This is a genomic window from Planktothrix mougeotii LEGE 06226 (assembly GCF_015207485.1).
Lineage (GTDB): Bacteria > Cyanobacteriota > Cyanobacteriia > Cyanobacteriales > Microcoleaceae > Planktothrix.
In genome coordinates this window covers 1-43796 of the sequence record NZ_JADEWU010000050.1, presented here as the reverse complement: position 1 = coordinate 43796, position 43796 = coordinate 1, and the positions used below count along the sequence as shown (strand labels likewise).

Sequence of the window (43796 nt, the reverse complement as noted above, 5' to 3'; positions counted from 1 at the left end):
GACGGGGAGACGGGGGGAGAAATCATTAACTCCTTATGGCTGATGTTTGACCCGCACTCCACACTCCACACTCCACACTCCGCACTCCGCACTCCTATAACAACCCAACGAAATGTAACGGGCCTTGTCCGGTAATGATTTCTAATAAAATTGCCATCATTCCTAACATGGCTAACCGACCATTCCAGACTTCAGCCGTTGTTGTCAGTCCCCATTCCCAGCGTTCTTGAGGATACAGCTTGGTTTGTTTACCGGGATGGACTACATCAGAGAACTTAATATTAGGAGCATCCAACGCTTCTATGACCATATCTGCTAAATCATTAATAAATATCGGATGGGTATTTAAGGCAGGAACTCGGTGGAATTTTTCAATGCCAGATTCTTCTGCCAGTTCCCGATATTCCATATCAATTTCTTCTAAAGTTTCGATATGTTCAGAGACAAAACTAATGGGAACTACGACTAATTCTTTAACCCCTTGTTCTGCTAATTCAGGAATGGCTTCTTCGGTATAAGGTTTCAACCATTCCACCGGGCCAACGCGACTTTGATAAGCTAAAACATGGGGGTTAGGACGATTTAACGTCTGCATAATTGCCGCCGTACACCCTTCAATTTCATCTCGGTAGGGGTCTCCAGCTTCTTCAACATAACTCACCGGAACACCATGAGCACTAAAGAAAATGGGAACTTGTTCCGGGTGTTCACAATGTTCTATTTCTTGATGAATTAATTCCGCCATTGCTTGTAAATAACCGGGGCGATTATACCAAGAGGGAATCACGGTATAATCAATTTTTTGTAAACTGGGATCTTGTTGCCAAAGTTTTTCTAAAACTCGAAAACTGGAACCACTGGTACTAATTGAAAATTGCGGATATAAAGGTAAAATAACTAATTGTTCGATTTGATCACGTTTAATTTTAGCTACCGCTTCTTCGGTAAAGGGGTTCCAATACCGCATCCCCACATACACCCGAATATCCTGACCTTTCTCTTGTAAAGACCCTTGTAACGCCAGAGCCTGTTCTTCAGTAATCCGTCGCAGGGGAGAACCGCCCCCAATTGCTTTATAATTTTCTTGGGATTTCTTATAGCGCATGGTGGAAATCATCCAAGCCAGAGGTTTCTGCATCCAAGCAAAGGGCAAACGGATAATTTCTGGGTCTGAAAATAGATTATACAAAAAGGGGCGAACATCTTGCAGTTGCTCTGGCCCGCCCAGATTTAGCAGTAAGACTCCGACTCGTCCCATAGCGGTCACAGGTTTCCTATCCTAAGATTTATTAACTATTTTAATAATATCTTGTCCTTGTGGGTTAAGTCGATCTTTTCGTTTATAAAAATTTTTCTCAATATGGCAACTATCCTCAGAAGCTTAAGTTACCGTTATCAATGGCTGTATGATACAATTTCCCGACTCGCCGCCTTGAGTGTTGGGGGTGAGAGTCGGTTTCGGGAGTTAGCGCTAACCGGGTTAACTCTCAACTCCCAAACCCAGGTTTTAGACTTATGTTGTGGGAGTGGACAAGCAACGTCGGTATTGGTCAAGTATTCTCAGAATGTTACGGGGTTGGATGCGTCTCCCCTCTCCCTCAAACGTGCCCAAAATAATGTTCCTCAAGCGCAATATGTAGAAGCGTTTGCAGAAAATATGCCGTTTGCAGATAACAGGTTTGATGTCGTTCACACCAGCGCCGCGTTACATGAGATGAACCCTGAACAATTGCAACAAATTCTCAATGAAGTTTATCGCGTTCTCAAACCGGGGGGGACTTTTACCCTCGTTGACTTCCATCCTCCGACAAATCCCCTGTTTTGGCCGGGGGTAGCCTTATTTCTCTGGTTATTTGAAACGGAAACGGCTTGGCAACTGTTAAAAACAGATGTACCTCAATTACTATCACAAATTGGCTTTACTGTCAATCCCCCTCAACTTTATGCGGGAGGAAGTTTACAAGTAATTCAGGGTGTTAAACCTTGAGCTTTTCTACCTATTTTTGGAATAGAAAATATCGGTCTAGGTTCCCGAATTAAGCTTTTTCTAAAGGTGCCATTGTTAACCCTTCTCGACTTAATTGTTGATGATAGAGTTCAGCTTGTTCTTGGGGGCCGACCCATACCGTTGCTTGACCGTCATAATGAACTTGATTCGTTAATTCCCAAGCGAGATCACTGGTCATCCCCGGAATATATTTCATCAAACAATTAGCAACGTGCTGAAACGTATTAAAATCATCATTTAACACAATAACCTTATAATTTGGATAGGGTTGATTAACCGTTTGGCTGGCGCGAGTTGGTGCAACAGTAGGGGAACTGGTCATCCCTTGAATTGAAGCTAAAATCTTTGTACTCATAATCAATTACCCTAATTTCAAACTCAATACACATTAAACAATAATTTTTTATCCTCATTCACCCCAACCCGAATCCTGTCGGTTTTGGGTCGTGATGAAAGTTATTATACCTTAACAGGGCGATTGCCGTTGTTAATTTTATCAGGAGAAGATGTTTTACCCGAATTATTATTAGATTTAACCTGAATTTTGTCAACCCGTAGTAAGCCCTTCAGGGCTATAGAAACCTGGTTTCTTAAATAGTTTATTTCCTAACCAAAAGATAACTATAGAAGCCCCGTTTCTGTTTACCGACTTTGGGTAATCTCCCTGAACTTACGGTTAACGCTGTAATTACTTTGTAGTGAGTGTTTTAGGACTCTAGGAAAGCCCTGAAGGGCTTACTACGTTGTAGTGAGTGTTTTAGGACTCTAGGAAAGCCCTGAAGGGCTTACTACGTTGTAGTGAGTGTTTTAGGACTCTAGGAAAGCCCTGAAGGGCTTACTACGTTGTAGTGGTCAACGGTTAAAAACCTCTAATTTACTTTGGGCGGTATGATCGTAGAGTACAGCAAAGTTTTGTCTAGGCAAGAAAGTGAAATTTTGGGAAGCGGCATTATGAAGTCAGTCACAAAAATCTCACTCGCAGAGTTTCTTTCTCAACCCAATATTGAGGCTTCTCCCGCATGGGAATTAATTAATGACCAAGCAATTCAAAAACCAATACCAACGCTGTTTCACTCACGGTTACAACGCAATCTCGTTAATTATATTAATCAGCATACCAATCAGTTTGAGGCGGTGCAAGAATTACGTTGTTTAGTTCCTCCGTATTCCCCTGTACCTGATATTGCTATTATTAATAGTAGTCGCCTTAGCGATGAAGACGGGCCATTTAATGGTTCTCCAGATTGGTTAATTGAAATTCGTTCACCGGATCAAAATACTTTAGAGTTACAAAAAAAGATTCTCCACTGTTTGAGTAACGAAACACAATTAGCTTGGTTAATTGATATCTCTCGTCAACAAGTTTGGGTCTGGCAGGGTGATGAGTTACCATTAGTTTGTTCAGGTTTAGATATTTTGCCAACTTTGGGTGATCTCCCTGAACTTACAGTTAACGCTGTGATGGCGATGACTCAGCGACACTACTGCCCTTAAATCTACTCCTCATTAAACATTTTATAAGTTAAAATTAAATTGGAAAATTCGGGTATAATTTTATGGATATTAGAACAATTAATTTACCCATTCCTTTAGAATTAATATTAGATTTAACAGAAGATCAATTTTATGAATTATGCCAAAAAAATCAAGACTTAAAATTTGAACGAAACTGCTCAGGAGTGCTAACAATTATGTCGCCAACGGGGGGAGAAACCAGCCATCGTAACTTTAATATTGCGGTGGAACTTGGCATCTGGAACAAACAAACTAAGCTCGGTATCGCTTTTGATTCTTCTGGAGGGTTTAAACTTCCCAATGGTGCGGATCGTTCTCCTGATGTATCATGGATTAGAAGTGATCGCTGGTTCAGTTTAACACCGCAACAACGAGAAAGATTTGTGCCTTTATGCCCTGATTTTGTGGTAGAATTACGTTCATCTAGTGATTCTCTCAAATCCCTACAAGATAAAATGAATGAATATCGAGAGAATGGGGCAAAATTAGGATGGTTAATTGATACCAAACATAAACGAGTTGAAATTTATCGCCCTCAACAAGAATTCGAAATATTAGAAAATCCCACGACCTTATCAGGAGAAGATATTTTACCCGGTTTCTTATTAGATTTAACCTTAATTTGGTAAACCCGTAGTAAGCCCTTCAGGGCTATAAAAACCGGGTTTCTGCAATAGTTTGTTTCCTAACCGAAAGATAACTATAGAAACCCGGTTTCTGTTTAGGAACTTGGAATTTTATTCAAAATTTCTATCTCAAAAAATTTATTCCCTCAGTTATTAAACCGTGTATGTAAAAGGATATCATAAATATAGCTCCAATGGAAGCTGTAATATAATATGCAGAGTCGCTACACATCGCTAAAGTAACACTTTCTGGTGCTCCAGACGCACGAAAAATACTTCCCAAAATTGTACAACCAAAAGCAAGCCACCTCACAGATCCTGCTGCTGCACCCGCAAGCGCAAAAATAAGAAACATAACTGTATGAATAAATAATATCCAAGCAAATGGTAATAATGCAGCACCCAAGAATATCGCCAAAATCCCACCCACAATTTAAAAAAAGTAATTTTGAATCTGTTTTAGATCGGCAAATTAACGTCACTATAACTTTAGGTGATAAAAATAATCGTAATAAAAATACTGTAAATATAGGTTCTCTTAACAGTTGTCCTGCTACTTCTTCTATTACTTCAGATCAAACTCAAGTTGAAACAATTGGGAAGTTAAGGCAGTTTGGACTAAGTGATGAGCAAATAGCAGAGGCGTTGATGATCTCATTAGAAAATCTTTCTTAAACAGATGAATTGAGTTTAGAAAATATTCAGGAAATGTTAAATGAGGAGAGTTAGGAAAAGACTTTTGACATTGTTTGAGGAGAATGCTAGAATTGAAGTAACTATAGTATTTTTAAATGAGATATAAACGTGGAATGGGCATCTTGCCCGTTACAGGTCACAGGTCACAGGTCACAGGTCACAGGTCACAGGTCACAGGTCACAGGTCACAGGTCACAGGCAAGATGCCTGTTCCACGTTCACAAATCATTTAAAAATGCTATATATCGCTTTCTCGCTTGTAATAAGGAATCAATGAAAGCAGTTAAGGCTACTGGAAAAATCAGTGAATATCAACAATATCCTTTAATGTCAGCCGAGCAACTCCAACAGGAATTAAAGCAATCTTTGGCTGAAGCGGGTTATGATTCTAGGGAGAAAATCGTTGATCTTGTACAAGATATTAAACGGGAAATATATCACGACGTTTATAGCACAAGATATCAAGTCCTCTACTGCAAATCTGTCTGTTGAGCAAAAACCGTAGTCTATAATAATAAGTTGAAAATTGCGTGAATACTCTAAAGCAAAATGATTAAAAAAACTGGTTTGGGTTGTTTTTTATTGATATCTCTGTCATTTTTGAGCTTGATTTTGGGGATAGACAGTGTTCGAGCCGATAACGATCGAGACGCAACCCCAGAGGAAATTGCTAGAATTAAACAGGTTTTAGCAGGTGAAGGTTGTTCACTTGATGATGATGATGACGTAGAGTTTTATTTAAATCGCAATCTTTATGAAGTCGATGATGCGATTTGCTCCGATGGAAAGATTTATGAGATTTACCTTGATCAAAACTTTAATATCATTTCTAAGCGTCAAGATGATTGAGGGTTAAAAATTAATGGCATAATCTGTTTGGAAGGTGCAATAATGAGGCATATAAGCACCTTCTAAGCACTGATACATAATGGGGGGGAAGAGGTCAAACAAATCTACAGGGAAAATGAAACAGCCCTTAAACTTTCAATATATAATTCAATCGCTTCTGTAATATTATCAATGGCTTCTTCAAAGGAATCACCTTGAGAATGACAACCTTTTAGAATCGGGCAAAAAGCATGATAACCTCCATCGGGTTCTTTTTGCAGAATAACGGTATAATTGTAAACTTGTTTATTGTTGTTATCCATAGTTTTTTAACGGGTTAGTAATTGACCGACTTTTACCACAATATCATTTTATAATAACTGACACTTCCCGCCTGTAAATCCCCGGTTTTGCAATCAGATTTACCTCAAGGGAAGAAAAGACTCACGGCTTGAGCAATAACTTAGAAACAAAAGTAACGATAGTTTAAGCGATCGCAATTATTTTTAGCTTTGTTAGGGATTATTAATAATTCACTCCAACCCCGACAATAAAAGCAATAGAAGCGATCGCCCTTAATAAATTTTACAAAAATCCCCGATCCACTTCCTTAAAGTTTTCCTTAAGATATACCATTAGAACTCTGTGAGATTGGAGAATACAACATACTTATAACTTAGATCTTCCCTTGCTGAACCCGTGCAGGAGTCCCCACGGCAAACCGTTCGCCCTATCCCTCTCGTCATAGATAACGTTAAATTAACTGCAATGAATACTCAAGCATTCCCCGAAAAACAAGGTCTCTACGATCCTCAACTTGAACACGACGCCTGCGGGGTCGGGTTCATCGTCCATCAAAAAGGGCAAAAGTCCCATGATATTGTTGAAAATGCCTTAACGATTTTACTCAACCTCGACCATCGCGGCGCCTGTGGCTGTGAAGTCAATACCGGAGATGGGGCGGGAATTTTAATGCAGGTTCCCCATAAATTCCTTAAAAAAGTAACCGCAGAACAGAATATTAATTTACCCGAACCTGGAGAATATGGCGTTGGGATGATGTATGGTTCCCCTGACCCCCAACAGCGCCAAAAAGGTCGGGAGATTTTTGAAAAAATTGTCACCGCAGAAGGTCAAACCGTTCTCGGTTGGCGGGATGTGCCTACGGATGACTCTCCTTTAGGCAATACCGCTAAGTCCAGTGAACCCTTTATGCAGCAGGTGTTTATTGGTCGTAATCCTAATATTAAAGATGATCTCGCCTTTGAACGGAAACTGTATGTGATTCGTAAATTATCCCATACCGAAATTCGCGTTCCGGGTCATGATCCCTATTGGTATATTTCCAGCCTGTCCTGTCGGACAATGGTTTATAAAGGGATGTTAATGCCTGTGCAGGTGGGACAATATTACCCAGAACTCCATGATCCCGATATGGAAAGCGCCTTAGCGTTGGTGCACTCTCGCTTCAGTACCAACACTTTCCCCAGTTGGGAGCGCTCTCACCCCTATCGTTACATTGCCCACAACGGCGAAATTAATACCCTCCGAGGCAATATTAACTGGATGACCGCCCGGAGTGCCATGTTTGAGTCGGAACGGTTTGGGGAAGATCTCAAGAAAATTCAACCCGTTATTAACGTTAACGGTAGCGATTCTACTATTTTTGATAATGCCTTAGAATTGTTAGTTCTGGCAGGGCGATCGCTTCCCCATGCGGTGATGATGATGATCCCCGAACCTTGGACAGCCCACGAGTCCATGAGTGAGGAGAAAAAAGCGTTTTATGAATACCATTCTTGCTTAATGGAACCTTGGGATGGCCCCGCTTCCATTGCGTTTACCGATGGAACCATGATGGGGGCGGTGTTAGACCGGAATGGGTTACGACCTTCCCGCTATTATGTAACGAAGGATGATCTGGTGATCATGGCGTCGGAAGCCGGAGTTCTGCCCATCGAACCGGAACGAGTCGCCTATAAAGGCCGTTTACAACCGGGGCGGATGTTCCTGGTGGATATGGAACAAGGGCGGATCATTGCGGATGAGGAAATTAAGTCTAAAATTGCCACAGAACAACCTTATCGGGAATGGTTGAATCAACATTTAGTTCCCTTGGAGAATTTAACAGACCCCGATGATGTAGAGACGCGCCATGGCGCGTCTCTACGGGGAACGGATGGGTTGGTTCAGCTACAAACCGCTTTTGGCTATACTTTTGAAGACTTGCGGCTGTTGTTAACGCCAATGGCGCGGGATGGGGTTGAGGCGGTGGGTTCGATGGGAACCGATACCCCCTTAGCGGTGTTATCTGACCGCCCAAAATTGCTGTATGAGTATTTCCAACAACTGTTTGCTCAAGTTACAAACCCCCCCATTGACTCCATTCGGGAAGAAATTATTACCTCAGCCGACACCACCATCGGGGCGGAACGTAACCTGTTAAAACCCGAACCGGAAAGCTGTCATCTGATCAAACTCAAAACCCCCATTCTCAGTAACGAAGAATTAGCGAAACTGAAAGCGGTGAATGAACAGGGTTTTCGTGCCATTACCCTGCCGATTCTGTTTAACCCCAAAGATGGGGTAAATGGCTTAGAAGCGGTCATGAAGGGCATTTTTGAGCAGGCTGATAAAGCAATTGAGGACGGGGTGAACCTGTTGGTTTTGAGCGATCGCGGTGTTGACCCCAATCACGCCCCTATCCCCGCCTTATTAGCCGTGTCCGGTTTACATCACCATCTAATTCGTCACGGAACTCGCACCCGCGTCGGAATTATTTTAGAATCGGGAGAACCGCGCGAAGTTCATCATTTTGCCGTTTTAATCGGGTATGGGTGCTGTGCCATTAATCCTTATATGGCGTTTGCATCTATTAACGATATGATCTCTCAAGGATTATTAGTCGGAGTAGATTACAAAACCGCCTGTAAGAATTACGTTAAATCTGCAACAAAGGGCGTGATTAAAGTTGCTTCTAAAATTGGAATTTCTACCCTACAAAGTTATCGGGGAGCCCAAATTTTTGAAGCCATTGGGTTAAATCAATCGGTGATTGATCGATACTTTAGTTGGACGGCTTCTCGCATTCAAGGCGCTGATTTAGAAGTGATTGCGAAAGAAGCTATTTTACGTCATACCAATGCTTTCCCTGAACGTCCGGGTGATGCAATTCCAACCTTAGATGTAGGGGGAGAATATCAATGGCGCAAAGACGGAGAAGCCCATTTACTCAGTCCTGAAGCGATTCATTCTTTACAAAAAGCGGTGAGCGTTGGGGATTATGAATTGTTCAAAAAATACGCCCAGTTAGTGAATGAACAAAATAAGAAATATTTCACGTTGCGGGGTTTATTGCAATTTAAAGATCAGGAGTTAACAGGCAGGATGCCTGTTCCACTGGAAGAAGTTGAACCCATTGAAGCGATTATGAAACGCTTTAAAACTGGGGCGATGAGTTATGGTTCAATTTCTAAAGAAGCGCATGAAACTTTAGCGATCGCCATGAACCGCATTGGCGGTAAGTCTAACACAGGAGAAGGCGGCGAAGACCCAGACCGTTATACCTGGACAAACGAACAAGGAGACTCGAAAAATAGCGCCATTAAGCAAGTCGCCTCCGGTCGCTTTGGGGTCACGAGTTTGTACCTGTCCCAAGCCAAGGAAATTCAAATCAAAATGGCTCAGGGAGCTAAACCCGGAGAAGGGGGACAACTCCCCGGACGCAAGGTTTATCCGCCTATTGCTAAAGTTCGTCACTCAACTCCCGGCGTGGGTTTGATTTCTCCTCCTCCTCACCACGATATCTATTCCATTGAGGACTTAGCCGAATTAATCCACGACCTGAAAAACTCTAACCGGGCGGCGCGGGTTAGTGTGAAATTAGTCTCAGAAGTCGGAGTTGGAACCATTGCTGCGGGGGTTGCTAAAGCCCATGCAGACGTGGTATTAATCTCCGGGTTTGATGGCGGGACGGGTGCGTCTCCCCAAACCTCGATTAAACACGCCGGACTGCCTTGGGAGTTGGGGTTAGCGGAAACCCATCAAACTCTGGTATTGAATAATTTGCGATCGCGCATTGCCGTCGAAACCGATGGTCAGATGAAAACCGGACGGGATGTGGTCATTGCGGCACTGTTAGGGGCTGAAGAGTTTGGCTTCTCAACCGCGCCGTTAGTCACCTTGGGTTGTATTATGATGCGGGTGTGCCACCTGAATACCTGTCCGGCGGGAATTGCCACCCAAAACCCGCAACTGCGGGAAAGCTTCACGGGGAAACCGGAACACACCGTTAACTTTATGCGGTTCATCGCCCAGGAAGTGCGGGAATTGATGGCTGAGTTAGGCTTCCGTACAATTAATGAAATGGTGGGACGCACCGATGTCTTAGAACCCAAGAAGGCCGTTGACCATTGGAAAGCCAAAGGCATTGACCTCTCCCCCATCCTGCATCAACCGGAAGTTGGGGAGGATATCGGCCGTTATTGTCAAATTCCCCAAGATCACGGGTTAGATAAATCCTTGGATATCACGGTGTTACTGGATCTGTGTAAACCCGCCATTGAGAAGGGTGAGAAAGTAACCGCTACCCTACCGATTAAAAATATTAACCGGGCGGTAGGAACCATTTTAGGCAATGAAATCACCAAAAACCATTGGCACGGTTTACCTGAAGATACGGTGCATCTACATTTCCAAGGCAGCGCGGGTCAAAGCTTTGGGGCGTTTGTTCCCAAGGGGGTAACGTTAGAATTGGAAGGGGATGCTAACGATTATGTAGGCAAGGGATTAAGCGGAGGTAAGATTATTATTTATCCCCCCGCTCAATCCACGTTTATCCCCGAAGGCAATATTATTATTGGGAATGTGGCGTTATATGGCGCGACGGGGGGAGAAGTCTATATCCGAGGGTTAGCGGGTGAACGTTTCGGCGTGCGTAACTCTGGCGTCAGTGCGGTTGTTGAGGGGGTGGGAGATCACGGGTGTGAATATATGACCGGAGGTAAGGTCATTGTTCTCGGCACCACTGGACGCAACTTTGCGGCGGGAATGAGTGGCGGTATTGCCTATATCTTGGATGAAACGGGGGATTTTTCTACTCGTTGTAATACGTCTATGGCGGATTTAGAAAAGTTGGAAGACCCGGAAGAAATTAGTCAGGTTTACCAATTAATTGCTAAACACGCCGAGTATACCAAGAGTCAAAAAGCGCTGAAAATTTTAGCGAATTGGACGGAAATGATTCCGACATTTGTTAAGGTGATTCCACGGGATTATAAGCGGGTTTTAGAAGCATTAAAAGAAGCTGAAAAATCCGGTTTAACAGGGGATGAAGCATTAACGGCGGCGTTTGAAGCGAATTCCCGTGATGTGGCGCGGGTTGGCGGAAGTTAACCTGCGGGGACTCAGAAACCGGGTTTCTTAAGTTATCTCTCGGTTGAGAAGCAAAGATTATGACAGAAACCCGGTTTCTCGGTGCTCTGGCGGGGGGTCAGAAACCGGGTTTCTTAAGTTATCTTTCGGTTGGGAAGCAAAGGTTATGGCAGAAACCCGGTTTCTCGGTGCTCTGGCGGGGGTTCAGAAACCGGGTTTCTCAAGTTATCTTTCGGTTGAGAAACAAAGATTAGGACAGAAACCCGGTTTCTAAGATTTATTCGGCAAAGGTTAAATGTTGGATTAATTTATCGGTTTTTGAATAATCTTCTAAAAAGTAACGGTAATCCTCTGGTGAGGGAAATTGCGATCGCACTTCTTCTAATGTCTGTAAATTACTCCGTCGTAAATCAATATAGTCTTGATAACTGGAAAACTCCCACTCTTCTGCTTTTTTAACAAGATTAGCACTGACCGGGTTTAAGTGAATATAGCGAGTTAAGTGTAATAAATATTCTTCTTGATCAACATGAATCGCCTGAAATCGTCCCTGAAACAGCGAACCCACTCTATGATAACGTTTATTCATCGCTTTTGTGTAAGAAAGAGAAAACGACTGCATTAAATTTGAGAAGTCATCGGTTTGCAGGTAAACTAATAAATGATAGTGATTGGGCATCAGGCAATAAGCAATAATATCAACCCCATTAGTAATTAAATGGTTTCTTAATTGTCGTAAAAAATAAATATAGTTATCCCGTTCAAAAAAGATAAGCTGGCGGTTATTTCCTCGGTTATAAACATGGTAATAGTTACCCGCTTGAAAGATGACTTGACGACGTGGCATATTAAAGGATGGGTGAAAATTTAGAAACGGGGTTTCTCAACAAAAATTATAGTCTGTGGGGACTCAGAAACCGGGTTTCTTCAGTTATCTCTCGATTAAGAAGCAAAGGTTATGGCAGAAACCCGGTTTCTCGGTGCTCTTGCTGGAGGTCAGAAACCGGGTTTCTTAATCAATCTCTCGGTTGAGAAACAAAGGTTATGGCAGAAACCCGGTTTCTCGGAGTCGGGGTCACACCACCCGCCAAATCTTAATCGTGTTGTCCTGACTCCCACTGACAAGGGTCTGTCCATCCGGGCTGATGACGAGGGACTTAACCGAATTAGAATGCCCAGTCAGGGTGCCAAGTTCTTCACCCGTACTCAACTGCCAAATCTTAATTCCAGGACGGGATAGCATCAACAAGTTCCCACTATTACTGACAACAGTCTGTCCATCTGGGCTGATGACGAGAGAATTAACCGAATCAGAATACCTAGTCAGGGTGCGGAGTTCTTTGCCCGTACTCAACTCCCAAATCTTAATCGTTTTGTCCCAACTACTACTGACAAGGGCCTGTCCATCCGGGCTGATGACGACGGGATTAACCTGGTCAGAATGCCCAGTCAGAGTGCAAAGTTTCCGCCCCGTACTCAACTCCCAAATTTTAATCGTTTTGTCACGACTGCCACTGACAACAGTCTGCCCATCCGGGCTGATGGCAACGGAATTAACCCAGCCAGAATGCCCAGTCAGAGTGCGAAGTTTTTTGCTCGTACTCAACTGCCAAATCTTAATTGTTTCGTCACCACTACCACTCACAAGAATCTGTCCATCCGGGCTGATGGTGACGGAATTAACCGGGCCAGAATGCCCAGTCAGAGTGCAAAGTTCCCGCCCCGTACTCAACTCCCAAATTTTAATCGTGTTGTCCCAACTGCCACTGACAACAGTCTGCCCATCCGGGCTGATGACGAGGGATTCAACCGAATCAGAATGCCCAGTCAGGGTGCGAAGTTCTTTGCCCGTACTCAACTGCCAAATCTTAATTGTTTTGTCATGACTGCCACTGACAACAGTCTGCCCATCCCGGCTGATGGCAACGGAATTAACCCAGCTAGAATGCCCAGTCAGGGTGCAAACAACTGAGGCATTTTCTAGCTTGCGTTTATATTTCGCTTCTTTGCGCTGCATCTCCTCCCAAAACATTTTTTTGTGTTGACTTTCCCCAACAGCCTCCAAACACCAACCCAACTTTTCCACATATTCTTTATCCTCCACCCTCAAAGCTGATGTAAAACGCTCTAATAACTCCAATAAACCCAGTTTTTGTTCTTCAATAGAAGAAACCCGATTTCTCAACATCAGCCAAACTTGTATCGAATACTTAATCTGTTTTCTTGCCCAAGATTGATCAGGTAAATGGCTCAAACTCAGCGCTAAATCTAAATATAAATCTGGAATCAGATGAGGGCGATCGCATCCCGCTAACTGATAAAGACTTTGATAGCTAGAAACAATCTCACCCACCAACATTTGCTTCAAACCTTCACTCGGCACTTTTTCCAATAAGCTTGGCAACAGTTCTGGCAATTTCGGACACACATCAGCATGGCAGAAATGATAGCGATCCGCCATCAAACCCACTAAAATACAATGGCAAATACCTAAAAACTGCGCTAATTCTTGAATATACTTTTCTTCCTTAACATTATATTTGTAATCCCGATTTCCTGTAAAGCCAAACTCCCGATCTTCCTCCTCCTCTTCTAAAATTAATAAATTTAGTTCATCATCCCCACCCCGTCGCTGAATTTCCTCTAAACTTTTGCCTTTATCTAACAGCATCATCCGGTATTCTCGCCATTTTTCAGCAAATTGACGGGCGATGGGATATAACACTTCTTTCCAAGGAATCGTTAGAACTTTTTCATAATGAGGGACAGTTTCTAACAGATCCCAACCCGCTAAATAAATTCGCAGTAAATCCCCATCTACTTTAGATTCTAAAACTAAAGTCGGAATAGATTGAAGAACATGATGCAGAACATCCACTGCACTTTTCCCATGAGAAGATTTGCTTTCCCAATCTGCCCCTTGATATCTGACAGGTCTTTCTTGACTCGTCAGGGGATAATGTTTGCAAAATTCTTGCACTTCATCGGTTAAGCGGGATTCAATGCGACTAAAACCTTGGGCAGCATTGGGGAATTTTTCAAACTCTAATGCTGGGGGTGAGATAATCACTAATAAAGGAATATTTCGATAATTATTTTGATAGCCTTTATAAGCCTTTAAGATCACGCTTGCAGGTGTTTTTAGGGGAAAAGTCTCTCGAATTTCTTTATCATCAGCGAGTTCTAGGGCGTTTAACAATTGAACGCGAGATAATATGAATTGAGTTTCCCGACGGTATTCTTCTAAACGTTGTTCATGTTGTAAGCGTCTCGCTAACTGTTCAGCTTCAAAATCTTGTCGTTTTTGCAGTCGCGCATTTTCGCAAAATTGGCGATAGTCTTCAAGTTCTCGATTAAATTTTTGTCGCACTCCTTCTAAAGCGGCTTGAAATTCTTGCCCACTGGTTTGCATGGCAATTTGAGCATCAATTTTTAAGCCTTCTAAAGCACCTTGAAATGCTTGTTGCCGTTCTTGTAAGGTAAATTGAGAAGCTATTCTATAACCTTCTAAAGCACCTTGAAATGCTTGCCGACTTTCTTCTAAATCCCACTGATTTTGAATTTGATAAAGTACATTTTCTCGTTGCATTCTCGCAATCATGGTTTGTACAAATAATCCTTGAGTTGCTGTTATCATACCTTCGGCAAAATTCCAAACCATTTTAATTCCTCCTGGGGTTTTCAGAAACCGGGTTTCTTCCAGAAACCCGGTTTCTTTTGGGTTTTCGGTTGGTAGGTCAGAAACCCGGTTTCTTCAGCATAATTCCTGTTAAGATAGCACAGTTATGGCAGAAACCCGGTTTCTAGGGTTCTTAGTTAACTTTCCGTACAAGTATTAAAAACTAATGTAGCCGCCGCCCAACGGGCAGTATCTCCAGTAGCAAATAGCTTTCCTGAAGGAGTATAAGCATTTCCTGAAGGGGTGACATAACCGATTTTATTTCCATCAGCATCATATACATTCAAATCCGCCCCCAAACGTCCAATATATTCACCGCTACGATAAAATTTATGCCCATCAACCGTTCCCGCTTGTCCCCATCCATAACCATGCCACCAAACAGTATTTCCACTAAAATCAATGGATTTATTATCACTAGGTGTAATCGCTCCAGAATCGGTATAATTTAACGTTTGGGGTTGATGTTCTAAGGAATAAGCAGAGGCGTTTTCTGGGTGATAGGCAGATGATAAATGCTCTTGAGAATGGTATTCTGTTGGATGAGATAAAGCGGTTAACTCTAAATTATGATGAGTTTGATGAAAGGGATCTGTTGTTGTATTATGGGAATGATGGAAGGGATCGGACATCGAATGAATTGAGGAATCTGTTAAATGATGATTACCCCCAGAATGAGTTAAATGATGTTGTTCAATTCCGATGTGCTCAAACCCTGAATTAAAAGGATCAGAATGATGAGAAAAATCCTGTTGATTTTCCATACCCGAATGATGTAAACTCTGATCAAAATCAGTCTGTAATCCCTGACTTGCAGAATCTAGATGTTGTAAGAAGTGTTGAGAATCAGCAGATTGAGAGTGACTAGGGGAATGCAACTCTATTCCCAAAGATTGGATTAAATGATCAAGTTGGGAATCGCCACTCAACAAGGAATTATCGTGATCGTTAGATAAAGAAGACATGGCGAGAGATTAGAAGCGATATTACTAATTGTAGTATAGCATCCAATCTCTACTATTGGGAACTCAGAAACCGGGTTTCTCAAGTTATCTCTCGGTTGGGAAGCAAAAGTTATTGCAGAAACCCGGTTTCTCGTTGCTCTGCGGGGGTCAGAAACCGGGTTTCTCGGTTTCCGATTTAAACTAAGATAAATTCAGCATTTGTTTAACCTCATCTAAAGAAAAAGTAGGACTTTCTTGTTCTTCTTGTTGTGCTGTTCTTAAATCTTGTAAATCCTGTAAATCTTCTAACAGTTCTTGAATTTTAAGAAATTCTTCACTGGGCAAAATGACAAATTCTTGACCATTTTTATTGATAAATTCAGGATGAAGTTGAATCATAATATTCTCCGATTAATTATTATAAGCTTTACTACGATGTTTAACTCGATAGATAACTAAGTTTTGTTCCTCAACTGCAAATAATACCCGATAATCTCCAACTCTTAAACGGTATTCTGGCGTAAAATTGGTTAATCGTTTGACATCTCCTTGTAAATTATTTTGCATCCCTTCTATTTTAGCAAGAATTCGTTTCTGTAGTTCAGACGGTAACGTTTGTAACTCTTTAATTGCTTTTGGCTTAAATTTGATGTTATAAGTCACATTTGTTCCCCCATGTCCTATTCCCTTAAATCTTATATGGAAAAACCTGCATCAGCCTGAATATAACCAAGTATTTTTGACAAATTCCTCGCTCAATTGAATTTCAAAAGGCATGGGCTATATCCTCTTAGTCATGGTTAATATAGTATAGCGTGATCGGTTCCGCCCAGCCACAACCTATCGCATAGCCACCGACCCAAACATCATACTTATTCTAAAAATAGCGATCGCTCTCTACCTAACTTAGAACCAGATCGATTATACTGAGACTATGTTTTAATTTGTACCCTAAAAATAGGTAGGATAAAAATTATGACAACAACGATCCAGATTGATATTTCTTTTGATTCCTTGATTACAGCAATTAAATCTTTAGATTTATCCCAAAAACATCAGCTTTTAGAAATTTTAGAAGATCAGATTTTTGAAGCGGAAGAAGAACTAGAAGAAGACCCTAGAATTATTGCTGAAATTGAAGAGGCGCGTCAAGCTTATCAAAGAGGAGATTATCAAACTATTCAAGATTACATTGCAACTCAGTCTGAAAAAACAACATGAGTTATACGGTTATTATTCCTAAACCTGTTCAGAAACAGTTAGATAATTTACCTGAAGATATCCGTCAACGAATTATTGAAAAAATTTTGTCTCTTACAATAGAACATCGTCCAGTAGGGGTGAAAAAACTAAAAGGGTTTGATCATGAATATCGGGTTAGAGTCGGTAACTATCGAGTTCGTTATGAGGTTAAGGATAAAATACTAACTGTGTTAGTTCTTCACTGTAAACATCGGAAGGATATTTATCGAGAGTAGAGTTGATTTTTATTGCTATACAATTAATGGAAATATACTCTCTACCAAAAGATATAAATTAATCATTAATTTAATTTAATATTGTTTATGCCTTTTGATTGACGTAAATTAAAGTGAATTCTTCCTATGCTGAATCAAAAGGTGGGCTAGGAAAATTTTATGGAAGAAATCACTTCAACTCCAAAATATGATCATCCTCCCTCAGAAGAAAATCCCAGCGATTTAGAACGATGGGGATCTTTAATTGGGGGAGGTGCGTTAGTATTAATGGGGCTTCAACAACACTCCTTAAAAGGCGTTCTCATGGCGATTGCAGGGGGTGGTTTAATGTATCAGGCTACTCAAAATAAAAGCACCCTTCATCAAGCTCAAGAAGCGTTAGGCTTAAATAAAAGCCAAAATATTCGGGTAGAAAAAACGGTTACGATTAATCGTTCTGTGGATGAACTTTATGAATTTTGGCGTAATTTTTACAATTTGCCAAGATTTATGAAACATATCAAATCTATCATTGTTTATGATGAGCATCGTTCCCATTGGGTGGCAACAGCACCGTTAGGAACAACCGTTGAATGGGATGCAGAAATTATTAAAGATGAACCCAATCATTTAATTGCTTGGTCTTCTGTCGAAAATGCAGAGATTGGAAATTCGGGGTTTGTTCGGTTTCAACCTGCACCCGCACACCGAGGAACAGAAGTTAAAGTTGTGATTGAATATAATCCTCCCGGTGGTGCGGTTACAACTACTTTAGCTAAACTGTTTGGAGAAGAACCAGAACAACAAATTGGGGATGATCTTAACCGATTTAAACAGTTAATGGAAGCTGGAGAAATTGCAAGAAATACTGATCAATAAACACTTGACATTAACAATTAAATCATGGAGAATTTAAGATGAAAGCAGTTTGTTGGCATAGTTCAAATGATGTTCGGGTTGATAATGTCCCTGACCCGAAAATTTTAAATCCCCGCGATGCCATTCTTAAAATTACATCCACTGCTATTTGTGGCTCTGATTTACATCTTTATGATGGCTATATTCCAACGATGAAATCGGGGGATATTCTCGGCCATGAATTTATGGGGGAAGTGGTAGAAATCGGCCCCGAAGTCAAAAACTTAAAAATTGGCGATCGCGTCGTCGTTCCCTTTACGATTTCTTGCGGTCATTGTTTCTTTTGTAACCGAGATTTATGGTCACTGTGCGATAATTCCAACCCCAATAAATGGATGGCTGAAAAATTTTATGGTCATTCTCCCTCTGGGTTATTTGGCTATTCTCATTTGATGGGGGGATACGCCGGAGGACAAGCGGAATACGTTCGGGTGCCCTTTGCCGATGTCGGGCCAATGAAAGTTCCCGATGGTTTAACCGATGAGCAAGTGCTATTTTTAACTGATATTTTCCCAACCGGTTACATGGCGGCGGAAAACTGCAATATTCAACCGGGGGATATCGTCGCTATTTGGGGATGTGGCCCGGTGGGTCAATTTACCATCCGTAGTGCGTTTATGTTGGGTGCAGAACGGGTCATCGCCATTGACCGTTTTCCTGAACGCTTGCAGATGGCGAAAGATGCAGGTGCAGAGATTATAAATTATGAAGAAGTTGATCCGGGGGAAGCGCTGAAAGAGATGACGGGAGGACGGGGGCCAGATGCCTGTATTGATGCGGTGGGAATGGAGGCTCATGGAACCGATGCCATGGCACTTTATGATACGGTGAAACAGGCGGTGCGCTTGGAAACTGATCGGCCCTTTGTGCTACGACAAGCAATTGTAGCCTGTCGTAAAGGGGGTACGGTGTCCGTTCCTGGGGTTTATGGGGGATTTATTGATAAGATGCCGATGGGGGCAATTGTTAATAAAGGATTAACATTGCGATCGGGTCAAACCCACGTTCATAAATATTTACATCCCCTATTAGAACGCATTCAAAATGGAGAAATTGATCCTTCCTTTGTGATTACTCATAAACTGCCTTTAGAAGATGCGGCAAAGGGTTATAAAATGTTCCGCGATAAGCAAGAAAACTGTATTAAGGTGGTTTTGAAACCTTAATTAACTTCACCGTAGCTATCAGGGTTGTTTCCTGATGAAACAACTCTGTAATTTACTCTTCCACTCCCCATTTATCGAATAAATCGTTGAGTAAAAGTTCTTCAATCCAAGTTTTACTAACAACCGTTAAAGGTAACGCCAGAACTAAGCCGAGAACCCCGAAAAATGTTGCGAAAAAGATTTGAGCCGTTAAGGTAATTGCAGGTAACAAATCAACCTGTTTTTGCATGACCAGGGGACTAAACCAATAGCTTTCTAAGTTTTGAATAATCACATATAATATAATAACTGCCAAAGCTTTCCAAGGCGCATCTAATAAAGCAACAGCAACCGGAAAAATCACACTCGCTGTCGGCCCAATATTGGGAACAAAATTAAACATTCCCGCTAATAAAGCATGGGCAAAGACAAAGGGAATCCCCAAAATCAGCAGACCAACAGCACTCAAAAACGCCACAAAAGCAGAGGTAATCACAATACCCCCCATCCATTGTAATAAAGTCATTTCACATTTCGATAAAATGAAATCTGCCCGATGGCGATAAAAAGAAGGAAATAAACGCACCAATCCTTGACGATAGGACTGGGGATCTGCTAATAGCATTAAAGCAAAGATTAATACCAATACAAACTGTAAAAAATTGGCAATCGAGTTAGAAAAAAACGCAAAGAAGTTACCCAATAATTTTTGAGCAAACGGCCCAAATTGTTGCGCGAGTTGGGTAACATTGGGAAGCTCAATATCCAGTTTTGGCAACCAACTGGGGGGATTTTCAATCAGTTGGTTCACCCAAATTCGCAAATTATCATAGCCGATAGGAACCAATTTGATTAATTCTTGAAACTGGTCTAAAAACGGAGGCAAAACAACACTAATTAACACAACACCCATGAACACAATTAAGGCTAGGGATAAGACAACAGCCCATCCCCGTTTCAGGCCAAACCGTTGTATCCGACGCACTAAACTATTAATGGCAATCGAGAAGACAACAGAAGTAAACAGAAGCAGCAAAATTTGTCGAAACTGCCACAGAATAATAAGGGCAATGATTAAACAAAGGAACCCGATCCAATCTGCCAGTTTCAAGACATTAACTCCTATTTAACGTTTGTTAAGATCCCTATTTACACAGGTTTAGCTTAAGATCCACAACTTGAAAATCAAGGTGGTTTTTAGACAACGGCTGAGGTTTAAGATCAAAAGTGAGAAATGCAGATGATAGTCAATATGCTACAGCCTCAACTTTTGAATTGGGAATGTCGTGATACTCGATCCATCCATACTGATGCCGTCAGAGTCGTTGCCATAAGTTGCGATGGCAAATTTCTTGCCAGTCGAAGTGATGATACCACATTGCAACTTTACAATCTGGAAACCCCTTCCACCCCTAAAATCCTGGCTGATCACTTAGAACGAGAATATCCCGGCTATGGGTTAGTATTCAGTCCAAATTCTCCCATACTAGCCGTTGAATCTGACAAAAATATTCAACTTTGGGATGTGATCACCGGTCAAAATCGGGTTTTGGACTTGGGGTTATCGGTTCCGATCTGTTCTTTAGCGTTTAGTCCTAACGGTAAACTTCTGGCTGCTGGAAGTTTTGATGGCATCATTGGGTTTTGGGATTTAACCGAGGATCAACTCCTTCCGGCGTTCAAAGCTCATTCTTTTCCGATTTGGTCATTAGCCTTTAGTCCTGATAGCTTGTTTTTGGCCAGTGGCAGTGGAGATGGAACAGTGGGACTATGGAGTTTAAATGGTCAGCATTCCGATGCTCTTTTGGTGGGCCATTCCTTTCCCGTTTGGTCAGTGGCTTTTAGTCCAGATGGTTTGACTCTGGCTAGTGCGAGTGAAGATCAAACAATTAAACTCTGGTGGCTGGAAATTGGTCAGGAATTAGCAACCCTGATCGGCCATTCCGGTGCGGTGAAATCCCTCGCTTTTTCTCCAGAAGGCACAATTTTAGTCAGTGGAAGTCAGGATAAAACGTTGAGGCTATGGCAAATTAGCCCAGATTTACAGGTGGGAACTTTGTTAAGCTCCATTCACACCCTCACAGGTCATGAAGGTTCTGTTGAGACGGTTACTTACAGTCCTTCTGAACCTTTAATCGTCAGTGGTAGTACCGATGGAACGATTAAACTGTGGCGGACAGTTGATTAAATCTATTAATCAAGATCTCTCAGAAATCAGGGTGTGACTTGTTAAGGTAATTGTGAACAACAAAAAACGCCCCCCTTTCGGAGAGCGTTTTTTGTATGATTTCGGTTAAAAAAGATTAACCATTAATTTGAGGAGCAACCAAAGCCACAGGAGCAGATTCACCCGAAGCTAAGTCTAAGGGGAAGTTGTGAGCGTTACGCTCGTGCATTACTTCCATACCCAGGTTAGCGCGGTTGAGAACATCAGCCCAAGTGTTGATCACGCGACCGGTAGAGTCGATGATGGACTGGTTGAAGTTGAATCCGTTCAGGTTGAAGGCCATTGTGGATACACCTAATGCGGTGAACCAAATGCCGACCACAGGCCAAGCGCCTAAGAAGAAGTGTAAGCTACGGCTGTTGTTGAAGCTGGCATATTGGAAGATTAAGCGACCAAAGTAACCATGTGCTGCAACGATGTTGTAGGTTTCTTCTTCTTGACCGAATTTGTAACCGTAGTTTTGAGATTCGGTTTCGGTGGTTTCACGCACCAGAGAAGAAGTAACGAGAGAACCGTGCATAGCGGAGAATAAGCTTCCTCCGAACACCCCGGCAACTCCTAACATATGGAAGGGGTGCATCAGGATGTTGTGCTCGGCTTGGAACACTAACATAAAGTTGAAGGTTCCAGAGATACCTAAAGGCATACCGTCAGAGAATGAACCTTGACCGATGGGATAGATCAGGAATACGGCGGCTGCTGCTGCAACAGGTGCAGAGTAGGCGACGCAGATCCAAGGACGCATCCCTAAACGGTAGGATAATTCCCACTCCCGACCCATGTAGCATAAGATGCCAATGAAGAAGTGGAAAATCACTAACTGGTAAGGGCCACCGTTGTACAGCCATTCATCTAATGAAGCTGCTTCCCAGATGGGATAGAAGTGTAAGCCGATGGCGTTAGAGGAAGGAACAACGGCACCAGAGATGATGTTGTTTCCGTATAACAGTGAACCAGCGACGGGTTCACGGATACCATCGATGTCCACTGGAGGAGCAGCGATGAAGGCGATGATGTAGCAGATGGTGGCGGTTAACAAGGTCGGAATCATCAGAACACCGAACCAACCGACATAAATCCGGTTATTGGTGGATGTGACCCAGTTACAGAACCGATCCCAGATTGAGGCGCTTTCACGCTGTTGAATCGTGGTTGTCATGTTAGGTATGATGGCGATTAAGTTGTCGAGGTACGTTTTGTATGTATGTACTTTACTTTAGGGCTTTTGTAACGGTTTGTAAAGTCTTTTCACTTAGTATTTAGTGATGAATGCTATAAGCTGGGCTAATGAATAACGGTCGTGATTCCCGATGAGATGCGTTGTTGACACTCCCACGGGTGAACCGCGTGGGATTCTCCTGTCTAGCCCCGATTGCTCGGTAATCAGGTCGTTGCCCCCTACTGTTTCCCGAATGGCTTCACAGCAATATTAGAGGAGAGTGCGAGACTCTGAGGAGTGCCAAGCACCTCGTCCCAATTGACGGCTACGACCATTACAGTCTTTGGCTCTGCCAAGATTTTTCGGAGCTTTCTGTAGTCAACAGGGATAATCACAGTGGTTGCCTTTTTCTCGCCAGAGGATGATGATTTGACTTATGCTCGCAGTTAGTAATACTTGACCAATTTTGAATTTGGCTATTGTGGATCAGCTTACCCTTTTACATTAGCAATATCAAAAGCAAATCTTATGAAAACATTTACTGCTATCATCGAAAAAGATTCTGATACCAATCTTTATGTTGGTTATATTCCTGGGTTTCCTGGCGCACATTCCCAGGGAGAAACATTGGATGAGTTACAGGAGAATCTGCGTGAGGTAATTGAGATGCTCCTAGAAGATGATGATCTGGTTATTAAGACAGAGTTTATAGGGACACAACAGATTGTGATCCGATAAATTATGAGCAATATACCAGTTCTAAAACCACAGGAAATCGTTCGCATACTAGAGAATCTTGAGTTTGTAGAAGTGCGTCAAAAAGGATCACATAAGCAGTTCCGTCACGAAGATGGACGCTGCACGACGGTTCCTTTTCATAAAGGACGTGATATATCACCTAGATTGCTTCGGCAGATTGCAATTGATATTGGCTTGACAGTTGAGGAAATGTTAGAGTATCGGTGAGTTAAGATAGAGAGCGATCGCCTCTTTTCTATTAATAAATGCGATCGCTCTAGGATTAGTATTTTAAGGTATAATTTTGAAACTAGAAAATCAGGGCTATAGTTTTTTGTCCCAAAGTATGATAGAATTAGTGTGTCAAAAAATAATTAAATACTATGACACTTGAAAATCTTGAAGCTGAGGTTCTTGCACTTCCACAAGACTCTCAAGTAATATTGCTCTCGCGGCTCCTAAAACACTTGGGACAAAGTAGGGAAAACGATGCAGAAGTTGAATTTAGCTGGGGTGAGGAAGCTGAAAGACGCGATCGCGAAATGGATAGTGGCGAAGTTACTGGCATTCCGGCTGAACAAGTGTTTCACAAGATTCGTGGTCTTCTGCAATGAAAAATGTGATATTTCATCCACTAGCAGAACAAGAATTAATTGATGCCACCGCCTATTACGAGGAACAAAAACCTGGGCTTGGGTTAGAGTTTTTAGGAGAAGTAGAAGAGGCAATAAACTTCCTCATGCTATATCCTGAAGCTGGCTCAAAGGTTAAAAGTTCTGCTCGTCGGATAATTTTGCCTAAGTTTTCTTACTCTCTATTTTATCGTATCCTAGAAGATGATCGGATTCGGATTTTAGCGGTTGCACATCAGAAGCGTAGAACACAATACTGGGCTGATCGAGAGTAGCCGCCTAAAGTCAGGAGTTACTTAGTTCCTAGTTCCCTGGTTCTACCGATCTTTAACAACTTAAGATCATTTTATAAGGACGATACGCATAAATTTTAATTCCTCATCCCTAGTTAGCGATCGCTTCTTTTATATCAATAAATGCGATCGCTCTAGGATTAATATTTTCTCGTTTCTAGGTAGAACCTAGAAATGATATTCGGGTGGCTCTGCCACCTGAAACAAGAGGCGGAGCCTCTTTAATATATTCCCAGGCAGGAGCCTGGGAGCTAGGTGAAGTCCCCTATACAGGCACAACATTCTAAGCCACCAAAAAACATATCTTGACAGTTATTATTATTGTTGTGATTAGCTAACAAATTACTTTGAATTATTAACTTAGCATCTCGGCACAGAGCAAACTGCTGACGAGCTAAAGGGATAGCATCAAGTAAACCCACTTCTTCGATTATATTTTTGATGTTTTCAGAACACGATGAACCATACAAAATTCGATAAGCACAAGCAAATCCCTTTTGGGGAGAAATATGCTTTTGGTAAGCACGGATAGAACTAATAGCAGCTTGACGAGTTATATCATCTGTGATTTCACCAACATCTAACAATGCAATCCTTTTGACTGTATCTGCTAGTGTGCTGACATCGTTTAAAACAAAATGCTCAGTTTTTAACATCAAATATTCTCTCCTCTTAATCACAATATTAAGTGTGCTTCAAACAATTGAATAAATTGCTGTAAGTATAAGTATGGGGGATAAGTAAACGCCAGATGCGATCTAGAGCAAGTGAGCTTTTTAGCATCGGAATTTTACTTTAGTTCAGCCGACATACTTAGGAGTTAATAAACAAATTTATTCATTTTATAATTTAATAAGGAGTTATTTCGATTCTATCCTCTACCCATTCATACCCACAGCTTTGGCAAGAAAATTTGATAGATTTATGATAAGTGGTTTGAACCTGGGCGTGCATTTTGCCATCTTCTCCTTTATGATAGTGGGTATGATAATGGGGCTTCTTACTAAGTACAATTCTGGTAATTCTTTTCTCAGACGGCAAATCTGCATCATTTTTTTTGCAATTTGGACACGAGCTTGAAAACAATCTTTTTGTACCTTGCCATAAGTCTTGCCAAAATCCCATAAAAACCTCATTTTTTACTTATTAAGTCGGCTAAAGCTGATTATGAAATAGCGTTTTTATTGAGTTTGCAAACAGTTGATCGATATAAGTTTCTAATCATGCTGGTGCTAAACCACCTAAATCATCATCTACAAGCAAGACAGTTCCTGAGTAATATTTCTCCGCAGCGTCCATAATGCCATTTATTATCCATAGATTAATAGATAGTGAAGCAGCGCTACCTACTAGAGGCGCAACTTGAGAAAAAGCTTTTATGCCTTCCTTGGCTGCGAGTTTTGTGCCAATTTTAGTTGCCATTTTTGTCGCAACTTTTGAAGTCAGTTTAGCTGCAAATTTCAATTTTGTTTTTAATAAACCTTTGTAGGCTAATTGTCCAACTAGAGGAGCAGCCACTTTTGGTAAACTTTTGGCACTAAGTTTTAACGCTACTTTTCCCGCAGGGACAACCGCTAGAACTTCTGCTGGTTCTCCAACCTGTGTCCAAATTGCAAGAATTCCTATGATATCATCGCCATAATTAACCTCATTTTTATCTATAATGTGTCCAATACCAAAAGAAGCTCGCATACTTAGTAATAATAATGCTGATAAATCAGCCATCATAATAGTTCCTGCTGTTCCTAAATCTTTACTCGGTATTAAACCTGATACTGCACCTACTGACATTGCTTTTATCCCATAGCTCCATCTCCATTTTTGGAGAGTAGATCGTCTAGCAGATTGTCGCAGTTTAGTTTTATCATTCTCAGTAAATGTGGGGTTGAAGCTTTCCAAAAATTTACCTAATTCATCTTCTAAACTCATATATTTGTCCTTTTAGGGTTATCTACTAAACTTTAACTATGCTTGTGGTTGTTTCCCAATTTTATTGTGTAACATCCAGATGTGACAACTCTAAAACAGTACATTTAGTACCCAATTTATTGAATAATCCTGAACTAATTTAGTAGATTTGGTTGACAAAGTAGAATCTTGTATAATATAATACAATATATCTCTTTTTTGTATCTACCCATGAAGAATAGTGAAGATGTGTTACAGTGGGCTAAAAATTTAATCCTTGCTCAAACAGGAGAAGATCTGACCGAGATACAAGAAGCGATTCTAACGGGTGTTTGGGAGGGGAAAAAATATCGTCAAATCTCTGAAGAATTTCATTGTGGTGAATCTCACATTAAAAAAGAAGCAGCTAAGTTATGGGAAAAGTTGGGTGAAGATTTGGGAGAAGATCTCAAGAAATTTAATTTTCGTTCTAAGGTAGAGAAAAAATATAGAGTTTCTCAAGTTTCTGATTCAGGCGACTGTTTATTACAAGAAATTGATATTAATATTTGTAATCAATTTATAAAAAATATTAAAAATACACAATCACGATCGCAATCTCCCCCAGAAACATCCCAAACCCAAAATCAATCAACAATCATAAACTTAATAGAAGCACCAGAATTAACAACCTTTTACAACCGCACCTCAGAATTAACCACCCTCAAACAATGGATATTAGAAGACCATACTCGCTTAATTACAATTTATGGATTAAGTGGAATTGGAAAAAGTGCGCTAACGGTTAAGCTGATAGAAGAAATTAATAGTGAGTTTGATTATATTATCTGGAAAAGTCTTAGTAATATTCCTACCCTTTCAACGCTACAAACCGAACTGAAAGCATCTTTTTCTCAATCTCAACAAACTCCCTTATCTACAGTTATTGATTATTTTCGTAACTCTCGGTGTTTACTGATTCTTGATGATATACAGAATATTTTTAAACCGGGTGAATTAGCAGGTCAATACTTCCCAGATTATGAAGATTATAGCAAATTTTTTAAACAAATTGCCACATTTTGCCATCAAAGTTGTTTAATTCTCCTGAGTTGGACAAAACCTAGAGAAATTGCTCCTTTAGAAGCCGAAAATAGACCTGTAAGAACTTTAAACCTTAAAGGGTTAGGAGAAGAAGCCATAGAAATTTTTAGAGAAAAACGATTAACCGATGAGGAAAACTGGTCAGAATTAATGACTCTGTATCAAGGTCATCCTTCCTGGTTAAATATTATTGCTGCAACCATTAACGAACTCTTTAATGGAAGTGTTGCTGAGTTTCTAGCCGATCAAAATGATCTGTATTTAGGGGATTTAGAACCGATTTTAAAAACTCATTTAGAGCGGTTAGCAGAATCAGAAAAACAAGTAATCTACTGGTTATCGACTCAAGATCAACCCGTCAATATTACCCAAAAACTGAATAATCTGGAATTATCTAAATCAGAATTTATGCAAGCCATACAATCCTTAATTCGACGAAATTTAATTGAAAAAGTTGAAGGAGGAGAGCGATCGCTATTTCTATTAAATCCAATTTTCCAACACTATATTAAACAGAAGCGAGGTTTTTGAAAAAGTGCGATCGCCTGCAGCTGGGCGGAGCCCATCGCTTCTTTTCTATCAATAAAAGCGATCGCACTGGGATTAGTATTTTCTGGTTTCTAGGTTCTACCTAGAAATAATATTCGGGTGGCTCTGCCATCTAAAATCAGAGGCTCTGCCTCTGATCAGACATTTAATTATACCTGCCTACTTAACACCCAAGACTGAATGATAGTATTGACTTGTTCAGGAACTTCATCATGGGGACAATGACCCGCCTTAAGAAAATATTCCTGTAATTGGGGATAATATTGATGAAACTTGCGACTGCGTTCTCGACAGTTCATCCAGGGATCACCTTCTCCCCAAATTAACAATAGAGGACAGCTTAACTGATTTAACAATACATCCACTTTTTCTCCTTGAGGACTTTTGAACACCGACGCAAACACCTGTGCCGCACCGGGATCACAGGAGGGACGATAAATCTCTTCCACTAATTGATCCGTAACCGTACTGGGATCAAGATAAACTTTCAATAGGGTTTTACGAATTATAGAACGGCGTCTTGTCCATTGGAAAATTAAAAAACTCACCCAATCTTGACGAAACAGCGATCGCATCGTTTGAGACACCATTTTTTTCCATAAAGGAAGTTCAGGACGGGGATCAGTCTCCGTAAAGGGCCCCGCACTGTTGAGTAAAATAACACCTTTGGCTGTTGATGGACATTGGGACGCAACACAGAGGGACCCATACCCCCCTAGGGAATTTCCGGCTAAAATTACAGGCTGACCGATCACCTCTGTAATAAAGTCGTGCAGTTGATCTCGCCACAGTTGACCACTATATTCGACCTTGGGTTTTCCAGACCGACCAAACCCTAATAAATCAATCGCCCAGACTTCAAAATCCGATTGTAACCCTTGTATATTTTTACGCCAGTGATCCGTAGAAGCCCCGAACCCATGAACCAGCAGCAGAGGGGGACGTTGGGGATGGTGTTCACCCACACGCACATAGTAAATCAATTGATCCCGCCATTGCCAATATTGTCCGGGGATCACGTCAGAGGGGAGTGTTGGGGTTGTGATCATGTTGCTTTATAAAGGAATATTAAGTTACATTAATAATATTAACAAAAACCAGAGAAGCGGAATTGACTCTTTAGTCTTCTGTATCAATAGCTACTAATTTTTATTCTTTAGATAAACACAGAAGAGTTATTTTGTCATTCTCATCAACACTGCAATCTAAGTCCTCTCTTGGCTTGTTTTCTTCAAAATCCCTTGATTTCTCTAGGGTTTAGCTTGTTTGTAATTCATTTATAATACAAAAATATACACTATTTTTCAAAATTAATTGTGTTTTTTCTTATTCTTTTGGTAATCTAATGAATGAACGGGTACTCACGCTCACCCACTCAGATTAAATTCCATAGCAGGAGAGAATTTACAACTATGCAGGGTGTGAGGTTTATCCACCACGTTGCCAGGGAGTTTTCCGTGTGATTGCTTTAACATCGCGTCCGGTTAAACGAAACTGGGTCACTATTAGCTTTGCTTCTACGTTGTATCTCTGTCCAATTTTGGACTTGCTTCTGGCTGACATTCCAGACCTGTTGCAAGCCGAAATTCGCCTGGGACTACAAGAAGCACTTGTGAATGCTGCCAAGCATGGCAACAAGCTAGACCCCAGTAAAACAGTCGTCGTCCGCTTTAGTCTAATTCAAGATCATTGCTGGTGGATTATATCAGATCAGGGTTGTGGTTTTAAACCGCCTTGTAAATGTCAATTACAGGACGAGGTTGATTATGAACCCGAAATCCAAGATTCTGATTTACCCCATGACGAACACGAATGTGGACGAGGGTTGTATATTCTTTATCAAATTTTTGATCGTGTGCAATGGAATCGAACGGGAACGGAACTCACGTTATGCAAGAAAATGATAACACCCTATGAACAACAGGATTGGTAACAGGTTTTAGACCTTAAAATCAGTCACAATAACCTTGTTCATAGCAAGTTTAGATCTCACCTGGATTTTAATGGTCTTTGTGTTTGTATGTCCAATCTTAGAGGACGTTGGTGAGGCTTACGACCGCTTTTTGGAAGTTGTTCCATGGGTGGGACAAGGAGGGGCTGTAATCTTTCGTTCTAGCCAGCCAACCGCTTGATTTAACCGAGGGATCACTTCTTGTGGCTGATTTTTGAGTAAAAAGACTAAGGCGGCGGCTAAATGTTCCCCAGCGCGAGCATTGCCATTTGACTTGAGGCGGTGCCAGTCTCGTTCGGGGATGGCTAATCGTTCTGCTAGGGCTTGAGCGAGTTCTAATGTGCTATACTCGCTGAGACTAGCTGTGCGGGGACTCATCTGAGGGTCTGAAAGGTCGGGGGTTTGGGAAGGGAGGTTAGTCATAAGGATAATTTTAATGGCGGGGTGAATTCGGTCTTGTATTATTATGCCAAGTCAATCATCATCTCAACCACCCTCACCGAATAATTTGACTGAGGATGGAAATCAAGACATTGAACAGGGGTTAGCAGAGGTTGAACAATCTCTGATAGATCTTAAAGCTCGATTAACCCAAATTCAACAAGATGAACAACGTCGAATTGAATTGAAAAACCGCATTGATGAAGTTATTCCTCAAATTCGTCAAACCAAGTCGCAACAATTGAAAGACGAATTGAAACAGTTAAAAACCCAGTTAGAAACCTTAGAATTTAATTTAGAAAGTCGTTTAGTGACTTGGGGAAGTTTCAAGGAACCTTTTTGGCAAGCTGTTCGTTTTGGGGGGTTAGGAATTGTGATCGGTTGGGTGTTAAAATCTTGTTCAGGGGGTTAATAAATTTAAAAGCTGCTTATCGGACTTGAACCGACGACCTGTTCATTACGAGTGAACCGCTCTACCAACTGAGCTAAAGCAGCAAAAAAGCAATATTCAGTACAATAGTACATTATAGCAAAACTTAATTGCAAGTGTCAAGTTTTTTTAGGCAAACCAGAGAAACTTAATCAGGACTTACGCATTCGGGATGAGTGAGCGAGACGCTCACACTACAGATAGCGTAACACGACTTAATTTGCTGGATATGTAGTGCGTTGGCGAAGTCGTGCGTCAGCACTGCCTCCGGCTCGCTGTTGCATCTTGCGTAAGTCCTACTGAAGTTATTGATGAGAAATTAGGTTAGCTATGATAGGGATGAACCCTGTTGCAACACCAAAATGAGCATTAATCTCACCTCTGACCAAGAACAATTTATTCAAATTCAACTGGAATCTGGGAAATATCAAACCCCTGAACAAGTCATCTCAACTGCGTTGTGGCTACTAGATGAATGGCAAAGGGCTGAGGCAGAATGGTCTAAAGATGTGGCTGATAAAATCGATGCTGCTGTATCCGCCACAGAAGAACATCCTCCCCTTGATGGTGAAACTTTTATCAATGGGATTTTAGAACGGTTTAAACCAAACTATTAAGATGCAACGATGAGTCGCTATGTTATCAACATTCTAGCCAGCCATGACCTCAACGAGATTGCTGAGTATTTTGCTAACAACAACGTAGAAGCAGGAGAGCAGTTTTTCCAAGAGTTTAATCGCTGCTGTCAACAATTGGTAAATTTTCCTAATTCTGGTAAAAGTTATGCAGAAATTCGTCCCTATCTCCGAGGATTATCATTCAAGGGTTATATTATTTTTTACCGAGTTTTAGATGATGGGGTTGAGATCTTACGAGTTTTGAGTGGTCGGCGGAACTTTACCACTTTTTTTCGGGGATAAATATTGTCTCTAAAAATAAGCGATCGCTATTCATAATAATGAATGATTAACCATAGGGATGACGAAAGTTGCCCCTATGTTTTTGTGCTTCTGTTCTGTGTGAATTAATTTTTTCAACCTCTCCCTAACTGCCGCAACCACCGCCAAAAACGACGAATTTGGATGTTTAACCAATGCCAAAAACCCTGAGATTGAGGGGCAGACAAGGGAGACGGTGAGGTTAATTGTTGAATAGCATTATCGCACTTTTGCACATCGGCATCAAGTCCCAGATTTTGATACAATTCACGGGCATTTCGATAAGCACCCAGGGAATCTTCAGTCCTGTTAATTTTACCCAAGGATTCCCCTAAGTTCGCCCAAAAAATTGCTTGATATTGAGGATTTTCTAATTGAATCGCTAAAGCTTTCTGATAATACTGAATTGCTATCTGATAGTTGTCTAAATGTTGGTAGGCTTCCCCTAAATTATTCAGAGAGATTGCCTCACCTATTTTATAGCCGATTTCCTGTGAAATTTCTAAGGATTTCTCATGGAAATTGATCGCCTGTTGGTATTGTCCTAATGAATGGTAAGCACTGCCTAAATTCCCCAGAGAGTTAGCAACGCCACTGCGATCGCCAATTTCCTGTTGAATTTCTAAGGATTGCTGATAGAAATCAAGGGCTTGTTGGTATTGCCCTAATGAATTGTAAGCATTGCCCAAAGATGTTAAAGCTGCACCAAATTGCCAGTTTTCATCTTCCCCTTCAGGTTGCCAATTTTCAGCTAACTGATCATATAACTCAACGCGAGTTGAATTATAACCGCTTAGATTCAAAAAGTTATCAACATCATCATAATCAGTACGGCTATAAATAGTATCAAACGCTAAAGAATATTGCCCTAACTGACAGCAATGATAAAAAATCTGTAAATACTCATTCACATCATCTAAAGTTTGCCATTGCTGCCGAGGTTTTAAGCGATTTTGATAAAAGTCAATTGCCTTTAAATGGGCTGCGGTTTGTTCCCCGGCTTTATGCTTTAAATACGCTAAAATGACGAGTTGAAAACTCCAGAGACGGTTCTCGCTTTCCAATAACCAAGATTGCCTGGTCAACTGCCGCAAATCTTGCTGAATTTCTGCCGTTGTTTTCTCCAACCCCGACATCGCTAATGCTATCTCTGCATCAAACTCACCCCGCAATACCGTCACGGCTGTTAACAGGGTTTTCAATTCTTCAGTTAAACGTTGATAACTAACATCCAAAACCGCCACAATTCCTACTTCCCTTTGACGGTGATTTCCCTTAACATCGGGATGGGTGAGTAACTGCTGTAAATTCTCTAATCCTAATTCTTTTAATCGTTCTAACCGAGGATTTTGGGGCGAATCATCTATTAATAAATCCGCCACTAACCGCAATAACAACGGATACCCGTCAACTAATCGGGAAAAAGCCTTTAATTCCCCTTGATTATTTTTTATTCCCTTCTCTTGCAAAAACGCTGCCCCTTCCGTTTCTGCAAAACCTGCTAAAGGTATCCAATGATTAAACCCCCGAATATTCGGACGTTCCCGTGTGGTGACAATGATCGCACTCTCGCTTCTTTTATTCGTCCAACTTCTAAAAAACTCATCATAAAAACTACCCGTTGCAAACTCATTCTCCTGTAACAAGGTTTCTAAATTATCAAATACTAATAAACATTTCGTTTGCTGTAAACAACTAATTAACGCCTGAACAAACTCCGTTTCCTGTTGGGGAATTGGAAAATTAAAATACTCTAAAACCTTGCGCGCCACTTCGGTAAAAACTGCCCCCGTACTTACATCCGCCCAATAGCTGCAATATTCCGTTTTTAATTCATCAAATACCTTCGCCGCTAAACTGGTTTTTCCTAACCCTCCCGTTCCCTCAATTCCCATTAAGGTAATCTCTGGATCTCGTATCCAGTTTATTAATTGTTTAATCTCTTCTCCTCGCCCCTGCCAACAGGTACAAACCCCGCTATAATTTCCCCCAATTAATACCCCAACTATGGGTTTAGTGTGTAGAATTTCCTTAATATCATCAATATCTTGAATAATTTCCCCTAACCGTTCATTAACTCCCGAAAACCCGGCTCGAATTTCCTCTAAAATCTCCTGTTTTGCTGCTTCCAACACCACCGCAAAACCCGATTCTACCTGCTGCATTAATTGACAAAAAAATTCCTGTTGTTGGCTGTCAGAATCCTTGACAATTTGCTCAAAATATGCTTTAATTTCAGTTATCTGTTCGGTAGAAAAATCCCCCCGTTCTGCTGATAAGGCTGCAATTTCTCCCATTAAACTTAAAGACATCGCAGCATAAGCTTTTCCGCCCTTCTCCGCATCTTGTTTTAAAACTTCCCGTAACGCCTGGGGAAACATTTGATGCAGTTTAAAGGCAATAGTCGAATACCAATAATCGGGAAAATCCGTTTTTGCAGTTGTCGCTAAAGCGTTAACAATCTCTAACCAAACCTCTTTTGTTAATGCCGTAACCGTTGCAAAATCCTCAACTTTATTCGACATTAACTTAACTAATTCTGTCTCTGGAATTTGTAAGAAAACCTTGTCAGAAGTCTCCGGTAAAGAAACCTTCAACCATTCTTTTTCAGTTGTTAATGCTAAGGTCTTTAAATTTTTCTGAACCGTTTGATCAATTCCTTCAATTTCTGCCAAATTGAGAATCACCAAAGCAATAGCCGCCCCCGTTGCTTTTGCTAAATCATGGTTGGTTTTATCCTGGGTTTCGAGTCGTTTGGCTAACTCTCCCATATCATTCGCCACCAACCCCCCAAACACACCTGCAACCATACCCGATAAGGTAGAAATAATCGCAGGTGCGGCTGTTCCTGCTATGATGGCTGTAAGGGTTGGGCAGAGTGTCGCCCCAACTAAAATTCCACCAAATAACGCGAGACGAGAGGCAGTTTGTCCAGGGATTAGGGACATTTTGGGTAAATTAGTTCTCAATTGATGAGATTATAGCAAGTCAACCCGGTTTCTTAACAGACCAATCTCGACCATGAAACAGCCCTACCGTCCCGCGTCCCCTTCACACCCCACCTTCTTGTTTTTTCTGTACTGAGTCAATACTACGCTGGGTTTCTTGAACAGCTTTTTGATTTCCAGTTTGTTGGAGAATTGCTAAGGCTTCTTTCCAGGTTTGTAAGGCTTGGGGATAGTTTCCTAAGCGTTCATAAACTTGTCCAATATTATTTAAAGTTGTCCCGATTTCGGGTTTATTATTGAGGGTTTGATAAATAGATAAAGCTTTTTGATAAGCTTCTAAGGCTTGGGAATATTGACCTTGACTATAATAAACACTACCTAAACTATTAAAAGCAGTGCTTAAATTTCCTTGATCATTAGCCAGTTTTGCAAAATCAATTGCTTTTTGATAAGACATTAAAGCTTGATCAGATTGTTTAAGTTTTTCCTGAATTTCACCGATTAAATGATGAACTTTGGCTGCACTCCCATGATCTTCTATTCGGGTCATTAATTCTGAAGCTTGTTTAAAATAAACTAACGCTTGAGAATCCTCTCCTAACTGACGATATAATAACCCAATATTACTCAATAATCGTCCAACTCCAGCTTGATCTCCAATTTGGCGACGGAAGGCTAATGCTTGTTGATAAATCTCTAAAGCTTTTTGAGTATCTCCCTGAATTAAATACAAAGCTCCTAAATTATTTAACGTGCGACTAAGATCCCGTTTATCTCCAACTTCTTCCCGAATAGTTCGAGCTTGTTGATAGAATTTTAACGCTTGATCATATTGTTTTAATGTGGTATAATCAGAGGCTAAATTATGGAAAGATTCGCCAATATTTACTCGATCATTAATCGATTGGGCAATTTCTAACGCTTCTTGATGTAATTTTAAAGCGTCTGAGACTTTATTTTGATCGCGATAGATAAATCCAATTAAATTTAAACTGCGACTAATTCCACTTTGATAGTCTGGGTTCTTGTTTTCGGCTTGTTGATTTAATTGTCGATAGGAATTAAGGGCTTTTTGTAAAACGTTTAAAGCTTCTGCATCATTGCCTAAATTACTATAAACTTCCCCAATATAAGTGAGAGTCTCGGCAATTTCAGCTTGTTTTCCTTGTTGTTCTTGCTGTTGTAAAACAGTTTGAAACGTTGCTAAGGCTTCTGGAAATGATCCTTGACGAAATTGCTCAATTCCACTTTCAAATAAAGCCTTAACATTAGGCTGATTAGGGGTTTGAGCCAATGTCACGGTTGATTGTCCGAAGGCGAAATTAAAAGGAGGTGCATGAAGCAGAAACCAACTGATTCCTATACTCAGGGAAACTTGCAACACCCCGGCACTAGCCGTTAAAATACTAAAGGGTCTGAATAAAAATAACCTGTTTTGAAACAATAACAACTTGTTCATGGCGATATTTTCAGCGTAAATAGCAAGATTCTGAGGAAAATCGGGAAGTCGGGAAAGAGACAGAAGATTAACTCTGTTTCCAGTTTACCCATCCTTCCTGTCGAGAACGATGAAAGTCACTTTTTCACATATTGATCAATTATGATACTAAATTTAACGGCTGATACCATTCTTAACCATGCTATTGCTGGAGATGATTTATCCCCAGAGGAAGGGGTGGTTTTGCTTCAGCAAACTGACCCAGCAATTATTGAGAATATTCGGCTGGTGAGTGATACCTTGCGATCTCAAAAAGTGGGGGAAACCGTTACTTATGTGATTAATCGCAATATTAATTTTACAAATATTTGTGAACAGCATTGTAGTTTTTGTGCGTTTCGTCGAGATGCTGGAGAAGAAGGAGCGTTTTGGTTAGAACTAAATCAAATTTTAGAAAAAGCGGCTGAGGCGGTTCAACGGGGTGCGACGGAAATTTGTATGCAGGGTGGGTTAAACCTGGAAGCAAAAATTCATGGGAAATCCTTACCCTATTATCTCCATTTAATTCAAGCCCTTAAAACTCAGTTTCCCCACCTCCATCTTCATACTTTTTCTCCTCAAGAAATACAATTTATTGCCAGAGAAGATCATCTCTCTTATGCCGATGTCATGATAGCATTACGGGATGCTGGAGTCGGTTCTATGCCGGGAACGGCTGCGGAAATTTTAGATGATTCTGTCCGAAAAATCATCTGTCCTGAAAAAATTAATACCGCGACTTGGTTAGAAATTATTGAAACAGCCCATCGTCTCGGTATTCCCACCACCAGCACAATGCTATCGGGTCATATTGAAACGCCTCAACAGCAAATGCACCATTTACAACAGTTGCGATCGCTCCAACAAAAAGCCATTGAACAGGATTATCCCGCTAGAATTACAGAATTTATTGTCTTACCCTTTGTGGGAGAAACTGCTCCGGCTCCCTTGCGGCGACGAGTGGGACGGGATCAACCGATTTTAGCGGATACCTTATTATTAACGGCCGTGGCTCGAATTTTTCTCGGTCATTATATCCCTAACCATCAACCCAGTTGGGTGAAATTAAGTTTAGAAGGAGCAACGGAAGCCTTGCGATGGGGATGTAATGATATTGGGGGAACCTTAATGGAAGAACACATTACCACGATGGCGGGAGCCAAAGGAGGAACCTGTATGGAACCGGAAACCTTAGAAAAAGCGATCGCGTCCTTGGGGCGTCCCTATCAACAACGAGATACCCTCTATCACTATCATTCCCGATAAAAAAGACTCGCTGAGATGACTGTTAATCTCTCTCAACGAGCCTCAAGGACACAACAGAAACTTAACAATTTATGCCACTAAAGAATCTTCAAATTCTTGAGTTAAATAATCCAGTACCGTATCCAGGGTTTGCTGTTTGACCCACCCTTTCATCACCGCAATTTCTCCAAACCGGAGTTTTAATTCATTTTGTTCTTCGAGAATTAAATTAATTTGGGATTCATCGAGCAATTTAGCTTTGCAGAGATAATAACCCAAGGGATGCCGATGTTGGGTCTGTTCCAATTGCGGCAAATAATCAGCAAAGAAATCAATGGTGTCTTGTTCTAACCATCCCAACTCAACGACAAAATCACCAAATCGTTTACCGGGTTCTTGTTTTTGTCGTTCTAAAATGGTGTGAACTTGATCACCCGACAGTAACCCGGCTTTTCGTAAGATTTCACCCAAGAAGGGAGACTCCCAATTAATAAATTCTTGTTGGGTTAAATAATCCAGTACCGTATCCAGGGTTTGCTGCTTAACCCACCCTTTCATTACCGCAATTTCCCCAAACCGGAGTTTTAATTCCCGTTGTTCTTCGAGAATGAAATTGATTTGGGATTCATCAAGCAATTTAGCTTTATAGAGATAATAACCTAAAGGATATCGTTGTTTTGATAACCCTAACTGCGGTAAATAATCGGCAAAGAAATCAATCGTTTCCCCTTCCAACCATCCCAACTCAACAACGAAATCGCCAAATCGTTTTTCAGGTTGTTGGGTTTGCAATTCCAAAACAGTCTTAACTTGGTCAGCAGACAATAAGCCCGCTTTTTGTAAGAGTTGTCCTAAGCGGGGAGATTCCCAATTGACAAATTCTTCTCGGGTGGAAAATGGAGGTGTATAGAGTTTTAACTTTTGTAATAACAGTAACCAAAAGAAAGGAAGATCCTCAATCAGATACCGTTTCCATAAACGTTTGGGTTCCGAAAACAAGCGGTGTAACCATTCCACACCCATATTACTCATCCATTGGGGGGAGCGACCTTTTTCCCCTGCTTCAAAGTCAATTGTTGCACCAATCGCTAAAAATACCTTAATATTTTTGAGTTGACTGCGGTATTTAGCAATCCATTTTTCTTGCTTAGGTGCTCCTACACCAATGGCTAATACGGTAGCTCCAGAGTGATTAATCCGATCAATAATCCGTTGGCATTCTACCTCATCTTTTTCAAAGCCAAAGGGAGGGGAATAAGACTCGATAATCATTTTCCGCCCCACCTTTTTATTAATGTTTTCCTGGGCGCGTTGAGCAACTCCCTCAGCGGCTCCCATCAAGAAAATTGTTACTTTTTCATGATTTTTATAATACTCATAGAAGGCTGGAAATAAGTCCGAGCCCGAAATTTTTTCTTTGATGGGCTGACCTAAAAATTTAGAGGCATATATCAAGATCTTACTATCACAAACCCGGTAGGTTGAAGCTTGGTAGATACCATAAAAGTCCGGGTCTTTCTGTAATTTCATTAAGTGATCGACATTAGGGGTAAAAACGACACCGCCCCTGGAACCTAACCGTTTAAGAAGTTGGGTTTTGGAGATATTATTAATCGGAAGATTGAGGATGTTGATGTCGTTAGCCATAGCGCTTTTCTGTCCTGTTTTAAAAAATAGTCTATTAACTTAGTTCTGGCGAAAGTTGAATTAACGTTATACCACAACGCTCAACTGGGCCATCGGCTAAAGCATGATTATCATATTAGAGCGAGGTGCTGACTTCTATTGAGCAGTTAGCATTTGTTTCCCTTCTGTTCTCTCGACTTTGCCAACCGTTTCTTTGACTCAGGGACTTAGCTCTCATCCGTCGCTGATTCATCAATGTAGCTATATAGAGGAATGAAGGTTTACTACTCGATAGCGGTGTTAAGGGGGAGGATGGAATTTTGAATGCTTAGATTTTACAACAAAACAGCCCAAAAATACGAGATCTTTTTGTAAAACTTCAAATTAATCTCTGTAAAGATTTTGTAAAGGCTAGATTCCGAACCCCTATAGTTGACTCAAAATCAATATTCAGATCAAAAATAGTTTGACATCGCAGCACCCAGAGTAAATACTTATTCCTCTGGATGGAGCCCCTTTCCCATCAACCTTGAATTACTGCTACAAATGAAGATTCATTCCTCAAGTTATTGCTAAAATACTAAAGCAAGTTGCATTTTCCACTGAGAGGTTCCCGATGATGGATGAAGGTGTTGTGAAATATTCCTGTGAATGTATCCCAGGAGAAAACGTTGCGGTTGAATTGATAGCTTCTTTAATGAAATGGCGGGATCATATTCATGAATTAGGATTGATTGGTGTCTATGAAAATGGTATTGGATTTGGCAATATTAGCATCCGTATTGCCAATAGTTTACAATTTATTATTTCTGGCAGTCAAACGGGACATTTAGCTAAACTTAATCCCGATCATTATACTGTTGTTACTGAGTTTAATATTGAACACAATCATCTCACCTGTTGTGGGCCAATTCAAGCCTCATCCGAGTCCTTAACCCATGCTGCAATTTATAGTTATGAACCGAATATTAATGCCATTATTCATGTTCATCACCCCCAACTGTGGCGAAAGTTATTAAATCAGGTTCCCACCACTCGCAAAGACGTTCAATATGGAACCCCCAAAATGGCACAAGAAATGTTTAGATTATTTGAGGAAGAAAATTTAAGGGAAAAGAAAATATTAGTTATGGCTGGACATGAAGATGGATTTCTAACCCTGGGGAAAGACTTAAACGAAGCGGGAGAAATATTACTGAAATATTATCATTCTTTCCTGAGAGGCTCACACTCTTAATCTACCCATAACCGCAACAAAAAGGTAATACTAGCAGGAGGTATACAGCTTAATTCTCACAATTTGAAGCTTGAAATAAATATTCATCAAATTCTTTTAAAGATGAGTTTCTATTAATTGTTGTTCTGTTCATTGATCAAAAAACCCGCCTAAGCGGGTTGATTTCCTAGGATTAAACAAGGAACGTAAATTAAGCTTTAGTTGGGGGAGTTACTTCTATACTAGGAGTTGAATCCGGGGGTTGTTCTTGTTTTTTCTCACTAGCAGATTGAACTTGTTTCAAATGAATCGTATTCACCTGAACAATAAAGTTTTCAATTGCTCTTTGAGCTTTTTTAGAGAGTTGAGCATCTTCCATCGCATCATATTGATACAGGGTACTCACTCCTAAGATAAATTTCTCCTGTTCCGCTTCTAATAATTCCACAGCAGTATTCGCCGCTACCCAATTTTCTTGAAAGGGAAAAGAGGTGACAATACTCGCAACAATAGCTGCAATTGCTGGACAAATTACAGGCAACCATTTTAACCAAGATACCCCAGCTTCTAGTTTATCCACTAACACTAAAATAGGGGTGACACCCGATAAAACAATCGTGGCAGTTTGTGAAACATAGTAAATACTGCGGCAGTCTCTTCGGGTCTTTTTATAGTCATCAATTAACTCCTGAGCATATTCTAATGCTTGGATTCTCGCGGCGGTAATCACCGAGTTATCCATAGGATTATTTTCACCTATTAAATTACTGCTTAAAATCGTATACAGTGCAGCATTTTTCTTCATTTTGGAGAGTTTGTCTGCCTGTTGATAGTTCTGAAAAACTTGTCGGTTAATTAAGAACAAACAAATCCAGGTTGCTGCTAAAATAATTTCATAGATTTTAGCGACTTGCAACTCAGAAACAAAAATGTTAATGAAAGCTGCACCTACAAAACCCGCTAAGGAAAAATACTCAACAACTTTTAGCAACAGTAGGAGGGTGGAGTTGGGTGAACTGGAAGAATCCTCAAGGGTACTGATCATCGACGCTGGGTTCGTCTCTACACTATTAGTCATGGCTTAAAGGCTAACGGAATAAGCAAAACAATTTTAATTTATATCATACACCCTCTGGAAGGGTAAAATTTTTAAATGATCTCAGAAATGAGAATACTGTTTCAGCAGTCGAAACCTGATCAAAAGCTCTATAGTTAGTTAAATTTTATGGGTTCTTGACAATTTGGCGTTAATATACTACACTTATATTACATAATAAGATCACCGGAGGGAAATTGGTGGAAATCTTGCCTATCAATTCTTGATTACAAACCTATTATGAACCGTTTAGAGATTGAAAACCGTACTATTTTACTCGCCTTAACAGGTTCCAGAGGCTATGGACTGGCAACAACCACCTCAGATTATGATTATCGTGGGGTTTTTATTGCTACAAAGCCCTATTATTTAGGATTTAGCTTAATTGAACAAAAAGATACAGGATGGACAGATGAACCAACCGATAAATTCTCTTTTTTGTCAAAAGATACCTGTTTGTATGAATTAAAAAAGTTTCTGAAATTATCAGTAGATAATAACCCTAATATTTTAGAATTATTATGGTTTAAAGACTATGTATATCTAACAGAAATTGGGAAAAAGCTGAGACAGAATCGCCAGATTTTCTTATCTAAAAAAGTAAAACAAACCTATTCTGGCTATGGCTATGCTCAAATTAAAAAGTTAGAATCCCATCGCCATTGGTTGTTGAATCCTCCCACTCATAAACCGACTGCGGCAGAATTTGGCTTAGTCGATACACCGCCGTTAACGGTTAGTCAAATGAATAGTTTTTTAGAATATTTGTATGGGTTAGTGCGCGATCGCATTGAATTTTTAGAACCCGCCAAAGAACTGTATCAGTTGTTAACGGCTGATATTGATTTTAAAGGAATTTTAAAACAATATCCCTTACCGGAAGACACCTTAGAAACAACCCAAAAATTAGCCAATTCTTCTCAAGATTATATTCAATTGTTGCAAAAAAGTCAACAATATCAACGCGCTTGTCGAGAATATAAACATTATCAAGATTGGCAAAAAAATCGCAATCCTGAACGAGCTAAAATGGAAGCTAAAGTTGGATATGATTGTAAATTTGCGATGCAAGCCATTCGCTTATTAAAAACAGGAATTGAGATTTTACAAACTCAATCTTTAATCGTTGATCGTCGAGAAGCGGGAGATGCAGAGGAATTATTAGCCATTAAAAAAGGGAAATACAGCTATGATGAAGTCATGGTTATGGCTAAAAGTTTGTATCAAAAATTGGATGAAGCCGAGGAAAATTCCACGTTACCCAAACAAGTCAATGGGGAAACTGTGAATCAACTTTGTATTGAATTAGTTTCTCAGCAGGGATTTTAAAAGGGTGTGTTGACTGTAGCAATTCGGTACAGGAATCTCCACCCAAGAGCTATAGCACTACTTGAAGAGGGAACACCGAACAGTAAGAAGTGAAAGGGTTTGCTGGATTTAGAAATGTCCTAACTATAATGCGTAGCGCTATATATGCTTTGATTAATATTAGAAATTCCGGTTAATATGGCTAAGGTTTGACCTTGATTTTGAACCTGTAATGCGCCATTATTAATCGTGAAATTCAATTGTTCAAAGGTTAATCCGTCTGTGAGCACTAAAACATCTTGACCTTGTGTAAAATCCGTAATCAGTTGTTGACCCTGAACCTCAATTAAAAACAAATCGTTTCCTTGACCCCCTGTTAAAGTATTATTGCCATTTCCTCCTCCTAAAATATCATCCCCATTTTCGCCAAAAATGCGATCATTTCCTTCCCCTCCCATTAATGTATCCTGATCAGAACCGCCATGCAGGGTATCATTTCCCGCTTCACCATGAATAATATCCTGTCCTTCATTTCCACTCAGAAAATCATCCCCATTTCCCCCACATAATTCGTCGTTATCCTCGCCATTCGTAACGGTGGTTTTCGTTGCAGTCCCGCCATAAAGGGTGTCGTTTCCCTCTCCTCCACACAGGGTATCTTTCCCTAAATCTCCATAAAGTTCATCGGCATCCTCATCCCCAAAAACTTGATCATCTCCTTTCCCCGCATTGAGTTTATCGCTTCCAAAACCGCCACTGAGAGTATCATGATTCCCATTTCCAAATATTAGATCAACTCCCTCTCCTCCAAATAATAAATCCTGTCCGGGGGGGTTCTCAAATTTAGGTTCGTTGGTATCGCCAATGACAGTATCATCTCCTAAGTCTCCTATGAGGGTATCATTTCCTAAATCGCCATAAATTAGATCGTTATTTTTCCCCCCAAAAATAGCATCGTTATCTTTACCGCCATAAAGTTTATCTGCACCTTCACTGGCGTTAAGATAGTCTAATCCTTGATTTCCAAATAGTACATCTATTTCATTCGGTTTCCCGGTGCTACTCTTAATTCCTTGACCTCCATAAACATTATCATCCCCATTTTTTCCATAGACTTCATCACTTCCTACTCCACCAAATAAGACATTTTTTTTGTCATCTCCTTGTAATTGATCATTGCTATCACTACCATTAATTGTATCTTCCCCAGCATTGGGAATAATATTATTAATTGTTGGAGGAGTTAAGGGATTACAACCACACTCAGGATTGAGATTTAAGTTAATATTAGGAATGGGTTCGGGTGTGGGTTCGGGTGTGGGTTCTGGGGTGGGTTCTGGGG

At 40.7% G+C, this 43796-nt stretch carries 43 protein-coding genes and 1 tRNA gene; 24 read left to right on the top strand and 20 right to left on the bottom strand.

Features of this window, described 5'->3' with window-relative positions:
* Positions 1-94 precede the first annotated feature (94 nt).
* Entirely contained in the window at positions 95-1258 is a 1164-nt protein-coding gene (hemH, locus tag IQ236_RS18645) for a ferrochelatase (RefSeq protein WP_193870690.1), read from the bottom strand.
* 102 nt (positions 1259-1360) lie between these two features.
* Between hemH and IQ236_RS18640 the strand changes: the two genes are divergently transcribed.
* Positions 1361-1987, top strand: coding sequence for a class I SAM-dependent methyltransferase (locus IQ236_RS18640; RefSeq protein WP_193870683.1), 627 nt, complete (start codon positions 1361-1363; stop codon positions 1985-1987).
* A gap of 49 nt (positions 1988-2036) precedes the next feature.
* On the opposite strand, the gene clpS is transcribed toward IQ236_RS18640, so the two are convergent.
* Positions 2037-2330, bottom strand: a complete 294-nt coding sequence (clpS, locus tag IQ236_RS18635; RefSeq protein ID WP_139295007.1) for an ATP-dependent Clp protease adapter ClpS — start codon at positions 2328-2330, stop codon at positions 2037-2039.
* Positions 2331-2959: 629 nt separating this feature from the next.
* On the opposite strand from clpS, the gene IQ236_RS18630 reads away from it, so the two are divergent.
* From IQ236_RS18630 to IQ236_RS18610, 5 genes are all read left to right on the top strand, one after another.
* Positions 2960-3502, top strand: a complete 543-nt coding sequence (locus IQ236_RS18630; RefSeq protein ID WP_193870681.1) for a Uma2 family endonuclease — start codon at positions 2960-2962, stop codon at positions 3500-3502.
* Between the two features lie 62 nt (positions 3503-3564).
* Positions 3565-4152 carry a Uma2 family endonuclease gene (locus IQ236_RS18625; RefSeq protein ID WP_193870680.1) on the top strand — a complete coding sequence of 196 codons (588 nt, stop codon included), beginning with the start codon at positions 3565-3567 and terminating at the stop codon, positions 4150-4152.
* Between the two features lie 390 nt (positions 4153-4542).
* Positions 4543-4824, top strand: coding sequence for a hypothetical protein (locus tag IQ236_RS18620; protein ID WP_193870679.1), 282 nt, complete (start codon positions 4543-4545; stop codon positions 4822-4824).
* A 294-nt stretch (positions 4825-5118) separates the two neighbouring features.
* Positions 5119-5337 (top strand): hypothetical protein, encoded by a 219-nt coding sequence (locus IQ236_RS18615; protein WP_193870678.1) that lies wholly within the window; start codon positions 5119-5121, stop codon positions 5335-5337.
* A gap of 57 nt (positions 5338-5394) precedes the next feature.
* Entirely contained in the window at positions 5395-5694 is a 300-nt protein-coding gene (locus tag IQ236_RS18610; RefSeq protein ID WP_193870677.1) for a PepSY domain-containing protein, read from the top strand.
* Positions 5695-5798: 104 nt separating this feature from the next.
* Here IQ236_RS18610 and IQ236_RS18605 read toward each other — a convergent pair whose 3' ends face one another.
* Complete coding sequence (locus tag IQ236_RS18605; protein ID WP_193870676.1) at positions 5799-5996, bottom strand: type II toxin-antitoxin system HicB family antitoxin; 198 nt, start codon at positions 5994-5996, stop codon at positions 5799-5801.
* A 445-nt stretch (positions 5997-6441) separates the two neighbouring features.
* Between IQ236_RS18605 and gltB the strand changes: the two genes are divergently transcribed.
* The gene (gene gltB, locus IQ236_RS18600; protein WP_193870675.1) at positions 6442-11067 is read left to right on the top strand and encodes a glutamate synthase large subunit; all 4626 of its coding nucleotides are present in this window, start codon (positions 6442-6444) and stop codon (positions 11065-11067) included.
* 256 nt (positions 11068-11323) lie between these two features.
* Here gltB and IQ236_RS18595 read toward each other — a convergent pair whose 3' ends face one another.
* The 5 genes from IQ236_RS18595 to IQ236_RS18575 all read right to left on the bottom strand — a co-directional run bounded on the left by IQ236_RS18595 (position 11324) and on the right by IQ236_RS18575 (position 16332).
* Positions 11324-11893 carry a transposase gene (locus tag IQ236_RS18595; RefSeq protein ID WP_193870674.1) on the bottom strand — a complete coding sequence of 190 codons (570 nt, stop codon included), beginning with the start codon at positions 11891-11893 and terminating at the stop codon, positions 11324-11326.
* Positions 11894-12121: 228 nt separating this feature from the next.
* A complete protein-coding gene (locus IQ236_RS18590) occupies positions 12122-14707 on the bottom strand; it encodes a WD40 repeat domain-containing protein (protein WP_193870673.1) in 2586 nt (861 codons plus the stop codon).
* 155 nt (positions 14708-14862) lie between these two features.
* On the bottom strand, positions 14863-15690 hold the full coding sequence (locus tag IQ236_RS18585) for a hypothetical protein (RefSeq protein ID WP_193870672.1): 828 nt from the start codon (positions 15688-15690) through the stop codon (positions 14863-14865).
* Positions 15691-15870: 180 nt separating this feature from the next.
* Complete coding sequence (locus tag IQ236_RS18580) at positions 15871-16068, bottom strand: type II toxin-antitoxin system Phd/YefM family antitoxin (RefSeq protein ID WP_193870671.1); 198 nt, start codon at positions 16066-16068, stop codon at positions 15871-15873.
* A 12-nt stretch (positions 16069-16080) separates the two neighbouring features.
* Positions 16081-16332 (bottom strand): type II toxin-antitoxin system RelE family toxin, encoded by a 252-nt coding sequence (locus IQ236_RS18575; protein ID WP_193870670.1) that lies wholly within the window; start codon positions 16330-16332, stop codon positions 16081-16083.
* A 312-nt stretch (positions 16333-16644) separates the two neighbouring features.
* Between IQ236_RS18575 and IQ236_RS18570 the strand changes: the two genes are divergently transcribed.
* The 4 genes from IQ236_RS18570 (at position 16645) to IQ236_RS18555 (ending at position 19210) form a co-directional block, all read left to right on the top strand.
* Positions 16645-16890, top strand: coding sequence for a hypothetical protein (locus IQ236_RS18570; RefSeq protein ID WP_193870669.1), 246 nt, complete (start codon positions 16645-16647; stop codon positions 16888-16890).
* Complete coding sequence (locus IQ236_RS18565) at positions 16887-17147, top strand: type II toxin-antitoxin system RelE family toxin (protein ID WP_193870668.1); 261 nt, start codon at positions 16887-16889, stop codon at positions 17145-17147. The genes IQ236_RS18570 and IQ236_RS18565 overlap by 4 nt, the downstream gene beginning before the upstream one ends.
* 159 nt (positions 17148-17306) lie before the next feature.
* Positions 17307-18005: an SRPBCC family protein gene (locus IQ236_RS18560; protein WP_193870667.1), complete on the top strand. Its 699-nt coding sequence runs from the start codon at positions 17307-17309 to the stop codon at positions 18003-18005.
* Between the two features lie 38 nt (positions 18006-18043).
* Positions 18044-19210: a zinc-dependent alcohol dehydrogenase gene (locus IQ236_RS18555; protein WP_193870666.1), complete on the top strand. Its 1167-nt coding sequence runs from the start codon at positions 18044-18046 to the stop codon at positions 19208-19210.
* A gap of 52 nt (positions 19211-19262) precedes the next feature.
* On the opposite strand, the gene IQ236_RS18550 is transcribed toward IQ236_RS18555, so the two are convergent.
* The gene (locus IQ236_RS18550; protein WP_193870665.1) at positions 19263-20300 is read right to left on the bottom strand and encodes an AI-2E family transporter; all 1038 of its coding nucleotides are present in this window, start codon (positions 20298-20300) and stop codon (positions 19263-19265) included.
* Positions 20301-20441: 141 nt separating this feature from the next.
* Between IQ236_RS18550 and IQ236_RS18545 the strand changes: the two genes are divergently transcribed.
* On the top strand, positions 20442-21377 hold the full coding sequence (locus IQ236_RS18545; protein WP_193870689.1) for a WD40 repeat domain-containing protein: 936 nt from the start codon (positions 20442-20444) through the stop codon (positions 21375-21377).
* 115 nt (positions 21378-21492) lie between these two features.
* On the opposite strand, the gene psbA is transcribed toward IQ236_RS18545, so the two are convergent.
* The gene (gene psbA, locus IQ236_RS18540) at positions 21493-22575 is read right to left on the bottom strand and encodes a photosystem II q(b) protein (RefSeq protein ID WP_190518030.1); all 1083 of its coding nucleotides are present in this window, start codon (positions 22573-22575) and stop codon (positions 21493-21495) included.
* Between the two features lie 528 nt (positions 22576-23103).
* On the opposite strand from psbA, the gene IQ236_RS18535 reads away from it, so the two are divergent.
* The 4 genes from IQ236_RS18535 (at position 23104) to IQ236_RS18520 (ending at position 24220) form a co-directional block, all read left to right on the top strand.
* The gene (locus IQ236_RS18535; RefSeq protein ID WP_193870688.1) at positions 23104-23313 is read left to right on the top strand and encodes a type II toxin-antitoxin system HicB family antitoxin; all 210 of its coding nucleotides are present in this window, start codon (positions 23104-23106) and stop codon (positions 23311-23313) included.
* Between the two features lie 3 nt (positions 23314-23316).
* Positions 23317-23541 (top strand): type II toxin-antitoxin system HicA family toxin, encoded by a 225-nt coding sequence (locus IQ236_RS18530; RefSeq protein WP_193870664.1) that lies wholly within the window; start codon positions 23317-23319, stop codon positions 23539-23541.
* 155 nt (positions 23542-23696) lie between these two features.
* The gene (locus tag IQ236_RS18525; RefSeq protein WP_193870663.1) at positions 23697-23927 is read left to right on the top strand and encodes an addiction module protein; all 231 of its coding nucleotides are present in this window, start codon (positions 23697-23699) and stop codon (positions 23925-23927) included.
* Positions 23924-24220: a type II toxin-antitoxin system RelE/ParE family toxin gene (locus tag IQ236_RS18520; RefSeq protein ID WP_193870662.1), complete on the top strand. Its 297-nt coding sequence runs from the start codon at positions 23924-23926 to the stop codon at positions 24218-24220. Before IQ236_RS18525 ends, IQ236_RS18520 begins: the two co-directional genes overlap by 4 nt.
* 269 nt (positions 24221-24489) lie before the next feature.
* Here IQ236_RS18520 and yidD read toward each other — a convergent pair whose 3' ends face one another.
* Positions 24490-24894 (bottom strand): membrane protein insertion efficiency factor YidD, encoded by a 405-nt coding sequence (gene yidD / locus IQ236_RS18515; protein WP_193870661.1) that lies wholly within the window; start codon positions 24892-24894, stop codon positions 24490-24492.
* Between the two features lie 565 nt (positions 24895-25459).
* The gene (locus IQ236_RS18510) at positions 25460-26167 is read right to left on the bottom strand and encodes a hypothetical protein (protein WP_193870660.1); all 708 of its coding nucleotides are present in this window, start codon (positions 26165-26167) and stop codon (positions 25460-25462) included.
* Between the two features lie 210 nt (positions 26168-26377).
* On the opposite strand from IQ236_RS18510, the gene IQ236_RS18505 reads away from it, so the two are divergent.
* Entirely contained in the window at positions 26378-27760 is a 1383-nt protein-coding gene (locus IQ236_RS18505) for an NB-ARC domain-containing protein (protein WP_193870659.1), read from the top strand.
* Between the two features lie 167 nt (positions 27761-27927).
* Here the strand turns inward: IQ236_RS18505 and IQ236_RS18500 are convergent, their stop codons facing one another.
* Positions 27928-28827 (bottom strand): alpha/beta fold hydrolase, encoded by a 900-nt coding sequence (locus IQ236_RS18500; protein ID WP_193870658.1) that lies wholly within the window; start codon positions 28825-28827, stop codon positions 27928-27930.
* A gap of 410 nt (positions 28828-29237) precedes the next feature.
* Here IQ236_RS18500 and IQ236_RS18495 point away from each other — a divergent pair, with 410 nt between their 5' ends.
* Entirely contained in the window at positions 29238-29711 is a 474-nt protein-coding gene (locus IQ236_RS18495; RefSeq protein ID WP_193870657.1) for an ATP-binding protein, read from the top strand.
* 117 nt (positions 29712-29828) lie between these two features.
* On the opposite strand, the gene IQ236_RS18490 is transcribed toward IQ236_RS18495, so the two are convergent.
* Positions 29829-30107, bottom strand: coding sequence for a DUF6439 family protein (locus tag IQ236_RS18490; protein ID WP_193870687.1), 279 nt, complete (start codon positions 30105-30107; stop codon positions 29829-29831).
* A gap of 88 nt (positions 30108-30195) precedes the next feature.
* On the opposite strand from IQ236_RS18490, the gene IQ236_RS18485 reads away from it, so the two are divergent.
* Complete coding sequence (locus IQ236_RS18485) at positions 30196-30582, top strand: DUF2203 domain-containing protein (RefSeq protein WP_193870656.1); 387 nt, start codon at positions 30196-30198, stop codon at positions 30580-30582.
* A 10-nt stretch (positions 30583-30592) separates the two neighbouring features.
* Here IQ236_RS18485 and IQ236_RS18480 read toward each other — a convergent pair.
* Positions 30593-30665, bottom strand: a tRNA-Thr gene (locus IQ236_RS18480).
* A 297-nt stretch (positions 30666-30962) separates the two neighbouring features.
* Between IQ236_RS18480 and IQ236_RS18475 the strand changes: the two genes are divergently transcribed.
* On the top strand, positions 30963-31217 hold the full coding sequence (locus IQ236_RS18475) for a ribbon-helix-helix domain-containing protein (protein ID WP_193870655.1): 255 nt from the start codon (positions 30963-30965) through the stop codon (positions 31215-31217).
* 9 nt (positions 31218-31226) lie between these two features.
* Positions 31227-31520 carry a type II toxin-antitoxin system RelE/ParE family toxin gene (locus tag IQ236_RS18470; protein ID WP_193870654.1) on the top strand — a complete coding sequence of 98 codons (294 nt, stop codon included), beginning with the start codon at positions 31227-31229 and terminating at the stop codon, positions 31518-31520.
* A 113-nt stretch (positions 31521-31633) separates the two neighbouring features.
* Here IQ236_RS18470 and IQ236_RS18465 read toward each other — a convergent pair whose 3' ends face one another.
* Both IQ236_RS18465 and IQ236_RS18460 read right to left on the bottom strand, forming a co-directional pair.
* Positions 31634-34486, bottom strand: a complete 2853-nt coding sequence (locus IQ236_RS18465) for a tetratricopeptide repeat protein (RefSeq protein ID WP_228041731.1) — start codon at positions 34484-34486, stop codon at positions 31634-31636.
* A gap of 103 nt (positions 34487-34589) precedes the next feature.
* Entirely contained in the window at positions 34590-35945 is a 1356-nt protein-coding gene (locus tag IQ236_RS18460; RefSeq protein ID WP_193870653.1) for a tetratricopeptide repeat protein, read from the bottom strand.
* Positions 35946-36086: 141 nt separating this feature from the next.
* Here IQ236_RS18460 and cofH point away from each other — a divergent pair, with 141 nt between their 5' ends.
* Positions 36087-37229 carry a 7,8-didemethyl-8-hydroxy-5-deazariboflavin synthase subunit CofH gene (cofH, locus tag IQ236_RS18455; RefSeq protein WP_228041730.1) on the top strand — a complete coding sequence of 381 codons (1143 nt, stop codon included), beginning with the start codon at positions 36087-36089 and terminating at the stop codon, positions 37227-37229.
* 69 nt (positions 37230-37298) lie between these two features.
* Here cofH and IQ236_RS18450 read toward each other — a convergent pair whose 3' ends face one another.
* Positions 37299-38855 (bottom strand): WecB/TagA/CpsF family glycosyltransferase, encoded by a 1557-nt coding sequence (locus tag IQ236_RS18450; protein WP_193870652.1) that lies wholly within the window; start codon positions 38853-38855, stop codon positions 37299-37301.
* 598 nt (positions 38856-39453) lie between these two features.
* Between IQ236_RS18450 and IQ236_RS18445 the strand changes: the two genes are divergently transcribed.
* Positions 39454-40071, top strand: coding sequence for a class II aldolase/adducin family protein (locus tag IQ236_RS18445; RefSeq protein WP_193870684.1), 618 nt, complete (start codon positions 39454-39456; stop codon positions 40069-40071).
* A 190-nt stretch (positions 40072-40261) separates the two neighbouring features.
* On the opposite strand, the gene IQ236_RS18440 is transcribed toward IQ236_RS18445, so the two are convergent.
* Positions 40262-41128, bottom strand: coding sequence for a DUF4231 domain-containing protein (locus IQ236_RS18440; protein WP_193870651.1), 867 nt, complete (start codon positions 41126-41128; stop codon positions 40262-40264).
* Between the two features lie 258 nt (positions 41129-41386).
* Between IQ236_RS18440 and IQ236_RS18435 the strand changes: the two genes are divergently transcribed.
* The gene (locus IQ236_RS18435; protein ID WP_193870650.1) at positions 41387-42475 is read left to right on the top strand and encodes a nucleotidyltransferase domain-containing protein; all 1089 of its coding nucleotides are present in this window, start codon (positions 41387-41389) and stop codon (positions 42473-42475) included.
* Positions 42476-42594: 119 nt separating this feature from the next.
* On the opposite strand, the gene IQ236_RS18430 is transcribed toward IQ236_RS18435, so the two are convergent.
* Positions 42595-43796: calcium-binding protein (locus IQ236_RS18430; protein ID WP_265578696.1), on the bottom strand; the 1202-nt coding region annotated here is incomplete at its 5' end.

What these genes read in the sequence shown, in the direction of transcription:
- hemH (WP_193870690.1), bottom strand. Translation starts at nt 1,258, where the DNA reads ATGGGACGAGTCGGAGTCTTACTGCTAAATCTGGGCGGGCCAGAGCAA.
- IQ236_RS18640 (WP_193870683.1), top strand. Translation starts at nt 1,361, where the DNA reads ATGGCAACTATCCTCAGAAGCTTAAGTTACCGTTATCAATGGCTGTAT.
- clpS (WP_139295007.1), bottom strand. Translation starts at nt 2,330, where the DNA reads ATGACCAGTTCCCCTACTGTTGCACCAACTCGCGCCAGCCAAACGGTT.
- IQ236_RS18630 (WP_193870681.1), top strand. Translation starts at nt 2,960, where the DNA reads ATGAAGTCAGTCACAAAAATCTCACTCGCAGAGTTTCTTTCTCAACCC.
- IQ236_RS18625 (WP_193870680.1), top strand. Translation starts at nt 3,565, where the DNA reads ATGGATATTAGAACAATTAATTTACCCATTCCTTTAGAATTAATATTA.
- IQ236_RS18620 (WP_193870679.1), top strand. Translation starts at nt 4,543, where the DNA reads ATGCAGCACCCAAGAATATCGCCAAAATCCCACCCACAATTTAAAAAA.
- IQ236_RS18615 (WP_193870678.1), top strand. Translation starts at nt 5,119, where the DNA reads ATGAAAGCAGTTAAGGCTACTGGAAAAATCAGTGAATATCAACAATAT.
- IQ236_RS18610 (WP_193870677.1), top strand. Translation starts at nt 5,395, where the DNA reads ATGATTAAAAAAACTGGTTTGGGTTGTTTTTTATTGATATCTCTGTCA.
- IQ236_RS18605 (WP_193870676.1), bottom strand. Translation starts at nt 5,996, where the DNA reads ATGGATAACAACAATAAACAAGTTTACAATTATACCGTTATTCTGCAA.
- gltB (WP_193870675.1), top strand. Translation starts at nt 6,442, where the DNA reads ATGAATACTCAAGCATTCCCCGAAAAACAAGGTCTCTACGATCCTCAA.
- IQ236_RS18595 (WP_193870674.1), bottom strand. Translation starts at nt 11,893, where the DNA reads ATGCCACGTCGTCAAGTCATCTTTCAAGCGGGTAACTATTACCATGTT.
- IQ236_RS18590 (WP_193870673.1), bottom strand. Translation starts at nt 14,707, where the DNA reads ATGGTTTGGAATTTTGCCGAAGGTATGATAACAGCAACTCAAGGATTA.
- IQ236_RS18585 (WP_193870672.1), bottom strand. Translation starts at nt 15,690, where the DNA reads ATGTCTTCTTTATCTAACGATCACGATAATTCCTTGTTGAGTGGCGAT.
- IQ236_RS18580 (WP_193870671.1), bottom strand. Translation starts at nt 16,068, where the DNA reads ATGATTCAACTTCATCCTGAATTTATCAATAAAAATGGTCAAGAATTT.
- IQ236_RS18570 (WP_193870669.1), top strand. Translation starts at nt 16,645, where the DNA reads ATGACAACAACGATCCAGATTGATATTTCTTTTGATTCCTTGATTACA.
- IQ236_RS18565 (WP_193870668.1), top strand. Translation starts at nt 16,887, where the DNA reads ATGAGTTATACGGTTATTATTCCTAAACCTGTTCAGAAACAGTTAGAT.
- IQ236_RS18560 (WP_193870667.1), top strand. Translation starts at nt 17,307, where the DNA reads ATGGAAGAAATCACTTCAACTCCAAAATATGATCATCCTCCCTCAGAA.
- IQ236_RS18555 (WP_193870666.1), top strand. Translation starts at nt 18,044, where the DNA reads ATGAAAGCAGTTTGTTGGCATAGTTCAAATGATGTTCGGGTTGATAAT.
- IQ236_RS18545 (WP_193870689.1), top strand. Translation starts at nt 20,442, where the DNA reads ATGCTACAGCCTCAACTTTTGAATTGGGAATGTCGTGATACTCGATCC.
- psbA (WP_190518030.1), bottom strand. Translation starts at nt 22,575, where the DNA reads ATGACAACCACGATTCAACAGCGTGAAAGCGCCTCAATCTGGGATCGG.
- IQ236_RS18535 (WP_193870688.1), top strand. Translation starts at nt 23,104, where the DNA reads ATGAAAACATTTACTGCTATCATCGAAAAAGATTCTGATACCAATCTT.
- IQ236_RS18530 (WP_193870664.1), top strand. Translation starts at nt 23,317, where the DNA reads ATGAGCAATATACCAGTTCTAAAACCACAGGAAATCGTTCGCATACTA.
- IQ236_RS18525 (WP_193870663.1), top strand. Translation starts at nt 23,697, where the DNA reads ATGACACTTGAAAATCTTGAAGCTGAGGTTCTTGCACTTCCACAAGAC.
- IQ236_RS18520 (WP_193870662.1), top strand. Translation starts at nt 23,924, where the DNA reads ATGAAAAATGTGATATTTCATCCACTAGCAGAACAAGAATTAATTGAT.
- yidD (WP_193870661.1), bottom strand. Translation starts at nt 24,894, where the DNA reads ATGTTAAAAACTGAGCATTTTGTTTTAAACGATGTCAGCACACTAGCA.
- IQ236_RS18510 (WP_193870660.1), bottom strand. Translation starts at nt 26,167, where the DNA reads ATGAGTTTAGAAGATGAATTAGGTAAATTTTTGGAAAGCTTCAACCCC.
- IQ236_RS18505 (WP_193870659.1), top strand. Translation starts at nt 26,378, where the DNA reads ATGAAGAATAGTGAAGATGTGTTACAGTGGGCTAAAAATTTAATCCTT.
- IQ236_RS18500 (WP_193870658.1), bottom strand. Translation starts at nt 28,827, where the DNA reads ATGATCACAACCCCAACACTCCCCTCTGACGTGATCCCCGGACAATAT.
- IQ236_RS18490 (WP_193870687.1), bottom strand. Translation starts at nt 30,107, where the DNA reads ATGAGTCCCCGCACAGCTAGTCTCAGCGAGTATAGCACATTAGAACTC.
- IQ236_RS18485 (WP_193870656.1), top strand. Translation starts at nt 30,196, where the DNA reads ATGCCAAGTCAATCATCATCTCAACCACCCTCACCGAATAATTTGACT.
- IQ236_RS18475 (WP_193870655.1), top strand. Translation starts at nt 30,963, where the DNA reads ATGAGCATTAATCTCACCTCTGACCAAGAACAATTTATTCAAATTCAA.
- IQ236_RS18470 (WP_193870654.1), top strand. Translation starts at nt 31,227, where the DNA reads ATGAGTCGCTATGTTATCAACATTCTAGCCAGCCATGACCTCAACGAG.
- IQ236_RS18465 (WP_228041731.1), bottom strand. Translation starts at nt 34,486, where the DNA reads ATGTCCCTAATCCCTGGACAAACTGCCTCTCGTCTCGCGTTATTTGGT.
- IQ236_RS18460 (WP_193870653.1), bottom strand. Translation starts at nt 35,945, where the DNA reads ATGAACAAGTTGTTATTGTTTCAAAACAGGTTATTTTTATTCAGACCC.
- cofH (WP_228041730.1), top strand. Translation starts at nt 36,087, where the DNA reads ATGATACTAAATTTAACGGCTGATACCATTCTTAACCATGCTATTGCT.
- IQ236_RS18450 (WP_193870652.1), bottom strand. Translation starts at nt 38,855, where the DNA reads ATGGCTAACGACATCAACATCCTCAATCTTCCGATTAATAATATCTCC.
- IQ236_RS18445 (WP_193870684.1), top strand. Translation starts at nt 39,454, where the DNA reads ATGGATGAAGGTGTTGTGAAATATTCCTGTGAATGTATCCCAGGAGAA.
- IQ236_RS18440 (WP_193870651.1), bottom strand. Translation starts at nt 41,128, where the DNA reads ATGACTAATAGTGTAGAGACGAACCCAGCGTCGATGATCAGTACCCTT.
- IQ236_RS18435 (WP_193870650.1), top strand. Translation starts at nt 41,387, where the DNA reads ATGAACCGTTTAGAGATTGAAAACCGTACTATTTTACTCGCCTTAACA.